Below are 57,671 nucleotides of genomic sequence, written 5' to 3'. Positions count from 1 at the left end.
CGCCTGGGCGGCGGCAGGTGCGGCGATGACGGCCAGGGCCAGAAGGGAGCGGCGGAGCATGGGAGCCTCGTCGTTGATCCTCCGCCGAGTATCGCATCTGCGATGCGTTCGCAAGGCAAGTTGCGATGCATTCGCATGCGCAGCAGGGGTACCGGCGACGCCGGCCCCCTGCCCGCTCCATCGCTACTTCTGCAATCCGCGAAGGAACTTCGCGCGTGCGCCGCTGCCCGCCATCAGGAAGGCGTGATCCGAGCCGGAGAGCAGGAAGCGGGCGCCGAGGGCGATATAGTCGGGGGCAACCTTCTCATCGTACACGCCGCCCATGCCCATGTGCTTGCCGTGCTTCTTGCAGGCGTCGGCGACCTTGGCATAGGCAGCGCGGACATCCGGATGACCGATCTGGCCGGCGATGCCCATCGAGGCGGTGAGGTCTGAGGTGCCGATCATCAGGCTGTCCACGCCCGGGACGGCGGCGATGACGTCGGCATTGGCGACGGCCTCCGGCGTCTCGATCATCACGCAGACCAGGATCTCCTTGTTCAGCTCGACCTGCGCGGCGGCGGTGTCGGACACCATGAAGCCGTACTGCGCGGGCGGGCCGCCCCAGGAGCGTTCGCCGACCGGCGGGTAACGGAAGGCGCGGACGACAGCCTCGGCTTCCTCCTTGGTGTCGATATGCGGGACGACCACGCCCATGGCGCCGTTGTCGAGGCAGCGCGTGCCCTCGAACAGCGCATCCTTACAGCAGCGCACGATCGGCGTGACGCCCTGCGAAAGCGCGGCCATGCACATGCGCGTGGCGTCGTCGACGCTCATCGCGCCGTGTTCCATGTCGATGAACAGCCAGTCGAAGCCGCCGGCGGCGGCGATCATCCCGACGGCGGGGGTGCGGAGGTGATGCACGCCGAAGCCGAGGGCGAGTTGGCCCTTCTCGAGACGGCGGCGAGCGAGGTTAGGTGCGATGGGCATGGTGCGTTTCCCCGAATTGGCTGCGGGGCCACGCCACCATGCGGGCGATGGATGGTCAATCCGCCGGGCGGACGCTCATCGCCAGGGTGTACTGGTCGATACGCGGCGTCATGGCCAGGCCCTGCCGCGCACCCCAGTTGTTCACCTGGAGCAGCAGGGGTTGCATGACGCCCTCGGCCAAGGCGAGGTCCGTCGCCTGACGGATCAGGGCCAGACGGCGCGGGGCGTCGATCTCGGTGCTCGCAGCGACCAGCAGCCGGTCGAGCGCGGGGTTCGAGTAGCGGATACGGTTGGCGTTGCCGAGCCCGCCCTGCCCCCGCGTGCCGAGCTGTGGCACAAGCGTGTAAAGCGCCTCCCCCGTCTGGTTGCCCCAGGAGGAGAGGAAGACCGGGAGCTCATAACGGTTGCGCCGCGGCGTGAAGATAGCATGCGGCATGGTCTCGACCGAGGTCGCAACGCCGATGCGCGTCCACATCTGCCCGATCGCCTGCACCATCCGCGCGCTGTTGACGATGCGGTCGTTGGAAGTGGTGAGCGTCAGGCGAAAGCCGTCCGGGTAGCCGGCCTCGGCGAGCAGGCGCCGCGCCGCCTCGGGGTCGGCACGCTCGACGGGAATGTCGGCGAAGTAGCCGAAGAAGCCCTCGGGCAGGAACTGGCCGGTCGCGATGGCCTGGCCTTCGTTGATACGCTCGACCAGGGCGCGACGGTCGATCGCCATCGACAGCGCACGCAGCACCCGTACATCGGCCAGCGGGTTCCGCGTCAGTGCCGGCGCTCCCTCGGCCGCGCGGACATGGCCGGTCGCCAGCGCCTCCTCCGTGCGATCGTAGCCAAGGAAGACCAGCCGGTTGGACGCGACGGTGACCACCTGGAAGCGGCGATCGGCGCGGATGCGCGCGACATCCGTCGATGGAATGTCCGCGATCAGGTCGACATCGCCCGCAAGCAGCGCCGCGGTACGCGCGGTGTTGTTGGCGATGACGCGGAAGGAGGCGCGCTCCCACGGTTCGCGTTCGCCCCAATAGGCGTCGTTGCGGGCGTAGTGGACCTCGGTGCCGGCCGACCAGCGGGCGAAGCGGTAGGGGCCGGTGCCGATCATCGCCTTGCCGGAATTGTAGTCGTCGGTGCTGGCGCCTTCACCATGGCGTCGCGAGACGATGAAGATGTTCGACAGGTTCGCCATCAGCAGCGGCGCCGGGGCGGTCGCCGTGATGCGCAGGCTGTGCGGGCCGGTAACCTCGACCGTGCGGACCTCCCGCGTGTAGGTGCCGAAGCTTCCGGGGCTGTTCGGGACGTTGCCGGCGCGCTGAAGGGAGAAGACGACGTCATCGGCAGTGAAGGGCGTGCCGTCATGCCAGCGGACGCCTTCGCGCAGCCGCACGTTCCAGACGATGCCGTTGGTCGTGGTCGCATCGGTCGCGAGTTGCGGGGTGAGTTGCATGGCCGCGTCCGGCTTGTGCAGCGCCTCGAAGACGTGGGCTGCCGTCGCGCTGGATTGCGCGTGCGCGTGGTAGTGCGGATCGAGTGCGGTCGGCGGCGTCGCGAGGCCGATGGTCAGCGTCTGGGCGGCGGCCGGCAAGGCGGCGAGCAGCGACAGGGCGACGGCGAGGCGGACTGAACGCATGGCGGCATCCTCCGGCAAGGATTGCAGCGCTCATCAGGCCGCGCGCGCGGCGAGAGTGTCAACTGGCGCGCGTCTCGACCAGCGCCATCACCGTTTCGAGACGGTCCGCCTCCTCGACCGGCTTGTCGCGACGGATGCGGGCAATGCGGGGGAAGCGCAGCGCCACGCCCGACTTGTGCCGCGTGGAAAGCTGCGCGGCGTCGAAGGCGACCTCGAAGACGATGCCGCGATCAACTTCCCGCACCGGGCCGAAGCGGTTGATGGTGTTATTGCGGATCCACCGGTCGAGCCAGAGCAGTTCCTCATCCGTGTAGCCGGAATAGGCCTTGCCGATCGGCACCAGCTGCCCGTCCTCGCGCCAGACGCCGAAGGTGTAGTCGGAATAGAAGCTCGACCGCTTGCCGTGGCCGCGCTGGGCATACATCAGCACGGCATCGACGGTGAGCGGGTCGCGCTTCCACTTCCACCAGAGCCCCTTCACGCGGCCCGCGACGTAGGGCGCGTCGGCGCGCTTGAGCATCAGCCCTTCGATGGATGCGGCACGAGCACCGTCACGGATCGCCGACAGCGCCTCGATGCCGTCGAAGGGTATAAGGGCGGAGACATCCATCAGCGGCGGCGCGGTGCGAGCGAACCACGCTTCCAGGCGCGCCCGCCGGATGTCGAAGGGTTGTGTGCGCAGATCCTCATGGCCGTCGAACAGCAGGTCGTAGAGCCGCACGGCGGCGGGGAAGTCGCGCTGCATGCGCGCGGTGACCGCCTTCCGGTTCAGCCGTTGCTGCAGATCGGCGAACGGGGCGACGGTGCCGTCGCGGATCACCAGCAGTTCCCCATCCAGCACGCCATGGAAGGTCATGGCGTCGAGGATTTCGGGGAAGGCGTTGGAGATGTCCTCCCCGCCGCGGGAGAAGATTCGCCTGCCGCCCGGTCCGGCAGTGAGCTGCACGCGAATGCCGTCCCACTTCCACTCGGCCCGCCAATCCTGGGGCTGCAGCGCCGCCAGATCGGCGTCCTCAAGCGGATGCGCGAGCATCAGCGGCCGGAAGATCGGCGCGTCGCGCGGGTCCGGGCGGGGCCCGCGGCCGTCCAGCCAGTGGAACAGCGGCTCATAGGGTACCGCTACGCCGTGCCAGACCTCCTCTATGTCCTCGACGGGCTGGCCGGACCACTCCGCGAGGGCCACGCGCGCCAGCCGCGCCGAGACGCCGACGCGCAACCCGCCCGCCACCAGCTTGATCAGGGCCAAGCGCGCGCTGGCGTCGAGCGTGTCGAGCCAGCCGGCGATCAGGGCCGGGAGTTCGGCCTTCGGTGTGGTCTCCAGCGCCTCCACGACCTCGGCCAAGGTGGGCGGCGGCGCGTTCACGCCGGCGCGGGACTGCCAGATCAGCGCGACGGCCTCGGCGAGGTCACCGACATAATCGTAGGACAGGCGCCACAGCTCCGGGTCGGTGCGGCTGGCGACGAGGTCCCGGATCATGCCCGGCTTGGCCACGGAGAACACCAGCTCGCCGGTGAGGGCAGCGAGGCCGATGCCGCGGTCCGGATCGGGCTGCTCGGCGAACCATTGCTGCAACAAAGCGAGCTTGGCGTTGCGGCCCGGCGTGAAGACGAGGCGTTCCAGCAATTCGGCGAAGGCCGGGAGGCTCATGCGGCGACGGTCTCCTCGGCCTCATCCTCCTCCCCGAAGCCGATCAGATGCAGGGCGCGGCCGCGAATGCCACGCAGGCCGAGGGCGTGGATCAGCGCATCCTCCCGGCCATGCGTCACCCAGATCTCGGGCGCCTGGACCTCAGCGGCGGTGGCGAGCAATTCGTCCCAGTCGGCGTGATCGGAGATGACGAGCGGCAACTCCACGCCGCCCTGCTTGGCGCGCTGCCGCACGCGCATCCATCCGGAGGCGACGGCGGGAACCGGCTCGTTGAGTCGTCGTGCCCAGCGATCGGCGACGGCGGAAGGCGGTGCGAGCACGATGGCGCCCTTCAGGTCCTCCTTCTTCGCGACCGTCGCGGTGCGCAGGTCGCCGAGAGGGACGCCGAGGGCTTCATAGGTCCGGCACAGAGCCACATGCGCGCCATGGAGATGCACGGGCCGGTCCCAGCCGGCCTCGCGCAGCATGGCAATCAGCCGCTGGCATTTGCCGAGGGAGTAACAGCCGACGACGTGGGTGCGCTCGGGGAACAGCGCAACGGAACGCAGCAGCTTGGCCAGTTCCGCTTCGGGCGGCGGATGGCGGAACACCGGGAGGGCAAAGGTCGCCTCGGTGACGAAGACGTCGCAGCGTTCGGGTTCGAACCGCATGGCGGTCGGGTCGGCCTGCCGCTTGTAGTCGCCGGAGATGACGGCGCGGGACCCCTGCCATTCCAGGCAAACCTGCGCGGAACCCAGCACGTGCCCGGCCGGCCGCAGCCACAGCCTGACGCCATTGATGGTGAGCGATTCACCGTAGCCGAGCGCCTGCTGCGTCTCGCCAGCCCTGCCCTCCCCCATCCGGGTCGTCATGATGGCCAGCGTCTCGCGCGTTGCGAGAACATGGGCGTGACCGGGCCGGGCATGGTCGGAATGGCCGTGGGTGATGACGGCGCGGTCCACGGCCCGGGTCGGGTCCACGTAGAAGCCGCCGGGCTCGCAATACAGCCCGCCGGGAGTGACCTTCAGCCAGGTGTCGGGATGGGGCATGCTCACTCGGTGGATATGGGTTCGCCGGCCGATGCGGAAACCGGACATCGCTTCCCGCGCGTGGGCTTGGCCGGCGGGTCTCCGCTCACCGAGCCGGAGAAGCTACCCCTGGAGAACGTCGGTAGCCTCGCGTGATCGCTAGCGTCGACCAGCCATGGCCCTCAATCCGACCTCCGCTCCTCAAGGCGGCCGCGTCGACCCCCGATTTAAAGGTACGTAACATTCTCGTTATGCTATGATAGATTTATGAAGCGGGTGGTCGTCAGGCAATGGTGCCGAATATCGCGAAGTACTTGCCGAAGCTAAACGCGCCAAAATGGATGCTGGGTGTCGGCTGGGCTGTCGTCACGACGCTTCTGACGAACGTTGCGTTGCAGCGCGACGATCCGGAACCTCAGCCTGGCTGCGGGCCGATCCGTGTGGAGACCCGCCCCCCACTCTACCATGATGCAGAGGCCGCCAGGCGCTTCCGGGCTGCCGCCGGACAGGGCGACCCGGAGGGCCAGCACAACCTCGCGCTCATGCACGCGACTGGGCGAGGCGCCCCGCAGGACTACGCCGAAGCGATACGGCTCCATCGCCTCGCCGCCGAACAGGGGTATGCGCCGGCACAGTTCAGCTTGGGTGCCTTGTTTCGCAATAGTCGCGAAGGGTCCGGCGCCATCCACCTTTACCGCCTCGCCGCCGAACAGGGATATGCGCCAGCGCAGGCCGCCCTCGGGAGCATCTATGTGAACAGTGAGCCGCCCGACTACACCGAGGCAGTAAGGGTCCTCCGTCTCGCCGCCGACCAGGATGATGCCCGCGCCCACCGTATCCTCGCGAGCCTGTACAGTAGGGGCGATGGCGTGCCGCTGGACCTTGCCATGTCGATCAGGCTCAACTGCCGCGCTACCGAGCTAGGCGATGCCTTCGCCCCATACATACTCGGAAGCATGTATGCGGAGGGTCGCCGCGTTCCGCGCGACGACGGAGAGGCCGCCCGATTCCTCCACCTCGCCGCCGACCGCGGCGAAGCGCTCGCGCAGGCGCAGCTTGGGCGGATGTACGAGGATGGCCGCGGCGTGCCGCAGGACGATGCCGAGGCCGCTAGGCTCTATCGCCTCGCCGTTCGCACGGGCTTCGGGGACATCGCTTTTCGCCTCGGAACCATGTACGAGACGGGTCGCGGCGTGCCGCCTGACGAGAGCGAGGCGGTCAGACTCTACCGCATCGCCGCGGCGCAGGGGGTGCGCGGTTCCGCCGCGGCTATTAGACGAGTTGGTCAGCACTGAGCCGGGAGACTGAGGCGCGCGGCGGCGCCCGATGCGCGCGACTCTCTGAGCTACGCAGGCCTTTCGCACGCGTTGGCACGGCACCCGTTCCCAAACGATACGGCCAACGCTCGAATAGGCGGCTTCCCCCCGCGGTGAACCGCCGCCATATTGCCCACGAATGAGAACATTGCCAGAACCATTCGCTGGCTGGTTCGTCTCGCGCGGCTGGTCGCCGCGCCCGCATCAGCTCGCGCTGCTGGACGCCGCAGCGCGTGGAGAGCACGTTCTGCTCCTCGCGCCGACCGGCGGCGGCAAGACGCTGGCCGGGTTCCTGCCGTCCCTCCTCGACCTGGCGGCGCGGCCGCGGGCGGGGCTGCACACGCTCTATATTTCCCCGCTGAAGGCGCTGGCGGTCGACATCGCGCGCAACCTGACCCAGCCCGTCGAGGAGATGGGCTTGGCCATCCGCATCGAGACGCGCACCGGCGACACGCCGGTCAACCGCCGCCAGCGGCAGCGCGAGGACCCGCCCAACCTGCTGCTGACCACACCGGAGAGCCTGACGCTGCTGCTGTCCCTACCCGATGCGCCGACGATGTTCGCCGGCCTGTCGGCCATCGTGGTGGATGAGGCGCATGCGCTGGCCGGGACCAAGCGAGGCGATCAGCTGGCGCTGTGCATGTCCCGTCTGGCCGCGCTCGCGCCCGAGGCGCGGCGCGTCGGCCTGTCCGCCACGGTCGCGCATCCGCAGGCGCTGCGAGCCTGGCTGTCGCCGACCGCGCAGGCCGACCAGGTCAAGCTGGTGGAGACACGGGGCGGCGCGGCGCCCGTGTTCGCGCTGCAACTGCCGGAGGGCCGGCTGCCCTGGGGCGGGCATATGGGTCTTGCCTCGGCGCCCGATATCTACCGGCGGATCGAAGCGGCGCGCGTGACGATCGTCTTCGTCAACACCCGCGCGCAGGCCGAGCTGGTCTTCGCGGCCCTGTGGCGGCTGAACGAGGCCGCGCTGCCGATCGCCATGCACCACGGCAGCCTGGAGATCGGATTGCGCCGCAAGGTTGAAGCCGCGATGGCCGAGGGGCGGCTGCGGGCGGTCGTCGCCACGGCGTCGCTCGACCTCGGCATCGACTGGGGCGATGTGGACCAGGTGATCCAGGTCGGCGCGCCCAAGGGCGTGTCGCGGCTGCTGCAGCGGGTGGGCCGCGCGAACCATCGGATGGACGAGCCATCCCGCGCCGTGCTGGTGCCGGCCAACCGGTTCGAGGTGGTGGAATGCGTTGCCGCCACGGAAGCCGTAGAGGCGGGCGACCTCGATGGCGAGCCGCCCCGGCCCGGCGGGCTCGACGTGCTGGCGCAGCATGTCCTCGCCATGGCCTGTTCCGCGCCCTTTCGCGAGGACGAACTTTACGCCGAGGTGACGCGCGCCGGCCCCTATGCCGGACTGACGCGGCGGGATTTCGACGATGTCGTGCGTTTCGTCGAGGATGGCGGCTACGCGCTCCAGGCCTATGATCGTTTCCGCCGGCTGTTCCGCGATGCCGAGGGTCGGCTGCATGTGCGCGGCAAGCAGGTGGAGCGGCAGCTGCGGATGAACCTCGGCACCATCGTCGAGACGCCGCTGCTGAAGGTGCGACTGCGCGGCGGGGGCGTCGTCGGCGAGGTGGAGGAGTACTTCGTCGCCACGCTCGAACCCGGCGACTGTTTCCTGTTCGGTGGCCAGGTGCTGCGGTACGAGCGGCTCGATCCGGGTGCGGTGATCGTCTCGCGCGGCGGCGATGGGGAGCCGCGCGTGCCGGTCTATGCCGGCAGCCGGATGCCGCTCACGACGTATCTCGCTGCCCGGGTGCGGGCCATCCTGCATGATCCCCGACGCTGGCGGCATCTGCCGCAGCCGGTCATCGAATGGCTGCGCCTGCAACGCCTGAAGTCGGAGCTGCCGCCGAAGGACGGGCTGCTGATCGAGACCTTCCCGCGCGGCGGCAAGTGGTTCCTGATTGCCTACACCTTCGAGGGCCGCCTGGCGCATCAGACACTTGGCATGCTCGTCACCAAGCGGATGGAGAAGCTTGGCATGGCGCCGCTCGGCTATGTCGGCACCGACTATGTCCTGGCGATCTGGTCCGCCTTCGAGCCCAGGGACGTGGCCGGCCTGTTCGCCGAGGACATATTAGGCGACGAGATGGAGGAATGGCTGGCCGAGTCCAGCATGCTCCGCCGCACCTTCCGCAACATCGCAACCATTGCCGGGCTGATCGAGAAGAGCCACCCCGGGGCGCAGAAATCGGGCCGCCAGATGACGATGAATTCCGACCTGATCTACGACGTGCTGCGGCGGCACCAGCCGGACCACATCCTGCTGCGCGCGACGCGTGCCGAGGCCGCGCAGGGGCTGACCGACGTGGCCCGCATCGCGTCCCTGCTCGCGCGGGTGAAGGGGCGCATCCGGCATCGGGTGCTGAAGCAGGTCTCCCCGCTCGCCGTGCCGGCGCTGATCGAGGAAGGGCGCGAATGGGTGGCGGGCGGCGCCGAGGATGCGCTGCTTGCCGAGGCCGCCGCGCTGGTCGAGGAAGCGACCGACGGCGCCGAGCATTTCGCCGAGACGCTCGCCGAGCTGACGGACGAGTTGCCGGTCCGCGGCACCTCCGTCGCACGGTCCGCGTCGCGCGACCGCCGCCGGTCGCGCCACGTCCGCCACGCGCCGAAGATGGTGACGGGCTGATGGTGGCAGCACCGGTTCATGTGGCGGGCGAGCGGCTGATGCTCGACCCGGCCGGCGTGCTGCACTGGCCGGCGCAGCGGATGCTCGTGGTTGCCGACCTGCATTTCGAGAAGGGCAGCGCCTTCGCGACGCGCGGACGGCTGGTGCCACCCTATGACACGCGGGAGACGCTGGCGCGTCTGCTGCCGGTGCTGCGGCTGTACAGCCCGCGCCGCGTCGTCTTCCTGGGGGATTCCTTCCACGATGCGGAGGGCTGCGCCCGGCTCGGCGATCAGGACCGCGCCGCGCTGGTCGCAGCACTGGCGGGCGTCGATGTCACCTGGGTCGCGGGCAACCACGATCCGGCGCCGCCGGTCGGCCTGCCGGGTGCCGCGGTCGAGGAACTGCGCGACGGGCCCCTCACCTTCCGCCACATTCCGCAGCCGCGCGCGGCGGGCGAGATCGCGGGGCATCTCCATCCGCGTGCCACGGCGCCGACGCGCGCCGGTGGCGTCGCACGGCCCTGTTTCGTCAGCGACGGACGGCGTGTCCTGCTGCCGGCCTTCGGGGCGTATACGGGCGGGCTCGACACCACGGACCGCGCGATCGCCGGGCTGTTTCCGCGCGGCGGGCGCGCCTTCCTGCTCGGTGGCGAGCGGCTCTACTCCTTCCCGCTTGCGCCGCGGCCGACCATGGCGAACCTGCCGGTGTCCAGCTTCGGCGGCGGCGGGGCGGAACTGCCGGTTCTTGCAGGGATCAAACTGCGCAACGGATGAGGTGAGACATGGCCTATGAGGGGAGTTGCCATTGCGGCGCGGTCACCTTCTCGGTGGAAGGCGATGCGCCGGCAAAGGCCATGGTCTGCAATTGCTCGATGTGCCGCAGGACTGGGGTGATGCTTGCCTTCGGGCCGCGCAGCAGCATGACGATCCGGGGCAAGGACGCGCTGCGCGAGTATCATTTCCACACGCACAAGATCGCACATCAGTTCTGCACGACCTGCGGCATCGAGCCCTTCGCCGTCGGGACCGCGCCCGACGGCACGCGGACCGTCGCGATCAACCTGCGCTGCGTACCGGCGATCGACCTCGATGCGCTGGAGATCCAGCACTTTGACGGGGCGAGCCGGTAGAGGATTGTCGCGGGTACCGGACCGACGCCGGTGTAAAGCGGTCGGTCCCTCGACGGCTGTCACGCGGCCTCCCGGATGGGCGCAACGCCGGTCGCAAGCCAGGTGGCGCAATCCTCGCCGAGTTCGGCCCGCGCCGTTGCCTCATACGCAAGGCTGTCCTCGACCGTAAGCACGTCGCGCCAGCGGCCATTGACGCCCTTGTTGATGAAGGTCTCCGCGCCGCCATCCCAGAAGACGCCGCCGAGCGGCGCGGCCTTGGTGGCATGCGCCTTCATCCACGCGAAGCTGCAATGCTCGACGATGGCGGGCCAGCGCTGCGCATCGACCTCGATCTCCAGGAAATCGGCGATGCGCCGCATCTGTCCGGGAAGGTCGGCCTTCAGCGCCTCGAAATGCAGCAGCATGAGGTTGGGTAGGTGGCGGATGCCCCACCAGGACCGGACGTTTTCCCAGAAGGGCCAGAAGGGATGCCCGTCACGCGCCAGCCATTCGAGGAAGTAATCCCGCACCGAGGCTGGCGGCAGGCCGATCGGCGGGCCGACGCGGCCCGGCGTTTCGTTCAGCGCCTGGTACCAGAGCGCGTTCGCATTGGCGTGGTGGTTATGCATGCTCCAGACCACGTCGCGACCGTCCCGCGCGATATAGAGGTACTTCGCGACCGGCGAGTAGGCGAGCGCGTCGACCGGCAGGTGTGTCTTAAGGAAGCGCCGTCCCTGCTGCGCATCGATCGCGGCGATCTTCTCCGCCTTGGGCGGCACGCGCAGGTCGACCCAAGGCGAGATGGCGGCGACATCCATGTCGGGATCGCCACCCGACAGAAGTTGGCCGACGATCTGCTGCGTCCAGGTGGTGCCTGACTTCGCATAGGTCGCGACGACGATGTCGCCGTCGCGGAGCGTAAGGTCGTTCCACACCGTGGAATCGAAGTGATGGTTGTGCAGTTCGCGCGTCTTGCGCGGCCACGCCACCGCAGCTTGGGCGTTCGTGTGCTGGACCATGTTGTCGTTCCTCGCCGCATCGCATCGCCGGCGCACGCCGGCTGCTTCGGGCTGGAACGCAGGATGGTGGAGGCACCCGTCCAGCGCCACCGTCAGACCTTTCCGGTACTTTCCGCAGCTTTCCGCCGGCGTGCGCTGGGTCACACCGGCGGCGCTCGTCACGATGCCAGGAACTTCTCCGCGGCGGTGCCGAGGACCTGGCAGCACAGCGCCAGATCCTCCTCCTTTGTATCCTCGGCCCAGTGGTGGCTGATGCCGCCGATGGAGGGCGTGAATAGCATCGCGGCGGGCATGCGCTTCGCGATGTACTGCGCGTCGTGGCCTGCGCCAGAGGGCATGCGCGTCCACACGCCAGGCGCTTCCGCCTCGGCGGCCGCCTCCAGCGCCAACATCATGGCGGCGTCGCAGATGGCGGGCGTGGCGCGGGATTTCTGCGAGAGCGTCGCCGGGCACTTCTCGCGCCGGTTGCTCTCCTGCACCAACGCACGCAGTGTCGCTTCCATGCGCTCCAGTATCGGAACCGAGACGTCACGGAACTGGAAAAGCACCTCGGCCGAACCAGGAATGATGGAGGGCGCGCCCGGGTCCAGGCTGATCCGGCCGGTGGTCCAAGTGGAGCGTTCGCCGCAGACGCGGTGGAATTCCTGATCGATGGCGGCGAGCAGCCGCACCGCCGACAGGCCGGCGTCCTTGCGCTCGGCCATCGTGGTACCGCCGGCGTGGTCCTGCTGGCCGTCGAAGTGGATGAGCCACTGCCAGATGGCCACGATACCGGTCACCACACCGACGCGTAGGCCCTTCGATTCAAGTTGCGTGCCCTGTTCGATATGCATCTCGAAAAAGCCCTTGTGGCGACCGGGCTCGAGCTGCATCCGCGGTTTGCCGGCGAGCCCCGCGGCGGCCAGCGCATCGCGCAGGGGCTGGCCGTCGTTGCGGCTGCGAGAACGGTCGATGTCGTCCTCGGACAATTCGCCGATGATGGAGCGGGAGCCGAGGAAGCCGCCCTCGAAATGCCCTTCCTCATCGGCGAAGGCGCAGACATCGACGGGCAGGCCGGCGCGAGCGAGCGCGACGCCCGTCATCACGCCGAGCGCGCCGTCCAGCCAGCCGGCCTGGTTCTGGCTCTCGATGTGGCTGCCGACCAGCAGGTGCGGGCCCGGCCCCTTGTGCCGGCCATAGACGTTGCCGATGCCGTCGATGGAAGGTTCCAGCCCGCATTCGGCCAGGCGCTCCATCAGCCAGCGCCGCGATTCCATGTCTTGCGGCGAGTAGGTCGGGCGGTGCACGCCGGTCCTGTACGCACCAATCTTCCGGAGTTCGTTCAGGTCGCGCAGAAAACGCTCGGCGTCGATGCGGGGCATGGGCGGGTTCCTTCTCCGGTGCGTCATGCTGCGGCGCGAAATCGGGCGCGGCAAGATGCGCGATGGCGATGACGGCGGGCCCGACCGGGTGAGACGCGAGCGCATGCCTCGGCCTTTCGGCATCGCGATCCCTACGGCATGCTGACAGGGCTGTTCTGGCAGATCGACGCATGACACTTCGCTGCGACCTCATCATCCGCGACGCGACGATCATCGACGGTTCCGGGCGCCCGGGGTTCCGCGGCGACGTCGCCGTGGGGGGCGACCGCATCGCCGCCGTCGGCGACCTCGGCGCGGCCGTGGGCGCGCGGGAGGTGCGGGCGCAGGGCCGCGTCCTCGCGCCCGGCTTCATCGATGCGCACACCCATGACGACCAGATCGTCCTGCAGGGCGCGGCCTGCATGTGCTGCAAGCTGTCGCAGGGCGTGACCAGCGTCGTCGTCGGCAATTGCGGCATCAGCCTCTCCCCGGTGCGCATGGCCGTGCGGCCGCCGGCGCCGCTTGATCAGGTCTGCGCGCCGGAATGGTGGCGCTTCGGGTCCTTCGGCGAGTACGCCGACCACCTGCGGCGCGAACCGCCGGCGGTGAACACGCTCGCGCTGATCGGGCACATGTCGCTGCGCGTGGGCGCGATGAACGGGGACACCCAGCGCGCCGCGACGGATGCCGAAGCGGAGCGCATGCGTGGCTGGCTTGCTGAAAGCCTGGCCGAGGGCGCGGCGGGTTTCTCCACGGGCCTGTTCTACCCGCCCTCGAAGCATGCGCCGACCGAGGAGGTGATAGCCATTGCCGAGGCGCTGCGCGCCCATCGCGGCCTCTACGCGACGCATATGCGCGACGAGGCCGATGGCGTGCTCGACAGCATCGCCGAGACGCTGCGGATCGGGGATGCCGTCGGCGTCCCCGTGATCATCAGCCATCACAAATGCGCGCAGCCGGAGAACCACGGCCGGTCGCTGGAAACCCTGCCGATGATCGAGACAGCAGCCGCGCGGCATCCGGTTGCCTTTGACGTCTATCCCTACACGGCGTCGTCCACGTCACTCGCGGCACGCGACCCGCGGCCGGATGTGCCGATCATCGTTACCAACTCCGTGCCGCACCCGGAACTCGCCGGCCGCGCGCTGGCGGATGTCGCAGCGGGATGGGGCGTGTCGCTGATCGAAGCGCGCGACCGACTGCTGCCCGCCACGGGCGTGTTCCACAACATGGCGGAGGGAGATGTCCGTCGCATCATGGCGCATCCGCTGTCGATGATCGGCAGCGACGGCGGGCCGCTCGCCAGCAAGCCGCACCCGCGGCTGTGGGGGACGTTTCCGCGCGTGCTCGGGCATTATGTGCGCGAGTTGAAGCTGATGGCGCTCGAAACCGCCATCCACAAGATGACCGGGCGCACGGCGATGGTCTTCGGCATGCCCGATCGCGGGATCATCCGGGAAGGCGCCTTCGCCGATCTGGTGCTGCTCGACGCGGCGACGGTGGCAGACCGGGCGACATGGGAAGACCCGATCCAGCCGGCGGATGGGATCGTCGAGACCTGGGTGAACGGTGAGTCCGCCTACGTGCACGGGAAGGGCGTGACGGGCGCGCGCGCCGGAAAGCTGCTCCGGCGCGCGGCGTGACCGTCAGAGCGGATCGGTGCCCTTGATGTCGAGGGCTTCGAGCACGCGGGAGACGCAGTTGTAGCCGGCGATGGTCACGGTCAGTTCGACCAGTTCGCGCGGCGGGAAGATGCTCCGGACTTTCGCGGCGACGTCGTCGGGCACATGCACCTGCTTCGTCATCGCATCGCAATAGGCGAGCGCGGCGCGTTCCGTCGCATCGAAGGCGTCGCTCTTCTCCCAATCCCGCAAAGCATCCAGCTGCGCCTGGGTCGCGCCCTCTTTCAGGGCGAGCGGCGCGTGTGCCTCCCATTCATAGGGTGCGTCGTTGATCGCGGCGACGCGGCACATGACGAGTTCGCGGATCCTTCCCGACAGGGTGGAATCCCAGCGCACCGCGTCGAACATGGTGATCCAGCCCTTCGCGATGGGCGGGGCGTGCAGCAACATGCGGTGCAGATGCCCGAGCTTCTTGCGCGAGGCGACGATGTGTCCCGCCGCATCGACATGGTCGGGATGCGCCGGGTCGGCGTAGGGAATGCGGGCCATGGGTTCGGTTCCTCCGTCCCGCCGAGTTTGGCGCGGTGGCTGCGCCGCGTGAAGTCAGGCCGGGCGGCGACGCAGCAGATAGCGCTGGCGGCCGTCCATCACGAGCACGCCCTTCTGGTTGTGCACGGTGCTGCGCAGCCCGACCACGCCGGTCGTGCGCTGCGGCGTGACCTCGTCGACCTCCAGCGCGGCGTAGAGCGTGTCGCCGACGAAGACTGGGTGCAGAAAGCGGCTTGATTGCTCGAGGAAGCCCTTGAGAGATTCCTCGACCAAGTGGGGGAACATTCCGGCCCCCGCCGCCGTCTGAATCACGATCTGGAAACCGTGGGCGAGCATGTGGGGCATGCCCCGCGCCCGACAGTATTCGGCGTCGTAGTGCACCGGGTGGTTGTCGCCGGAGGCAGCCTGGAAGGCGAGGAAGATCGCTTCCGTCATCGTGCGGCTCGGCAAGACGAAACGTTCGCCGACCGCAAAATCCTCAAACCAGCGCTGCTGCGGCACCATGCGGTGTGTCGCGGGGTCGAATGCCGTCATGTGTATCCTAGGGCCTTGTCGCGCGCCGTATCCGCAGCGTCGCGCCCGGCCGGATCGCCGAAGCCGCCGCCGCCGGACGTTTCCAGCCGCACGATATCGCCTTCCAGCAGCCGGACGCCATCCGACTTCGGTGCGATGGGCGTCGTGATGCCGTCGCGGATACGCGACAGCCTGCCCAGACTACCCGGCTGCCCGCCCGCGAGGCCGTAGGGGGCGAACCGGAAGCGGTCCATATTCGCGGTGAAAATGCCCGCCGGGCTGTCCAGCCGCCATTCGCGCACGAGGCCGAGCCCGCCGCGATGCGCCCCTGCCCCGCCCGAGCCGGATACCAGGCCGTAATGCGTGATGGTCAGGGGCATCTGGCTCTCGATCATCTCGATCGGGATGTTCGAGTTGTTGTGCATGCCGAAGGACCAGGCGCTAACGCCGTCCCGGCCGGGACTCGCGCCGGTGCCGCCGATCTCGATCTCGACCAGCACTTCGCGCGACCCGTCCTCGCCCTCAGTCTGGAAGGTCGCGACGTAGGAGCCGCCGTAGTAGGCCGCGGGCATGCGGTCCGGCAGCGCCTGGTGCAGACAGCCGAACATCACATTCGCCAGGCGATGCGAGACGGCGACACGATGCGCGACCGAGGCCGGCGCGCGGCAGGATGTCACGCTGCCGTCGCGATGGATGATCCGCACGGGGCGGTAGCAGCCCGCATTGGCGGGCATCGCGCCATCCGTCGCTGCCATGATCGAATAGTACACCGCGCAGTTCGACATCGCCGGCGTGCAGTTGATCGGCCCGCGCTGCTGGTCGGCACAGCCGGTCAGATCGACGGTGATCTCGTCCCCCGCCACGGCCAGCACGGCATGCAGCCGTATTGGATCGCCGGTCACGCCGTCATCGTCGAGGAAATCCTCGAACTCGTAGCGCCCATCCGGCATGGCGCGGATCGCCGCACGCATCGCCGCCTCGCTCATGTCGAGGATACGCGCCGTCGCCTCCAGCAGCGCATCGGCCCCGTAGCGCGTGGCGAGACGCGCGATGGATGCTGCGCCGACCTCGAGGCTCGCAAGCTGGGATTGCAGATCCCCGAGCATCAGCGCCGGCTTGCGGACGTTCTGGCCGATCATCGCCCAGATCGACTTGTTCAGCACGCCGCCCTCGATGAGCTTCAGCGGCGGGATGCGCAGCCCTTCCTGGAACACTTCCGTGGCGGTCGCGGCGTAGGAGCCCGGCGCCATGCCGCCCATGTCGATATGGTGGCACAGCGAACCGACATAGGCGATTCGCTTACCCTCATGCTCGACCGGCTTGAAGGCCAGCACGTCGTTCAGGTGCTGTCCGCCGCAATAGGGATCGTTGGTGATGACTACGTCATCGGCGTTCCAATCCGCGGCATCGACGAAGCGGTCGAGCAGCGTGCGCAGCGCCGCACCCATGGAATTCAGGTGCTGCGGGATGCGGGCGGATTGCGCGACGTTGTTGCCTTCGGCGTCGAACACCGCCGTCGAATAGTCCAGCAACTCCCGAACCGTGGTCGAACGGCTGGTACGCCAGATAGTGATGTCCATCTCCGCGGCCGCTGCGGTCAGGGCATTGCGGATCACCTCGATTTCGATGGGGCCGAGCATCACGCCGCCTCCTTCTTCGCGATCAGCGTCCCGGCGGCGCCGAGCCGCGCCGTCCAGCCCCGCGCAATCCAATGAGTGGCGAAGGTTTCCTCCACCACAGCGGGGCCCTCGATTGCTTCGGCGGCGGTGAGGGCATCGCGGTCCCAGACCGGTACGTCACGCCAGGCGCCGGTTTCGAAGATGCACCGCGAGCCCTTGCGGGCCGGGCGATCGGCCGGCGGCGGGTCGCCGGGCTCGGGCTTGTCCAGCACGCCGGTCGCGATGGCGCGCAGCGTCACGATCTCCACCGGATCGCCGGGGTTGGCGTAGGAGAAGCGCTGCCGGTGCATGGCATGGAACCGCTCCACCAGCGCTGCAAGCGCAGCCTCGTCCGGCGTGGCAATCTCGCCCCAGGGGATGAGTAGTTCGAAGGCCTGGCCGTGATAGCGCATGTCGGCGGCGATCACGACGCGCCGCTGACCGGGCGCGATGCCGTCAGCGGCAAGGCGCGCATCGGCTTCGGCGCGCAGGGCGGCGATGGTCTCGGCCAGAGCGGGCAACCGGGCCGGCTCGGCGCGGGTCAGCCGCGTCCGCGCGATGTCCTGCGTGAGGTCGGAGAAGAGGATGCCGAAAGCGGATAGCGTCCCGGGCTCGCGCGGGAAGGCGACCTCGGTCATGCCGAGCTCCGCGGCGACCTCCGTCGCATGCAGCCCGCCAGCGCCGCCGAAGGACAGCAGGCAGAAATCGCGCGGATCGAGACCTTTCTCGAACAGCGACAGCCGGATCGCCGCGCCAAGGTTGGCGTTGGTGACTGTGAGGACGCCTTCCGCGGCCTGTTCCACGCCAAGGCCGAGCGGCTTGCCCACGCACGCCTCCAGCGCCGCGCGCGTGCCGTCCATGTCGAGCTTCATCATCCCGCCGAGAAAGAACTCAGGATCGAGGCGCCCGAGCGCAAGGTTGGCGTCCGTCACGGTCGGTTCGGTGCCGCCGCGTCCGTAGGAGACAGGGCCCGGCCGCGCGCCAGCGCTCCGCGGGCCAACAGTCAGCCTACCGCCGGCATCCACGGCGGCGATGGACCCGCCGCCCGCGCCGATGGTGCGCATCTCGACCATCGGCAGGCGTACAGGCAGCCGATCGATCTCGCCTTGGGTGACGACGGAGACGCGCCCACCCTGCACCACCGACACGTCATAGGAGGTGCCGCCCATGTCCACGGCGACCAGGTTCGGCCGAGCCAGCACGGCGGAGAGCCGCCCCGCCGCCAGCGTGCCGCCCGAAGGCCCCGACAGCAGCAGCCGTGCGGGCTGCTCGGCCGCCATGCGCAGGCTGCACACGCCGCCATTCGACTGGACCAGGAAGACCAGCGGGCAGAACCCGCCCTCCCCGAGCCGCGCCTCCAGGCGGGTCAGGTAAGCCTTCACCACGGGCATCAGCAGCGCGTTCAGCACAGTCGTGCTGGTGCGTTCGTATTCGCGGATCTCGGGCGAGATGTCGGAGGACAGCGACACCGGCAGATCTGGTCGTGCCGCGTACAGCAGTCCGGCGAGGCGCCGTTCATGTGCGGGGTTGGTATAGGCATGCAGCAGCGACACCGCGACGCAGTCCGCTCCCAGCGCGGCGATGCGGTCGAGGAGCGCCGGCACGCAGGTCTCGTCCAGGGATGCTTCGGCGCTGCCGTCCGCGCGCATGCGTTCTGTGACGCCAAGGCGGCGGTCGCGCGGGATCAGCGTCGGGAAAGGCTCGGGTGCCAGGCCGTAGATGTCCCGGCGGACGTGGCGGTTGATCTCCAGCACATCCTCGAAGCCCGCGGTCGTCAGCAGTACGCCGTTCGCGAGTTTCCGCTCCAGCACCGCGTTGGTTGCGATGGTCGTACCATGCAGCAGCAGGCCGACATCGGACAGCGCGAAGCCGAAGCGGTCAGCGGCCTCGGCCACGCCACGCAGCAGGCCGATGGAGGGGTCCTCTGGCGTTGTCGGCGTCTTCCAGGCTCGGGCCACGCCGTCCCGCGCATCGAGGACCTGGAGGTCGGTAAAGGTGCCGCCGATATCGACCGCGATGCGGACGGGACGGGCCGTATCATTGCTTGTCACGCAGATTGTTCCCGGGAAGCGATCAACCCATCACGCTCGGCAGCCACAGCGCCAAGCCTGGGAAGATCATGAGCAGGAGGACGGCGAGAAGATAGGCCCCGAGGAAGGGCATCACACCGATGAAGACATCGGTGATCGGCCCGGCCCGCTTTCGCATGCCTTGCAGGACATACATCACAGTACCGTCGGGTGGGCTGATCTGGGCGATCTCGACCAGCATTGTCACGATCACGCCGAACCAGATGGGGTCGTAGCCCAGCGCCACCACGATCGGGAACACCACTGGCACGGTGGTGATGATCAGTGAGAAGCCCTCCATGAACGTGCCAAGCGCGATGTAGAGGGCGATGATGCACAGCATGATGCCCCACGGCGGGATCGGCAGGTCGGCGATCAGCGCCGCCAGTGCCTGCGGCACGTTGATCAGCGTTAGGGTGTAGTTCAGCAGATAGGCGCCGAAGAGAATCAGCCCGAGCAGCGCGGTGTTGCGCGCCGTCGCCTCGGCCGAGGCGTTCAGCATGCGGAAGGTCAGCTTCCCTTCGAGCGCAGCAAACGCCGCCGCGCCGACGACGCCGAGGGCCGCCGCCTCGGTCGGCGTGGCGAAGCCGCCATAGATCGAGCCCAACACCAGCAGGATCAGCAGCACGGTCGGGATGAGGCCGGCCAGTGCGCGGATCTTCATCCCGAGCGGAAGGGGCTCCGGCTTCTGCATTGGGCTGCGCAGGCCGTGCGCCAGGATCACCAGGATGAACAGCCCTGTGACCAGGATCGAGGGGATGAGTGCAGCGATATAGAGTGCGCCGACCGAGGTCTCGGTGATCAGCCCGTAGATGATGAAGGTGATCCCGGGCGGGATCAGGTTGCCCAGCGCACCGCCGGCGGCGAGCGAACCGAGCACCATGCGCTGGCTGTACTTCGTGTCCTGGAAGTAGGGCAGCGCCACCGACCCCATCGTGGCCGCCGTCGCGACGGAGGAGCCCGAGATCGCCGAGAACACCGCGCAGGAGACGATATTGGTGTGCAGCAGCCCGCCCGGCATGCGGTTGAGCCAGACGTTCAGCGCGCGATACAGCCGGTCGGACAGGCCGGCGCGCAGCAATATCTCCCCCATCAGCAGGAAGAGCGGCACCGCCACCAGCACGAAATTGGACGATGGCGCCCACAGCGTCTGTCCCAGGAACGCCCACCAGGGCCGGTCCGAGAACATCAGCCCCGTCAACACGCCGAGCGCACCCAGAACCGCGGCGATATAGACGCCGGAACCGAAGAACAGCAGGAAGACGCCGATCAGCATCAGGATCTCGGCGATCGGCAGCGCCTGGCCGGTGGTGGCCGCGGCGAAGATCGTCACGCCGAGCAGCGCGAGCAGGAAGACGATGGCAATCACCGCTTGTCACCCTCATGTGCCATGGCCACCGCTTCCAGAGCTTCCTCCGTCTCATCCTCGAGCGTGCGGGAACCGAGCAGCCCGTCGAGCGCCGCGCCGCGGCCGCAGAACAGGACGAGCGTCGCCTCCAGCATCAGGACGAGGCAGGCGACGACGAAGGCGGAGATGCCCACGGCCCAGATGCCCTGCGGCCAGACCATCTCGATATGCAGCGCGGAGTTGTCATGGGCCTGAAACAGCGCGCTCTCGTCCACCAGTTCCCACGCCGCCCAGGCGAAAAGGATCGACATCGCCGTCAGCAGCGCGAGGGAGAACAGGTGCAAGGGCGCGCGGATGCGCACCGGCAGGCGGCTTACGAACACGTCGACGCGGATATGCGCGCGGCGGAACAGCGTATGCGCCAGCGACCACGCGATGCCGCCCGCCAACAGGTAGCCGGTGACCTCGACCGTCGCCTGGGAGGAAAAGCCGAGGAAGGATCGCGCGACGATGTCGAAGGTGATGAACAGGGCCCCGGCCACATAGGCCCAGCCGGCGATGTGGGCCATCAGCGCCGCCGCCGCCGCCGTCCCGCGCCGTAGCGCGCGGGCGGCGCGCAGCGGCGCCGGGGCCGGCCCGACTGCGCCGCTCACCCGCCGAAGCGCACGCCGGAGATCGGGGCGATCGTTTCGTTATACACCTCCCCGCACCGCGCTCCGCAGCGGCGGATCCAGCCGGGCAGGACCACCTCGCGGAAGATACGGCGCGTCTCGGCACGGTCGGCGTCAGTCGGCACCACCTCGGTCATCGGGCGGGCGGCGACACTGTGGATACGGCATTCGGCAGCGCGGCCGATGTTGCAGTCGATGCCGTCACGCGTCGCGGCCTCGCCGAGCGCCCATTGCGCGTCCGAGACTTCCTTCATGGTGGCTTCCAGGAAGGTACGGACCTGGGGATCGAGCCGGTTCCACCAGGCGAGGTTCACCATGTAGCCGGCGACGGCCCAGGAGACGGGCATGGCGGAGACGTGAGTCGTCACCTCCGGCCAGCGCGCGGCCGCGCCCGAACCGGTGCCAGTGATGGCGCAGTCCACGACCCCGCGTTCGAGCGCGGAATACACCTCGGGGAAGCCGATGCTGACCGGCTGCGCGCCGAGCGCGGTAAAGTAGTCCACCAGCGAATTGCCGAAGGTCCGGATGCGGCGCCCGCGCAGGTCGGACAGGCTCGTGAAGGGCGTGCGGCAGAACACCACCTGGGCGGGGAACGGATAGAGCGCGACGAGCCGGACGCCGAAGCGTTCCAGGTCGCGGTTCGCGACGGGGATGATGGCCTCTGCGATGCGCTTCGCATCGGCGATGTCCGGCGCGAGCCCGGCCAGGTCCACGCCGTCGAGGATCGGCACGTCGCCCGACAATGTGGTGAGGGTGCCGGCACCGATCTCGACCTGCCCTGAGCGAACGAGGCGGACGATCTCGTTGCCGGCGAGGTTGCGCTCAGCATGGGTCGATAGCGTGACCTGGACGCGCCCGTTGCTGCGTTGGGCGGAGGCATCGCGAAGGATCGCCTGATCGACGCGGGTGTATTGCGGCTGGGTCGGCAGAGGCTGCGTGACCGCGGAGATGCGGACCGGCGGGCCGGGCGGCAGGCTCGGCGCCTGAGCCAGGGCGGGAAGGATGGCGGCCGCCGAGACGGCCAGCCCAGCCAGGAGGTGTCGCAGCATCGCACGATCCTTCATCGGTTGGCGGGACGCTTGCCCGCGCCGGCTACTGCATCACGCCACCGCCACTCGCGTCGAGGGGGTGTCGGCGCTGCGAATAGGCATGGGAGGATGGCAGTGCCGACCGCGGCGGCAGGCAAGGATAGGAGTGCCGCCGCACGGGGCACCTGACCCCTGGCCGAATTGTACTTATTCTGCAACGATGCGGTGTCCGCACTCTCCGAGACCTCCATGACCGCAGCGCTCCTGACCGCCCTGGCCATCGCCTTGGTCCCCATACCAGCGCCGCCGGCGCAACGCCTCCTCGTCCAGGCAACCACGGCCTTCGACGGCACGTGGTCCGGCACCGGTACCCTGACCGGGCGGCGCGGGCGCGGCACAGCATGTTCAGCAGAAGACACCAACCGGCGCTTCACCATCCAGAACGGGCAGATCAGCTTTCCATATGACACCCGCCACGGCATCAGTTTCAGCGGTCCGATCCAAGCGGATGGCAGTTTCGACCTGGTCAACGGGCAGAACCGCTTCCAGGGCCGCGCCACGGGATCGGAGCTGACCGCGACCTTCACCGGGGCCGAGTGCATCCGCTCCTTCCAGATGCGCCGGCGGCGGAACTGATGCCGGCGGCTGCGCGCGGCCGCTGAACGGGCGCGCGCGCCGGACTGTTGCGCCGCAGGGCAGCAGGGGGTACCGCCCCGCGCGTGACCACGCCGCTCCGCACCGCCGATTTCGATTTCGACCTGCCCGAGGCACTGATCGCCCAGGCACCCGCCCGACCGCGCGATGCGGCGCGGATGCTGGTGGTGGCCGATGCGCTGCGCGATGCCGGGGTGGGCGACCTGCCGTCCCTGTTGCGCCCGGGCGACGTGATGGTGGTGAACGACACGCGCGTCATTCCAGCCCGGCTGCATGCCCGCCGCGGGGAGGCACGCATCGAGGTGATGCTGAACCGCGCCGAAGGCGGCGGCGTGTGGCATGCGCTGATCCGCAATGCCCGCCGGCTGCGGGACGGCGATGTGGTGACCATTGAGGGCGCCGAGGACTGCACGGCCAGGGTGATGGGTGCACCCGAAGGCGGCGCCGCGCTGCTCGACTTCGGCCCGGATCAGGCGGCGCTGGCCCGCGCGCTGGAACGGGCGGGCGAGATCCCCCTGCCCCCCTACATCGCGCGCCCCGACGGCCCTCGGCCGGAGGACGCCGCGGACTACCAGCCCATCTTCGCCGAACGTCCCGGTGCCGTCGCCGCGCCCACCGCGAGCCTCCATTTCACTGAAGCGCTGCTCAGTGCACTGGCGGCGCGCGGGGTCTCGCGGGCGACCGTCACGCTGCATGTCGGGGCCGGCACCTTCCTACCTTTGCGCAGCGACGATCCGCGTGCGCACCGTCTCCATGCCGAGTGGGGCGAGGTCTCGACCGAGGCTGCGGCAGTCATCAATGCCGCGCGCGGCTCAGGCGGACGGATCGTCGCCATCGGCACGACCGCCCTGCGCCTGCTGGAATCCGCCACGGACAACGCGGGCCGTATCCACCCCTTCCGCGGGCTAACGGACCTGTTCCTGTTGCCCGGCCACCGCTTCCGCACGGCCGATCTGCTGATGACGAACTTCCACCTGCCGAAAAGCACGCTGTTCATGCTGGTCTGCGCCTTCGCCGGCATGGATCGGATGAAGGCCGCCTATGCCCATGCGATCACGAAGGGGTATCGCTTCTATTCCTATGGCGATGCTTCGCTGCTGGAGCGCGCGGCATGACGTTGCACTGGACATCGGAAGCGACCGACGGCGCCGCCCGCGCCGGCGTGCTGCACACAGCGCATGGCGACGTGCCGACGCCCGTCTTCATGCCCGTCGGTACGGCCGGGACGGTGAAGGCGATGACCGCCGATGCGGTGCGGTCCACCGGCGCTCGGATGGTGCTCGGCAACACCTATCACCTGATGCTGCGCCCGGGAGCGGAGCGCGTCGCGCGCCTCGGCGGGCTGCATAAGATGATGGACTGGCCCGGCCCGATCCTGACGGATTCCGGCGGCTTCCAGGTCATGTCCCTGTCCGGCCTGCGCCAGATGAACGAGCAGGGCGTCACCTTCCAGAGTCACATCGACGGGTCGAAGCACCGCCTCACGCCCGAGCGTTCCGTCGAGATCCAGCATCTGCTCGATGCGGACGTGACCATGTGCCTCGACGAATGCACGCCCTTCCCGGCGACAGAAAAGCAGGCGGCTGACTCCATGCGCCTGTCCATGCGCTGGGCAGCGCGCTGCCGCGCTGCCTTCACGCCGCGTGAGGGCTATGGGCTGTTCGGCATCGTGCAGGGGGGTGTGCATCCCGATCTGCGCGCCGAGAGCGTGGACGCCCTGACCGGCATCGGCTTCGAGGGATACGCGGTCGGCGGCCTCGCGGTCGGCGAGGGACAGGAGACGATGTTCACGGTGCTGGATGGCACGCTCCCTCGCCTCCCCGCGGCGAAGACGCGCTACCTCATGGGCGTCGGGACACCGTCCGACCTCATGGGCGCCGTGGCGCGCGGCATCGACATGTTCGACTGCGTCATGCCGACGCGCTCGGGGCGTACTGGCCGCGCCTACACGCGCGCGGGCGTGATGAACATGCGCAATGCGCGCCATGCCGACGACGGCGGCCCGATCGACCCTGGCTGCGCGTGCCCGGCCTGCGCACGCCATTCGCGAGCCTATATCCATCACCTGTTCAAGGCAGGGGAGATGCTCGGCCCAATGCTGCTGACGTGGCACAATATCCAGTACTATCAGGACCTGATGGCGGAGCTCCGCGGCGCCATCCTGGCCGGCACCTTCGCGGCGACCGCGGCTCTGATCGAGGCGGGGTGGCACCGCGGCGAGGAGGAGAAGGCCGCATGACCGGGGACTATTCGGGCCTAACACAGCTTGGCCAGCCGACCCGCCTGCCGGCGAGCCCGGACGAGGCGGTGCTGGAGCGGGTTCCGGCGCCGCATCGGGGGCTGCGCTACGTCGTGCGCTTCACGGCACCGGAATTCACCTCGCTGTGCCCGCTGACCGGACAGCCGGACTTCGCGCATCTGGTGATCGACTACGCCCCGGCCGAATGGATCGTGGAGAGCAAGTCGCTCAAGAACTACTTGGCCTCCTTCCGCAATCACGGTGCCTTCCACGAGGCGTGCACGCTCGACATCGCGCAGCGGCTCGTGTCGTTGCTCGACCCGGTGTGGTTCCGCATCGGCGGGTATTGGTATCCGCGCGGCGGCATGCCCATCGACGTATTCTGGCAATCCGGCGCGCCGCCGGAGGGTGTGTGGATCCCACCGCAGGAGGTGCAGCCCTATCGTGGGCGTGGCTGAGCCCCAGCGCCTCGTCGCCTCGTCAGACCGGCGCGCGCCGTCGGCGCCCGACGACATGCGCAGGGCGATCCGCGCGGAGGCGCTTGCCATCGGCTTCGATGCGGTCGGTTTCGCGCGTGCGTATCTCCCACCCGAGATTCGCGAGAGGCTGATGCGCTTCCTCGCCGAGGGCATGCATGGCGAGATGGGCTGGATGGAGGACCGCGCCGAGCAGCGGGCCCATCCGCGGGCGCTGTGGCCCGAGGCCGTTTCCGTCGTCGTGCTCGGCCAGAACTACGGGCCGGACGGGGATCCGCTGGAAACCCTGGCACAGCGCGACCGCGCCACGATCAGCGTCTATGCCCGCAACCGCGACTACCATGACGTTGTGAAGAAGCGGCTGAAGCGGCTTGGACGCTGGATGGCCGAGACCTGGCCCGGCAGCGGCATCAAAGTGTTCGTCGACACCGCACCGGTCGCCGAGAAGCCGTTGGCGCAAGCGGCGGGTCTCGGCTGGCAGGGCAAGCACACCAATCTCGTTTCCCGCGGGCTGGGATCGTGGCTATTCCTCGGTGAGGTCTTCACCACCCTCGACCTCGGCGCCGATACGGCGGAGCAAGACCACTGCGGGTCGTGCCGCGCCTGCCTGGATGCCTGCCCCACCGCAGCCTTCCCCGCGCCCTATCAGCTCGATGCGCGGCGCTGCATCTCCTACCTCACCATCGAGCATCGCGGACCGATCGACCCGGAACTGCGACCGTTGATGGGCAACCGCATCTATGGCTGCGACGACTGCCTGGCGGCCTGCCCTTGGAACAAGTTCGCCCGGGCGCATAGCGAACCGGCCTTCGCGCCGCGCGCGGAACTGACCGCGCCACGGCTTGCGGAACTCGCGCGGCTGGACGATGCGGCGTTCCGGGCGATGTTCTCCGGCAGCCCGATCAAGCGCATCGGGCGCGACCGCTTCGTCCGCAACGTGCTGGTTGCGATCGGCAATTCAGCCGATGCTGCGCTGCGCCCGGTTGCGCAGTCCCTGGCGGCGGACCCTGACCCGGTGGTCGCCGAGGCCGCACGATGGGCGGCGACGCGACTGGAGCCCGCCCGATGAAGGACGACGCTGCCCTGGTACTGTTCAGCGGCGGGCAGGATTCCGCGACCTGCCTCGCCTGGGCGCTGGACCGGTTCCGCCATGTCGAGACCCTTGGCTTCGACTACGGCCAACGGCATCGCGTGGAACTCGACTGCCGCGGAGCCTTCCGCGCTGCCGTCGCGCAGTTGAACCCCGACTGGGGCGCGCGGCTCGGGCCCGACCACACGCTGCGGCTCGACGCCCTGGCCGAGGTGTCCGACACGGCCCTGACCCGCGAGGCCGAGATCCGCATGGGCGACGAGGGACTGCCCAACACCTTCGTCCCGGGTCGCAACCTGCTGTTCCTCACCTTCGCTGCGACCATCGCGTACCGGCGGGGGCTGAGGCGGATCGTCGGCGGCATGTGCGAGACCGATTTCTCCGGCTACCCCGACTGCCGGGACGACACCCTGAAGGCGCTTCAGGTGGCGCTGAACCTCGGCATGGAGCGCCGCTTCGTGATCGAGACGCCGCTGATGTGGCTGACCAAGGGCGACACCTGGCGGCTCGCGGAACGGTTGGGAAGCGAGGGCTTGGTCCGGACCGTGGTCGAGCACACCCATACCTGCTATCTGGGTGACCGGACCCATCGCCACCCCTGGGGCTTCGGCTGCGGCACCTGCCCGGCCTGCGAGTTGCGCGCCAAGGGCTGGCAGGATTTCGTGTCGGAGAGACTATGAGCCTGACCCCCCGCGCCGAAGGCGTGCTGGCCCTCATCGGTTTCGGCCTCTGCATCCCGGCGGCGAACTGGCTAATCGGCCACGTAGGAACCTATTGCGTGCCGAGCGGGCCGTGCCTGGTGCCGGTCGCGCCAGGGCTGATGGCGCCGTCAGGCGTGCTGATGATCGGCCTCGCCCTGGTGCTGCGGGACCTGGTCCAGCGGCGGCTGGGCGTGGGCTTCTCGGCGGCGGCGGTGCTGGCCGGTGCGGCGCTGTCCGGGTTCCTCGCCCCGCCGGCGCTGGTGATCGCCTCGGCCGTCGCCTTCCTGCTCAGCGAGTTCGCCGATCTCGCCGTCTATACGCCACTGCAGAAGCGCGGGCTGGTGATGGCGGTGCTGGCGTCTTCCGTCGTCGGGCTGGTCGTGGATTCCATCGCTTTCCTGTGGCTGGCCTTCGGCAGTCTCGACTTCCTGGCCGGGCAGGTGATCGGCAAGGCCTGGATGGTGCTGGCCGCCCTGCCCTTCGTGCACCTGCTGCGCAAGCGCGACGAGCGCCTCGGCATCCAGCCCGCCTGACGAAAGGGAACTCCGTGCCGAACCTGCCTATCCCCGACGCCGATCCCGCCACCAAGGCGGAGATCATCGACTGGCTGGAACGCTTCTTCGTCTGCGTGCGGGAGGTGGATTTCAAATCCGCCTACCCGTTCTGGCACGACAACATCGTCATCTTCGGCACCTTCCAGGAATTGGTGCGCTCGCGGCAGGCCTGGACCGACACGCAGTGGTCGAACGTCTGGCCGCGCACCAAGGACTTCACGCTCGACGCGAAGAACACGGAGGTGCTGCTGTCAGGCGACGGTTCGATGGCCGTGGCGATCCTCCCGTGGACCAGCACTGGCTGGAACAAGGACGGTACCGAGTTCGACCGACCGGGCCGCGCGACCATCGTGCTGCAGAAGCAGCCGGACGGTCGGTGGCTGGGTGTGCACAGCCACATGTCGCTCGGCCGCGGTGTGCCACAGGACAGCCACGGCGACCGGCCGATCAAGGCACGATAACCCTGGCCGCCCGGCGCCGTTCCACGCGGGCCACGTCGGGCACCCTTCCTTCGGGCAAATTCGAATAGTGCCAGCTTCGATCGCTTGAAGCGCCGCCTGATCGCTGACATTCTCCCATCATTCTCGATGAATATCGAGTTTCAGCCGGGAGGTCCGCCCATGCAGGTCTTCTGCTCCCCCCACCACGCGGGGCACCATTCCAGCCGCTTCATCCGGCACGGTCAGTTCGTGGAAAGCCGCGACACGCCGGCCCGCGCAGACCGTATCCTCGATGCACTGCGCCGTGACGGGCATACGGCGGATGAGGCGCGGCCCTTCGGCATCGCACCGGTCGCCGCCGTCCATACGCCGGAATACCTCGCTTTCCTGAGAACCGCCTGGGTCGAGTGGCAGCGCATCGAGGGAGCCTCGGCAGAGGTGTTTCCCTATGTCTTTCCCGTGCGCGGCATGGATCACGGCTACCCGACGTCGGTCGTCGGCCAGGCCGGGTATCACATGCAGGATCTGTGGGCGCCAATCGGCCAGCATACGTGGGATGTCGCCATCGGCTCGGCGAACCTTGCCGTAGCGGCCGCCGGTCACGTCCTGGACGGCGCATCGGCCGCCTATGCGCTGTGCCGCCCGTCGGGCCATCACGCCTTCGCGGATATGGGCGGTGGAAACTGCTTCCTCAACAATGCCGCCATCGCGGTGCAGTACCTGCGATGCAAGCTGGGGCGGGTCGCGCTGATCGATGTGGATGTGCACCACGGCAATGGGTCACAGGGCATCTTCTACGATCGGGACGACGTGCTGTTCGTCTCGCTGCATCGGGACCCGGTCGACTACCACCCTTATTTCACCGGCCATGCGCAGGAACGCGGGCGGGGCGCGGGCCTCGGCTTCAACCTGAACCTGCCGCTGCCGGTGCGCACCACGGATGCCGGCTATCTCGCGGCGCTCGAGACCGCCTGTGCGCGCATTGCGGCGTTCTCGCCGGATGCGCTGGTTGTCTCGCTCGGCGTTGATGCGCATGAGGATGACCCGACCGCGGGCCTCGCCCTCACCGTCGAGGGGTTCCGCCGCATCAGCGCTCGGCTTGCCGGCCTCGGCCTGCCGACGGTGCTGGTTCAGGAAGGCGGGTACAACATCGACACCATCGCGCGCTGCGTCGCCGGCGCGCTCGCGGGCTTCGAGAACAGGGAGAGCGCAGCATGAACGTCGTGGACGAGATGGCCGCCGTGAAAGGCGTCGCCTTCATGGATGGACGCTGGATGCCACTCGCGGAAGCCTCGGTGCCGATCCTCGATCGCGGCTTCGTCCGGTCGGATGCGACTTATGACGTCGCGCATGTCTGGAAGGGGCGCTTCTTCCGGCTGATGGACCATGTGGAGCGCTTCCAGGCCTCGATGGCGGGGCTGCGCATGTCCCTGCCCTACTCCGCGCAGGAGATCGCTGACATCATGATCGGCTGCGCCAGCCGGGCGGGCCTGCGCGACGCCTATGTGCAGGTGACCTGCACGCGCGGCCTGCCGCCGCCGGGCACTCGTGACCCGCGGCTGTGCCGCAACCGCCTTTACGCCTTCGCTCAGCCTTTCGTCTGGATCGCCGATGAGCAGCAACGCCGCGACGGTTTGCGCATGATCCTGTCCGGCACGCAGCGCATCCCGCCGGAAGCACTCGACCAGCGGATCAAGAACTTCCACTGGCTGGACCTGACCATGGGCGTCTTCGAGGCCTATGACCGGGACGCCACGGTCTGCGCCATGCCCGCCGCCGACGGCACGATCACCGAGGGGCCGGGCTTCAACATCTTCGTCGTGAAGGATGGTGCACTGGCGACGCCGCACCGCGGGCTGTTCGAAGGCATCACCCGGCGGACGGTAATGGAGATCGCCGCCGATCTTCAACTGCGCTGCGACGTGCGCGCGGTGCACGCCGAGGAAGTCGTCGCGGCAGACGAGATCTTCGTCACCAGCACGGCCGGTGGCGTTTCGCCGGTCACTGTCTATGAGGGTCGGGCGATCGGTGACGGACGGCCGGGTTCGCTCACCCGGCGGATCACGGAACTCTACTGGAAGCGCCACGAGGACGACGCGCTCTGCACGCCCGTTCCCTACGACGACTGACACCACCGTGCAGCGCCAGGCCAGAGGCCGCCTGCGGATGGAGCAGATCCTCGACGCCGCGGATGCGGTGACGCGACGCCGGGGCGTGGCGGGGGCCAGTCTCCAAGACGTCGCTCAGGAAGCCGGGTTGCCGCCGGCGTCGCTGTATCATTACTTCCCCACCAGCCAAGCACTGCTGCTGCAACTGGCGCAGCGCTACCTCGCGGCCTTCGAGACGCTGGCGGCACGGCCGCTCGATCATGATGGGATCACGGCCTGGAGCGACCTCTGCGCCTTCCATGCCGATCTCGCCCTGCGCTTCTACGGCGAACATCCGGTCGCCATGCGACTGCTGCTCGGGCCAGAATGCGGCTGGGAGATCCGTGCGGCCGACCACGCCGCGAACCGGCGAATCGGCGGCATCTACTATCGCAAGCTGATCCAGCATTTCATCGTCGCGGAGAGCACCGTTCTCGAGGAGGCATTCGCCGTATCGGTCACGATATCCGATGCGGTCTGGGCGCTTTCCTTCGCGCGCAGCGGCGCGATCGAGCCAGCCATGGCACGGGAGGCGCTGCGGGCAAGGCTCGCCTATCTCGGCCTATATGTTGGCATCCATGTGGAGAAGCGTTCGGCGCCCTTGCTGGTCTGAGGCAGCTATTGGCGGCATGGCGGTCAGGCATGGCATGCTTCGGGCACGAGAAGCTGATGAGGGGCAGGTCATGAAAGTCGCCGTCATGGGGGCCGGTTCGATCGGGTGCTACTTCGGCGGGCTGCTGGCGCGCTCGGGCGTGCCTGTCACGCTGATCGGACGCCGGCAGCATGTCGATGCGGTCACGGAGCGCGGGCTGGTCCTGGAGATGGGCGGCGAGCGTCACGTCGTGCCGATGCAGGCAACGACTGACCCGGTCGGCGTCGCGGATGCCGAGGTGGTGCTGTTCTGCGTGAAATCGGGCGATACGGAATCGGTCGGCCGGGAGATCACCCCGCATCTGCGCCCTGACGCCGCGGTGCTGAGCTTCCAGAACGGCGTGGACAATCCCGACCGGCTGCGGGCCGTCACCGGAGGCACCGTCGTACCCGTGGCGGTCTATGTGGCGACGGCGATGGCCGGGCCGGGGCACGTCCAGCACCACGGGCGCGGCGAGCTGGTGATGGGCCCCTGCCCGCGAGATGCGGAGATCGCTGCGCACTTCGAAGCGGCTGGCATTCCCACCCGCGTCTCCGCCAATGCGATCGACGCGCTATGGGCAAAGCTGATCGTGAATTGTGCCTACAACGCCTTATCCGCACTGACACAGCTTCCCTATGCCCGGATGATCCGTACGGCAGAGGTGGAGGGCGTGATGAAGGACATTGTCGCGGAGGCCGTTGCCGTCGCCGATGCATCCGGCGTCTCGGTTCCACAGGATATCCTGGCCGCAGTGTTGGGGCTGGCCGCCACCATGCCGGATCAGCGATCCTCGACGGCGCAGGACCTGGCACGCGGCAAGCCGACCGAGATCGACTTCCTGAACGGTTTCGTCGTTCGACGCGGCGCGACGCTCGGCATCCCGACGCCGGTCAATCGCGTGCTCCATACGCTGGTCAAGGCCGCGGAGGCCAAGGCCGCCTGAGTGCCCCTTACGCCGATGTGTAGCGGTGCCGCAAATGCATACGACGCGCTGTCGGATCCGGGCGCGGTACGGCCGACAGCAGCGCCTTCGTATAGGCATGCTGCGGATCGTCGCAGACCTGGATGGTCTCGCCGGTTTCCACGACGCGGCCGCGATGCATCACCGCGACACGATCGCACATGTAGCGGATCACCGAGATGTCGTGGCTGATCAGGATCAGCGCGAGGTCAAGCTCGTCCTGAAGTTCGAGCAGCAGGTCGAGGGTCCGCGCGCGGATGGAAACGTCGAGAGCAGAGGTCGGCTCGTCGGCCACGATCACGCGCGGCGACAGCGCAAGGGCGCGCGCGATGCCGATCCGCTGCCGCTGCCCGCCCGAGAAGGCATGCGGATAGCGTTCGGCCGAGTTCGGGTCGATGCCCACACGCTCCAGCAGCGAAGCGACCTTTCCCTGCAACACGGCGCCCCGCGCCAGGCCGTTCACCAGCAGCGGCTCGCCGACGATCTGCGCGACAGTCATGCGCGGGTTCAGGCTGGCGAAGGGGTCCTGGAACACCATGCGGATCTCGCGCCGCGCAGCGCGCAGCGCATCATTCTCCGCGTTGACCAGGTCAATCACCGAGCCATCGCGGCGGCGGTAGTCGATCGCCCCACCCGTGGGGTCGAGGACACGCAGGATGCAGCGGCCAAGCGTCGTCTTACCCGAACCGCTTTCGCCGACGACGCCCAGCGTTTCGCCGGCCCGCACGTCAAGGGATATCCCATCCACGGCGCGCACCTCCGCGCCGCCGCGCCGGAACAGGCCCTTGCGGCCGCCGAAGCGCATCTCGACGTCGCGCAGGCTGAGGACTGGCGGGCCGATCGGGCGCGACGGGCGCGCCAGCCGGATCGCCGACGGGCTCTCGAGCTTCGTCACGTTGCCGAGCAGCATGCGCGTGTAGGCATCGCGCGGATCGGCGAACAGGGTATGCACCGGGCCGCGCTCGCGCACCTGGCCGCGCTCCATCACCACGACGTCGTGGGCGATCTCCGCCACCACGCCCATGTCGTGAGTGATGAACATCATGGTCATGCCGCGCGCGTCCTGGAGGCGGCGCAGCAGATCCAGGATCTCCGCCTGGGTCGTCACGTCGAGGGCCGTGGTGGGCTCATCGGCGATCAGGATCGATGGGTTGCAGGCCAGGGCCATCGCGATCATCGCGCGCTGCCGCATGCCGCCCGAGAACTCGAAGGTATAGCGATCGATGGCGTTGCGTGGGTCCGGGATTTCCACCTGGGCCAACAGCTCCGCGGCGCGCGACCGGGCCTCGCGTCGCGATACGCCGAGATGCAGCCGGACGGCCTCGCCGATCTGGTCGCCGATGCGGTGCACAGGGGAGAGCGAGGACATCGGTTCCTGGAAGATCATCGCGATGTCGTGACCGCGCAGCTCGCGGATGGCGCGGCTGCGGGGACCGAGCGTAGCGACATCGAGTTCGGGTTCGCCTTCCCGGCGCAGCAGGATGCGCCCGCCGGTGATGCGCCCCGGGGGATCAATGATCTGGAGGATCGCGCGGGCGGTAACGCTCTTGCCCGAGCCGGATTCACCGACGACGCAGGTCGTCTTGCCGCGGACGAGCGAAAGCGACACGCCATCGACCGCCCGCACCAACCCGGCGCGGGTCGGAAAAGAGACGTGCAGGTCCTGGATGTCGAGCGCGAGGTCGTCGGTCATTTCTGATAGGGGTCCGCGGCATCGCGCAACCCGTCGCCCAGGAAGTTGAGGGCCAGCACCGCCAACACCACGGCGCCGCCGGGCGCGAAGAGCCACGGCGCCGTCGCGATCGAGCGGATGTTCTGCGCCTCCCGCAGCAGCACGCCCCAGGAGATGACCGGCGGTTGCAGGCCGAGGCCGAGGAAGGACAGCGCCGTCTCCGCCAGGATCATCGCCGGGATAGCCAGCGTGACTGAGGCGATGATGTGGGACGCGAAGGACGGCAGCATGTGTCGGAAGATGATACGCTTCTCGGACACGCCATCGAGCCGTGCAGCGGTAACGAAATCCTCCGTCCGCAGCGACAGGAAGCGGCCGCGCACAACGCGCGCCAGTTGGGCCCAGCCGACGAGGCTGAGTATGACGGTGATGGTCAGGTAGATGCGCTCCGGCGGCCAGTTCTGCGGCAGGGCTGCAGCGAGGGCAAGCCAGATCGGGATGGTCGGCAGCGACAGGACGAACTCGATCACCCGCTGCACGAAGAAGTCGATGCGGCCGCCATAGTAGCCGGAGATGCCGCCGAGAAGCAGGCCGATGACGAGAGACAGGAAAACGCCGGCGAGACCGATCAGGAGCGAGGTCTGCGCGGCCACCATCATGCGGCTGTAGACGCAACGGCCCAGCCGGTCGGCACCGAGGAGATAGACCTGGTCGCGCGGGTTCTCTGGGCCGAGCAGATGCGTGGTGCTTGGGACCAGCCCGACAAGATTGTGCTCGTAGCCTCGCGCGAAGAACGTCAGGTAGATCTTGCGGGTGCCGTCGGGGCGGAAGCTCGGCGCCAGCGTCACTGGATCGCGGACCATGCGCATCGCCTGGACGTGGGGTCGGAAACGCCAGGATCCGTCTTCGGCGGTGTCGATCCAATGCAGTGCCTGCGGCGGGTGGAAGACGGCGCGTGCATTCTGCCGGCCGGGCTCGTTCATGGCGAAGAAGCCGGGAACGGCAGCGACGAGATAGAGGAACAACACGATGATACCGCCCAGCATGGCGAGGCGGTGCCGCCGGAAGCTCCACCACATCAGCCGCCACTGCGACGCGACGGCGAGGCGCTGGTCAGCGGGCTTCAGTTCCGGCGCCGCGGCGGTCGTAAGCGGTTGGTCCATCAGTCGAACCGGATCCGCGGATCGATCAGCGCGAGCAGGATGTCCGACAGCAGCATGCCCACGAGGGTGAGCGTGCACATCAGCAACAGGAAGGCGCCGGCGAGGTACATGTCCTGCGCCATCAGGGCCTGCAACAACAGCGGCCCGGCGATCGGCAGACTCATCACCACCGCGACGATGGTGGCACCGGATATCAGCTGCGGCAGCATCCAGCCGATGGTGGAGACCAGCGGGTTGATCGCGAGGCGTACGGGATACTTCAGCAGCAGCCGGAATTCGGAAAGGCCTTTGGCGCGCGCGGTCACGACATAGGGGCGGTGCAGCTCATCCAGCATGTTCGCCCGCATCACGCGGATGAGCCCCGCCGTGCCGTTGACCGCCAGGATGGTGACCGGCACCCACAGATGGGCCAGGAGGTCCTGCACCTTCGCCAGCGACCACGGCGCAGTCTGGTATGCCTCGCTGAACAGGCCGGAAACATCCTGCCCGAGATAGACGACAGCGACATACATCAACACCAGCGCCAACAGGAAGGATGGGATGGCGAGGCCGAGGAAGGCGATGAAGGTGAAGACGTAGTCGGCGAAGCTGTACTGCCGGACTGCGGAGAGCACGCCGATCGGTAGCGCGATGGCCCAGGTAAGCAGCAGCGTCGACGTCGTCAGCAGCAGCGTGAGGCCCATCCGTTCCCAGATGAGGCCGGAGACGGGCTGCTGCCATTCGAAGGAGAGGCCGAAGTCGCCCCGCAGCAGGATGCCACTGATCCACAGCCAGTACTGGACAATGAAGGGCTGGTTCAGGCCGAAGCGGTCCCGCAGTTCGGCGGCGGTGCGCTGGTCGACGATCTCGTTCGATGCCGCGAGGGTCGCCACATAGGTCGTGACGTAGTCCCCCGGCGGCAGCTGGATCAGGAAGAAGGCAAGGAAGCTCACCGCCAGCAGCGACGGGATCATCCACAGCACGCGGCGGAGGATGAAGCCGGCCATGAATGTTCAACCGGTGAAGAAGAACTGCTGCGGCAGGGACGGCGCCGGATGCGGCCAGGACCAGCTGTTGGGCATGCTCGCCGGCACGCCGCGCAGGCGGTTGGAGGCGACGCCGAAGGTGTTCGGCGCCATGGCGACGCCGAGGCATTCGAACTGCTCGGCCGCGATGTCGAAGACCTGCTTCATCAGCCGGCCCTGTTCAGCGGTGTCCGCGGTCGAACGCGCGGCATCGTAAAGCCGCATGCGTTCCTTCTGGTGGTCCGGCGGCTCCATGCCATCCTTGCCACCGGAGGCGTACCAGACCGCCCAGGGGATGGCGTAGCGCGTGCCCTGCGGATGCTGGGCGAAATAGTCCCGCGGATCGAGCATGGGCTCCAGCCCGCCTGGCCCGGGCCAGACCGCCATGTCGGGATCGTTGTTGTCACCGCGCGTGTAGTAGAGTGATCGGTCGATGGCATTGATCTTCAGATCGATGCCGATCTCCTCCCAGTGCCGCTTGATCAGCTCCAGCGCATCGTTGTTGTCGGGATAGAGCGCGGTAATGACGTCGATGGTAAAGAACACGCGCTGCCCGTCGGGGCGCAGGCGGAAGCGCTGGGCGTCGCGCCGGTTGTAGCCGAGGCGGTCGAGGATGCGGTTCGCCTCCGCCTGGTCGTGGTCGGTGAACTGGCGGGCGAGCTTCTCATGATACCACGGATGAGTCGGGCGCGGCCCGATCTGCCAGGGCTCGCTCTGGCCGAGATAGACGATGTCGACAATCTCGGCACGATTGATCCCGAGGGACAGAGCGCGTCGGAAGTCCTTGTTCCCGAGCATCTCCCGCAGCTTCGGGTCCTTATGGGTGATGTTCGGGTATATCGTCATTGAGTTCGAGAGGGATGCGACCGTCTCGAACATCCGGTAGCCGCCGCGCTGCTGGTTCTGCGACACAACCGGCTTGTTCGCGAGCGTGTCGATGTGGCGCTCCTGCAAGTCGAGCCGGCCGCCGATCACGTCGAGCATCAGGCTCTCGACATCCTGATAGATCTGGAAGTTCAGGCGATCGATGTAGGGCAGCTGCCGCCCCGCCGTATCCACCTGCCAGAAGAAGGGGTTGCGCTTCATGGTCACGCGGGTCGCGCCGCCCTGGTAGGGCTCCTCGATGACCCAGGGCTCGAGGGTTGGCTTCTCCGGGTTCGACCAGCGGGACGGGATCTCGATATCACCGCAGCGCTGGCGGAAAAGCTGCGCCCAGTCCGAGACGTTCGCCGCGCGAAGCTGCGCCGCAAGGTCATTGTTGTACTTGGGATGGAAACGCGAACAATAGTGCTTGGCGAACAGCGTCGGATGCTGGCCGAGCGGCGTGGCCATCTGTTGAAGAAACAGGCCGTAGGGACCGGCGAAGGTGAAGCGCACGGTCGTGTCGTCGACCTTCTCGCAGCGAACCGGCTGGCCGTCGATCACCCAAAGGCTCGGCGGGGAACGGTACAGTTCGCTGTTCAGGATACAGTCGTTGATCGAGAACAGGATGTCGTCGGCGGTGAACGGAGCGCCATCGGACCAGCGCATGCCCGGACGGAGCCTGAAGGTGAAGATCTTGCTGTCAGCGCTGACGTCCCAGGATTGGGCGACGCCCGGGAGGACGTCGGTGAACTCCATGTTCCATCGCGTCAGCCCCTGGTTGCCGACCAGGCGCAGGATGCCGTTGTGGTCGGAGCCACCGCGAAGGCCGCGGCGCAGCGTGCCGCCATATCGCGGGTTCTGCTCATTGGGTGTGACGACGAGCGGCGCGGTGCCGACCCGCTCGGCAAGCGAGGGCAAGCGGTTCTGCTGAACCAGTGTGGACAGTTCGGGCGCCTCGCGCGCTGCCACGGCTTGAGCCCTAGGTTCGGTGGGTAGGCTGCCGGCCAGGGCTATGGCTGCCGCCCCTTGAAACAGGCGTCGGCGATTGAGACCGATATTGTCCATATCCGCGCGCTCCCACCCTTCTTGTCCTGGCTCAGGCCAGGTTGCGGTGATGCTGGCATGGCAGGAGTTCATGGGGCAAGCAGAGCGAATGAGCACGGCAAGATGAGCGCTTGTCGAGACTAGTATGTGACCGTGCGAACCCTGAACCGCCGGCAGGACCAACAGCAGGCTTGGTTCCGCATCTCGGTTCGAACACCCCCCTCCCATAGCGACCACGCCGCGGTGCCTAGGGGGCGATAAGGCCTACCACACAGACCATTACCACGTGGCTGAACAATCACGGACAGTAGCCAACATCCTGCACAAGACGGGCCGCCATCGACCCTATCCGCTCAGCTGTTTCACGGCCCGGTCCGCTATCGTTCCGTCCCGCTTCACAAGGATCCGGACCGCCTGTCGGACATCCGCCCCCATATCCGCAAGGACGTCATGCCACACCCCGTCCGGTAGCCGCGGTAAGGCGCCTGCCCCTAAATTCCGCGAGGACACCGCCACAACCATTCGCCCGCCGCCTCTTGTGAAGACGATCCATCCGTCCTCCTGAGACGGGATCGCCGCGTAGCCACGAAATAGCTCAGGTCGCGACTGCCGCAGGTGGAGCAGCCTTTGGACCAGGCGTTGCTTGACCAGCCCGACCTCATCGTTCGCGATCGGCGGCAGGGGCATCCCAAGGCCATCTTCTCTTTGTTCGTAGTCCACCAGTCTCCGGTTGTCGGGATCGACGAGGGAAAAGTCCCAGAACTCTGTTCCTTGGTAGATGTCGACAACGCCCGGAAGCGTCAGCTGCAGCACTGCTTGGGCCAAGCCGTTGTATCGCGCTGCCAAAGCCGTCTCCGCGACGATGGCGTCCATCTCTGACCGGAACGCCGCCGCGTCCGGATGTTCGAGGAGCGCCTCTGCGAAGTCGAGAGCCGACCTCTCATAAACCTCGTTCGGGTTCTCCCAGCGGGTATGGCGCTTCGCTTCACGCAGCGCCTTCACGACAAACGTGCACAGCCGGTCGGCGCAGATGGGCCAGGCGCCGAATAGCGTCTGATAGACCAGCCATTGATCCGTCGTGTCAGGGCGATCCTTTCCGTGCAGGCCTGCATTCATCCTGCGCCAGCGTGCCACCCTTCCAATCCATTCGGCAGGTGCATGCGACAACAAATTTAGGCGCGCGCGCGTCTCCGCGCCTCGCTTCGTGTCGTGGGTCGCCAGCGGGGTGATATCGCGCGGCTCCGTCAGTCCGCGGCGCGCCGCCCACGTGTGGAAGGCGGGGATCGAAATACTTGGCGATGCGGGATCTCCTCCCACTTCGTTCGGAGAAAGCAGCGCTACGCTCCGATAAAACTCCGTATCCTCCAGCCCCTTCGCCATGAGCGGACCGGTAAGCTGCTGAAACCGGCGGCGTAGCGCCGCGGCATCACGGCCCGAGCCGTGCAGGATCGTGTCAGCTATCCAATTCGCGGCTGCGGTGATCCATGGATCGCCGCAAGCCTCCGCGGCACTCAGGCTGGCTGCGTAGAGATCCCGGTCGGGCGCTGCCGGCTCCGCGGCGACGAGATAGCTCCGGTACACCGGGAAATGGACGATCAGCTCGGTGAGCGCTGCGCGCAGCGTAGGCGCCGCGAACTCCAGCGCCGGATCGGACGCCGCCGCGCCGACAGCCAACTCGGTGAGCTGCTCGATCTCCGGTGTGAAACTCTCCTCCAGCACCTGGCGCTTCGCGGCGGCAAGCCGCCGCGTGGGATCACCCGCGACCGCGCCATCATCGCTCGCGAGTGACTGCGCCAAGGCGCGATGGCCCACCGGGCAGACAAAAAGGCGATTGATCATATTGAGCCGCTCATAGCCTGTGGTCCCGTCCACCGGCCAATCGGTTCGAAGACCTTCTCCTTCGCCAAGGATCTTCTCGACAACGATCAGCGCCTCGGCGCCCGCCTCCGATCGCAACCGCGCGCAATATCCAGCAGGGTCAGCAAGGCCGTCGATATGGTCGATGCGGAGGCCGTCTATTCGACCGGCGCGTAGGAGTGCCAACGGAAGCTGATGCATGAGCGCGAAGACGCTCTCCGCCTCAACCCGAACGCCGATCAAATCATTGATGTTGAAGAAGCGGCGGGTTGAAAGTGCATCCCGGCCCGCGCGCCAATGCGTGGGCCGCCAATGCTGCCGCGCGATCAGCGTCGATAGGTCCTGCTTGGCCAGAAGCGCCGCGAGCCGCTCACGGCCGGCTGCGTCAACGCGGCGGACGGCTTCGCGCGCCTTGGCGCGCTCCGGGCTCTGATCTTCTCGCCATTGCCTTGCGACCTCCGGCAGCGCCGCCGCCTCCAGCAGGTCGCTGGTATCCTCAGCGCGCAACGGCCAAGCATGCTCACCATAGGCGCAGGCGACCAGCCACCCTGCCGGATCCACCGACAGCGCTATATCGCCCTTCTGCAGCGTCTCGGCCAAGGTACCGCCAAGCACTGGCAGCAGAACCTGGCTATGGCGATCCCAGTCGATATCGAAGATGCCCGCAGCGGGCCCCTCGGGACCGCCGGCGAGCGCGCTCATCCACCATGGGTTAGTGCGGTGCGCCGCCATGTGGTTGGGGACGATATCCACCAGCAGGCCGAGGCCAGCCGCGCGCAGCGCATCGCTGAAGCGCTCGAAGCCCAACTCGCCGCCAAGCTCCGGGTTGATGCAGGTGGGATCGACTTGGTCATAACCATGCGTCGATCCCGGCCGTGCGCCCTGTATAGGCGATGCATAGACATGGCTGATGCCGAGGCGGCACAGGTAGGGAAGGACGCGAAGCGCGTCGTCAAAGGTGAAGCCGGCGTGGAACTGCAACCGGTAGGTGGCCCGCCAGTCCGAGACACCGGTCACGCCGGCTCGGCCCAGGCGCAACCCGACCACGCTCCCAGCCTCAACGCGCTTCCGTCGAAGTCTGCGTCGCCAACCGACACGGATCCCGCGGTTGGTGTCACATCCAGATCCACGGCGATGGTGTCCAGATTGGCGGCCAGGCAGAGCGTCCCGGATGCAAAGCGCCACCTCCAAACGAGAGCGGCGCCTTCTCGTATGGTGCTCGCGCCAAGGTATGCTGTGCCAAGCAGTGGTATGACAAGGCGCTCGCGATGTGCGACGAGGTCGCGGAACGGCGCCGTCGCCGTGGGCGTCAACGCATCCCATGCCAGCTTCGCCGATTCCATCGTGGCGGGATCGAGCGGATCAGGAACCTCGGCGGTGCCGTGGAAGAGATCCCGGAATTCCTCGCGGCGCCCGCGGCGCACCGCCTCCCCAAGTTCGCCCGCGAAGTCGCAGAAGAATGGAAAGGGCGTATCGAGCGCCGCCTCCTCTCCTTGAAAGAACAAGGGAACCGCCGGTTCGAGCAGCAACAGGAAGCGCAGCAGGTCGAGACGTGCGGCATCCATGCTTGCCGCCAGTCGATCGCCCCGGGGGCGATTGCCTATCTGATCGTGGTTCTGCACGAAGTTGACGAACGCCGTGGGCGGCAGGTGTCGGGACGGCTCGCCTCGACGCTTGCCGCCGCGGTGGGTTGAGGGGTTGTCCTGATAGACGAAGCCCTCAGCCAGCGCGCGCTGGACATCCGCAATCGGGTCCTTGGAGAAATCGGCGTAGTAGCCTCGGCGCTCGCCTGTCGAGGCGACGTGCAGCGCGTGGTGCGCGTCGTCGTTCCACTGTGCGGTGAAGAAGCGTGGGCGTCCCATTGTGTCGCGTTCGAGCCAGCGCGCCGCGTTGTCGTCATTCTCCAGCACTAGCCAGGCGTCTGGCTTCACAGAGCGGCAGGCCTCCGCGAGCTCACGCAAAAACACGTCACCGCCCGGTGCGGCGAAGGCATGCACGGCATCGAACCGTAGACCGTCGAAATCGTACTCGGTGAGCCACATGAGCGCGTTCTCGATGAAGTACCGCCGTACAAGCGGCTCACCAAGATCGATAGCGTCGCCCCACGGTGTGGTGTGCGCGGCGTTAAAGAACCGCGCCGCGAAAAGGGAAACATAGTTCCCCTCCGGACCGAAGTGATTGTAGACGACGTCGAGCACCATGCCGAGGCCACGATGATGCGCAGCATCGACGAGGTCGCGCAAAGCTGCGGGAGAGCCGTAAGCCTCGTCGGGAGCGAACGGCAAGACCGCATCGTACCCCCAGTTTCGGCACCCGGGAAACTCGGCGACTGGCATGAGCTCAATCGCGGTGAACCCGGCTGCAGCGAAATGATCAAGGCGCGCCGCGATGCCTTCGAAGGTGCCCTCGGGAGTCGCCGTTCCGACATGCAACTCGGTCAGGATCACCTCGTGCCAGGGGCGCGGCGGAGAGGCCTGGCGCATGGGCGGCAGGGGAGCCTGGACGACGCTCCATCCCGCCGGATCGCCATCCTGCCGGCGCGAGGCGGGATCCGGCACCTCGTGCTCGCCGATGCGGAACCGATAGCGCTGGCCCGGACCCGCGTCGGAAACAGTCAGGCTGAAGAAGCCATCTGAGGTTGCTTCCATCGCTATGGGGGATCGCCCTGGCAGAGCCACGGCAACGCTGCACGCATCCGGCGCCCAGAGGCGGAACATCACGCCGCCACCGGGCAGGAGCACAGGACCGAACCGCGTCACGCCCTTGATTCCCAGACGACGAGAGATCGAGCCTCCGCGATCACATTCTCGCCCGCGGCACGGCGCTGGCCTTCGAGCTGCTCCGCCGTGTCTAGCACGGCCTCCCACTGCCCTGTTCCGCCGGGCGGTATCAGCAATTCGACGCCGTGGTTCGCAGCGTTCAGCATAATGAGCATAGAAACATCACCGGCCTGGGCCGGCGCGAGCCGAACGACGAGGCACTTCGCATGCGGCGTATTCCACTCGCCTTCGGTCATCCGCGCGGCGTTGGCGCCAAACCAGGCAACATCCGGCACGCCGCGTTCGTTCCGGGCGCCCGTGAGGAAGGCCGGCCGTGACAATGCACTTCGGCGCAGGCGCAGATCCGTGAGGCGAGCGACGAAGTCGGTCAGCGCCGCATCCTGACGAGTCCAGTCCACCCAGCCGATCTCGTTGTCCTGGCAATAGGCATTGTTGTTCCCACCCTGGGAGTTGCCGATCTCGTCACCCGCCAGCAGCATCGGCACGCCCTGAGAGAGCAGCAGCGTCGCGAGGAGGTTGCGCTTCTGGCGCGCCCGGCAGGCCAGTACGTCCACATCGTCGGTGTCACCCTCGGCGCCGCAGTTCCAACTCCTGCTGTCGTCATGGCCGTCGCGATTATCCTCGCCATTCGCTTCGTTATGCTTCTGCTCGTAGGAAACGAGATCCTGCAGCGTGAAGCCGTCATGCGCGGTGACAAAGTTGACGCTCGACCAGGGGCGTCGCCGGCCCTCACCGAAGAGGTCCGAGGAGGCAGCAAAGCGCGTCGCGAACGCCGGTAGCAGGCCCTCCGACCCCGTCCAGAACTCTCGCACCACGTCGCGGTAGTCGCCGTTCCACTCCGAAAAGCCGGGAGGGAAATTGCCGAGCTGGTAGCCGCCGGGGCCGATGTCCCATGGCTCCATGATCAGCTTGGCGCGACCCAGCACGGGGTCCTGGCGCATCGCGTGAAACAGTGGATGTCCCGGGTCGAAGCCGTCGGCCCGACGACCGAGCGTCGTCGCTAGATCGAAGCGGAAACCGTCGACGCCATAAACCGTCGCCCAGAGCCGAAGGCTGTCCATCACCATCTGCAGCACGCGCGGGTGTTCGGTATTCAGCGCGTTCCCGCATCCGGTGAGGTTGTCGTAGTAACGTGGTTCGCCGGGCTGGAGCCGATAATAGCTGGTGTTGTCGATGCCGCGCCACGACAATGTCGGGCCGAGGTGGTTTCCTTCGCAGGTATGGTTGTAAACGACATCGAGGATCACCTCGATCCCAGCTTGATGGAGCCGGTCGACCGCCATCGCAATTTCGTCCAAGCCGCCGGCGCCTAGATAGCGCGGCTCCGGCGCGAAGAATCCCAGGGTATTGTAGCCCCAGTAGTTGCGCAGGCCGCGATCGACGAGGACCCTGTCCTGAGCAAAGGCCTGCACGGGCAGGAGTTCGACCGCCGTGATGCCGAGCTTGAGCAGATGCTCGATCATCGGTGCGGAACCCAGGGCTGCGAAGGTCCCGCGAACATCTTCCGGCACCAGCGGATGCCGCATGGTCAATCCGCGCAGATGACCTTCGTAGATGATGGTCTTGGGCCAATGATTCCGCGGCTTGGCCGTAGCAGTGAGTAGCAGTTCGGCAACAACTCGGGCCTTCGGCATGAATTGAGCGCTGTCGCGTTCATCCCTGATGAGATCCGCATCCTCGCCCGCGCCGACAGGGTAGGCGTGCAGAGCATCGTTCCAACGCAGGTCGCCCACGAGTTGCCGCGCGTAGGGGTCAAGAAGGAGCTTGGCAGGATTGAAGCGGTAACCCTGCTCCGGCGCCCAGGGACCATGCACACGCCAGCCGTAGACCTGGCCGCGTCCGATCCCGCGAAGATGGCAATGCCATACGCCGTCCGTGCATTCGGTCACGGAGAGGCGTTCCGTTTCCCGGTCGCCATGGTTGTCGAAGAGACAAAGCTCAACCTCGTCGGCATTATCCGAAAATAGCGCGAAGTTTGTACCGCGTTGCGTGATCGAGGCACCGAAGGGAAACGGCGCCCCAGGTTCGGATATTGTCATCGCCGCACGTGCTTGTGACGACGCCGGGACGGTGTCACGTGCCGTGCCTGCCTTTTGTCGGCGCACCGTTCGGCCGACACACCAACGTCGGGGTTTTTTTCCATAAGCGAAAGCGCCGCATCCAAGCACCCGCGAGAGTCGGCCTGCTCCCCAGCATCGAAGGCCCCGTCGTTAGATCGCAAAAAGCGCAGCCCCCTGGCGGATGGAGGAGGCTTGCACCTGTGAATCCGGCCGGGGAGCCGCTCCTCAAGATTCGGCGCGCAGACTGACATCAATATCCTCGCTGGGGCGCCCGGACGGAAAGCGCCAATCCTACAACCGCCCGGGACGATAGCAGTTGCAGGCTCTGCGCCGTGCATTTTCGCCGCCAGGCCCCGTCCTCACCAGGAAGCGACCATCTCGCGCGGGAAACCTGGGCCGTTCCGCGCGGTTATCCCCCTGCTGCGGGATTCGATCGTGGCAGGTTGAAAGGGGGCCGCATTAGTGGCGGATGCCGCACAAGCTAACGCATACTACTATGTCAACCCGCTCGCGATGCCGGCGCTGGATCTCTGGCCTGGAGCGTTGGCGCGCATCGCGGATCTGGGATTCGACGCCATCCTCATCGCTCCGCCCTTCGCCGCGGGACGCGACGGCACGCTATTTCTGTCATCGGACCATGACAAGTTGCATGCGTGTATCGGCGGCGGTGATGCCACCGAATGGTTGGCAAGCATCTGTGAGATGGCGCGAGGCGCGGGGCTGCAGGCGTTGCTGGACCTGCGAACCGCTCTCGTGGATGACGACGCCGCTGTTCTCCGCGAGCATCCCGAATGGCGCCACGCGGGTGCCGAAGCGGATCAGATGCATGATCCGCGGCGGCTGTCAGACCCCGGCGCACGGCTTCGAGATCCGGCGCCGGAGGCACTTATCGAATGGTGGTCGCGGCGCGTCATACGTTGGACGGACACAGGCATCGCAGGGTTCCGTTGCCTCGATGCCGGGCTCGGTTGTCGATTCTGGAAGCCGCTGATCGATGCCGCGCGCGCAGATCGGAGTAGTATCCAGTTCATCGCATGGACGCCGGGCCTGAGCCCGGCCGAAGTCAACGATCTCAAGAGCGCGGGCTTCGACTTCACTGTCTCGTCGCTTCCTTGGTGGAATTTCGAGGACGCCTGGTGGGGTGAGGAAGGCGCGCGGCTGGCTCTGGTGGCGCCGGTGCTGGCCATGCCGGAAGCTCCCTTCGCGCCAAGGCTGGCCAGCCGCCATACCGACGGGGCAGAGCGAGCGGCCGCGCGTGCGCTGAGGTTCGCAGCGTTGACCGGAGCTGCCTGGCTTATGCCGATGGGGTTCGAGTACGGCGATCTGAACCGGATGGGTCATGGGCCGGGACAGGCCCGCGCTTTCGAAGCGCTTCGACAATCCCCTCGGATCGATCTCCTCGAGGTCATCCGGGACGCCAATCGGGAACGACGGCTGCAACGAGGAGCGGCCTCCAGCGGCCCGCCTATCGTGATATCGGGCCCTCGTGCGCCCGTGACGCAGGTGTTGCGGCAGCACGACGATGGCAGGCGCATGCTGGTGCTGGTGAACAAGTCCCTGCATCGCGGCGCGGCGGCAACAGCCGGGCAGATCGCCGAAGCGTTGCCAACCGCGGGCTCCATGCAGGGGCATGTTCGGCTTGAGTTGCAGCCAGCCGAGGTGCGGAGCCTTCTCATCGGGGAAAGCCACCCGATACGCTCTTCCCCCGATCTTGGTGACGCTGGCGTCCGCGCCTTCGCGCAATCGCCCCGCATCGCGATCGAGGCAGTTACGCCGACGGTCGATGGCGGCCGCTTCACGGTGAAGCGCATCGTGGGCCATCCCGTGACAGTCTCCGCCGACGTCTTCACTGACGGAGCGACGAAACTCGCCGTGCGGCTGCGCTGGCGTGCTGCCGACGAGACTGATTGGCGTGAAGTTCCGATGCGCCACATGGGGAATGACGTCTACACGGCGGAATTCGTGCCAGAACGAGTTGGCCGGTACGCCTATACCATCTGCGCCTGGGTCGATGCTTACGGTGCCTTCCTCGATGAAATCCGGGCCAAGCATGGCGCCGGCATCGACATCGCGTTGGAACGGCGCGAGGGCATGACGTTGCTCGAGGCCAGCCGTCCTCATCTTTGCACTATGGGCGCCGCGCGCATCAATGCGGCACTCGCCGCAATGCCGGACATGGAGGCCTCGGCGGCGGTGGCGCTGTTCGGCCGCCCCGACATCATGGAACTGATGCAAGCTGCCGATCAGCGTCCCTTCGAGCTGATCCACGAACCAGTATTGCCACTTGACGCAGAACGGCGCGCAGCAGGCTTCGCATCCTGGTACGAGATCTTCCCGCGCTCGCAGAGCGACGACGCGAACCGCCACGGCACCCTGGACGATGTCATTGCGCAGCTGCCGCGCGTGCGGGAGATGGGCTTCGACGTTCTCTACTTCCCGCCGATCCATCCGATCGGAAAGAAGAATCGCAAGGGCCGCAACAACAGCCTGACGGCCAGCCCCGGCGACCCAGGCAGCCCCTATGCCATCGGCGCCGAGGCCGGCGGTCATGACGCGCTGCATCCGGCGCTCGGGACGCTTGAAGACTTCCAGCGCCTGGTCGCCGCCGCGCTGGATCATGGGCTGGAGATCGCTCTGGATTTCGCGATCCAGTGCTCACCCGACCATCCGTGGCTGAAGGAGCATCCGGGCTGGTTCGCCTATCGGCCCGACGGCTCGATCCGCTACGCGGAGAACCCACCGAAGAAATACGAGGACATCGTCAACGTCGAGTTCTATGCGAAGAGCGCAGTGCCCGATCTGTGGATCGCTCTGCGAGACGTCGTGCTATTCTGGGTCAGGCAGGGCGTGAAGCTATTCCGCGTCGACAATCCGCATACGAAGCCACTGCCATTCTGGGAATGGATGATCGGCGAGGTCCGCGCACGGGAGCCAGACTGCGTCTTCCTCTCCGAGGCGTTCACGCGGCCCAAGGTGATGTACCGCCTGGCCAAGGTCGGCTTCTCGCAATCCTATACCTACTTCACCTGGCGCAATGAGGCGTGGGAGCTCGGCGAGTACATGACCGAACTCAACCGCGCGCCGGTGTCTGAATTCTTTCGCCCGCACTTCTTCGTAAACACGCCGGACATCAATCCAACCTTCCTGCAGCAGTCGGGGCGGGCGGGCCATCTGGTTCGCGCGGCTCTCGCCGCGACACTGTCCGGCTTATGGGGTGTCTATAACGGTTTCGAGCTGTGCGAGGCGACGCCGCTGCGAGCGGGCAAGGAGGAGTATTTAGACAGTGAGAAGTATGAACTCCGCGTCTGGGATCATGACCGACCCGGTAACATCAAGGCAGAGATCACCGCGCTGAATCGTCTGCGACGACAGAACCCAGCGCTACATACACATCTCGGCACCACGGTACTCGCATCCGGCCACGACGGTGTCCTGCTCTATGTGAAGGCGACCCCCGACCGGTCGAACGTCGTACTCGTCGCAGTCTCCATGGCGCCTCGCACGGCGGTAGAGACCCATATCGAGCTGCCGCAGGCCATCTTGGGGCTCCCCCACGGCGCGGCTCTCCTTGCTGAGAACCTCATGACCGGCGGCGAGGAACGATGGGAAGGGTCCCATCGCCACCTTCGCCTGGATGCGCAGGCGCTGCCCTTCGCGATCTGGCGCCTTCGCGCCGCTGACAGGATCTGAATCGATGCCGCGCAGGACGCCCGATGCAGTCGCCTCCATGGCTGAGCGTGACCCGCTCTGGTACAAGGACGCAGTCATCTATCAGCTCCACATCAAATCCTTCTTCGATTCCAACAATGACGGCTCCGGCGACATTCCAGGTCTGCTCCAGAAGCTCGATTACATCGCCGATCTCGGCGTTGACACGATATGGATGTTGCCATTCTACCCGTCGCCGCGGCGCGATGACGGGTACGACATTGCCGAATACAAGATGGTGCATCCTGAATATGGAGACATGGCCGATATCCGCCGACTGATCGCCGCGGCGCATGAGCGTGGCATTCGCGTCATCACGGAACTGGTCATCAATCATACCTCCGACCAGCACCCTTGGTTCCAGCGTGCACGCCACGCGAGGAAGGGTTCGGTGCATCGTGATTTCTACGTCTGGTCCGACGACGATCGAAAGTATGACGGTACGCGCATCATCTTCCTCGACACCGAGAAGTCGAACTGGACCTGGGATCCCGTGGCGGGGGCCTATTTCTGGCACCGCTTCTACAGCCACCAGCCCGACCTGAATTTCGATAATCCGCGTGTGTTGAAGGAGGTCCTCTCGGTCATGCGGTTCTGGCTCGATGCCGGTGTGGATGGATTGCGCCTGGATGCCATCCCATACCTGATCGAGCGCGATGGTACGAACAACGAGAACCTGCCGGAGACACATGCCGTCCTGAAGAAGATCCGCGCCGAGCTGGATCGTATCGCGCCGGGCCGCATGCTGCTCGCCGAGGCGAACCAGTGGCCTGAGGATACGCAGCTCTACTTCGGCGATGGCGACGAGTGCCACATGTCCTTCCACTTCCCGCTGATGCCGCGCATGTACATGGGGATGGCGCAGGAGGACCGCTTCCCGATTACCGACATCTTGCGCCAGACGCCGGAAATTCCGCCCAACTGCCAATGGGCCATCTTCCTACGTAACCACGACGAGCTGACGCTCGAAATGGTAACGGACAAGGAGCGCGACTATCTCTGGGATACCTACGCCTCGGACCGTCGCGCACGGATCAATCTCGGCATAAGGCGCCGGCTCGCACCGCTTCTCGAGAATGACCGGCGCCGCATCGAACTGATGAACTCGCTCTTGCTGTCGATGCCGGGGACGCCGGTGCTGTATTATGGCGACGAGATCGGCATGGGTGACAACATCCATCTCGGCGACCGCGATGGCGTGCGCACGCCGATGCAATGGTCACCTGACCGCAATGGTGGTTTCAGCCGCAGCGACCCTGCCAGCTTGGTTCTGCCGTCGATCATGGACCCGGTTTATGGATACGAGGCGGTCAATGTTGAGGCGCAGTCGAGCAACCAACATTCCCTGCTGAATTGGATGCGCCGCATGCTGACGGTGCGTAAGCGTCATCGCGCCTTCGGCCGCGGCAGCTTCAGCTACCTCTATCCCGGCAATCGCAAGATCCTCGCCTATCTGCGTGAACATGACGGCGAGACTATCCTTTGCGTATCTAATCTTTCCCGCACGGCGCAAGCCGTGGAGCTCGACCTGGCGCCATTTGCCGGCCGCGTCCCTGTTGAACTTGTTGGCGGTGCATCCTTTCCGCCTATCGGACAGCTCGCCTATCTGGTGACCCTGCCGCCTTACGGCTTCTACTGGTTCCTACTCGCCACGGAGGCAGCCTTGCCTAACTGGCACGCGCCCGCGCCCGAGCCCATGTCGGAGCTATCGACCCTGGTCTTGCGAAAGAGTCTGGCCGAGATTCTCGAGCCGGCAGCGCGAAAGATCATCGAGACCGACATCCTGCCGCCCTACCTCACGCGCCGGCGGTGGTTCGCTGGTAAGGCAGCGGCGGTCCGAGCTCGCCTTGGCTTCGCGGAACCGATTGCCGGCGCCGATGGTCGGGAGGTCCTACTCGCTGAAGTGGAGGCGAATGACGCGGCGGGCACCGGCTCCTACCTCCTGCCTATGGGCATCGCTTGGGAGGACGAAACAACTGCGGCACTGCCGCAGCAGCTTGCACTCGCGCGGGTCCGCCGCGGTCGGCGCGTCGGCGTGCTGACGGACGCCTTTGCGCTGGACGTTTTGCCAGGCTCGGTCCTTCGCGGCATGCGGGACCGCTCGGTGATTCCCCTGCGACAGGGTGAGATCCACTTCCTGCCGACGTCGATCTTCGACGCCGTCGAATTTCCCGAGGATCCGGAGATCCGGCGCCTCTCCGCCGAGCAATCGAACTCTTCCCTGATTATTGGAGAGCACGCCGTGCTGAAGCTGGTGCGGCGCGTGACGGAGGGCATCAGTCCGGAAACGGAGATGACACGCTACCTGACCGAGCGCGGCTTCGGCCAAACGGCGCCGCTGCTTGGAGAAGTCGTGAGGATCTCGCCGGATGGGATACCTCGGACGCTGGTGGTGCTGCAGGGCTTCGTTCGGAATCAGGGTGATGGATGGACGTGGACGACGGAGTTCCTCAGCCGGATGCTCGATGCCGAAGCTTTGGCCGATCCTCCGAGGCAAGCAGGCGATGGGGTGTTCGACAACTACCTGACCTTCGCGAGTGCGCTCGGTCGGCGGCTGGCGGAGATGCATTCGATGCTCGCGGAGGAAAGCGACGACCCGGCCTTTCGGCCTGAACTCGCTACGTCTGCCGATGCGCAGGCGTGGGGGGAGGCAGCGGCCGCCCAAATCGCGCTGGCACTCACGGCGCTGGAAGGCGTCGCGAACTGGGAGACGGAGGCACAGCAGCGGCTCGCTGACGGCCTGATCGCGCGACGGGACGCACTGCTCGCCGCGGCGGTGCGGCTCGGGACCTCGGCGGAGAGGACGCTAAAGACCCGCGTCCATGGTGATTTCCATCTCGGCCAGGCCTTGGTCGTCCAGGGCGACGCCTGCATCATTGATTTTGAAGGAGAGCCGGCGAAGCCACTTCAGCAGCGTCGCGCGAAGTCGTCCCCCCTGCGCGACGTCGCGGGCCTGCTGCGATCCTTCGATTACGCGGCCGCCGGCGTTCGTGCGGAGCGGGAAAGTGGCCAGGGCGTGCCGAACGAACGCATCGCCGAACTCCTGATGAATTTCCGCGAGAGCGCGAGCGAAGCCTTCGTCGCTGCCTATCGCGGCGCCCATGCCCTCGCGCCAAGACCGTGGATCGTTCCGGAGGGCGAGCAAGCACTGCTCGATCTCTTCCTTCTGGAGAAGGCAGCCTACGAAATCTGCTACGAGGCCGCCAATCGTCCCGGCTGGCTGCACATTCCGCTGCGTGGCTTCGATGAACTCGCCGCGCGCGTCCTGGGCCCGGAGACGGCGCATGACTGACCTGCATCCCGATGCCGTCCTGTCGCTGATCGAGGGACGGCACGGCGATCCATTCTCCATCCTGGGTCCGCATTTGATCCATGGCCAACAGGTCGTTCGCACCTTCATGCCGGGCGCGAGTGCCGTGACGCTGATGTCCGCGGACGCTGCCGCACGGATGGAGCTGATACATCCCGCGGGCCTGTTTGCGGGCGCGACCGGCGTTGGCCCGTACCGTTTGCGCGTGGACTGGAACGGCACTGTCGAGGAAGCCGAGGACCCCTACAGCTTCGGAGCGCTGCTCGGTGAACTCGACGTGCACCTGTTGCGCGAGGGCCGGCACCAGGACATCGGCCGTTGCCTCGGTGCGCATCCGATGGTGGTGGAGAATGTGCCGGGCGTGCGCTTCGCGGTCTGGGCGCCGAATGCGCGTCGCGTCTCTGTTGTCGGCGACTACAACGCCTGGGACGGACGCCGGCATCCTATGCGTCTGCGGCACGATGCCGGCGTGTGGGAGTTGTTCATCCCGCGCCTACGACCTGGCGCGGTGTACAAATATGAGTTGCTTGACGCGCAAGGTCATCTGCTTCCCATGAAGGCCGATCCGGTCGCATGGCAGGCAGAGCCTTCACCGGCGACCGGTTCAGTCGTAGCGGATACGGCACGCTTCGTGCCGCCGCGCGCGCTGGCCGGATCCGGTGACCTGACGAACCACCCCGTCGCGGTCTACGAAGTGCATGCCCGTTCCTGGCTGCGCGGTGACGATGATCGCGTGCTGGGGTGGGAGGAACTCGGCGACAAGCTGATCCCCTATGTGAAGGGAATGGGCTTCACTCATATCGAGTTCCTGCCCGTCATGGCGCATCCGTTTGGCGGGTCGTGGGGTTATCAGCCGCTCGGCCAGTTTGCACCGCAGGGGTCGCTGGGCCCACCCGAGCATTTTGCGCGACTGGTGGAGCGCTGCCACGACGCGGGCCTCGGCGTCATCCTCGATTGGGTGCCCGCGCATTTCCCGACGGATGCCCATGGACTCGCACGCTTCGACGGCACCGCGCTCTATGAGCACGCCGATCCACGGGAAGGCTTCCATCAGGATTGGAACACGCTGATCTATAATCTCGGCCGAGTCGAGGTGCGGAACTTCCTGATCGGCAGTGCGCTGCACTGGCTCGAACATTATGGCGTAGATGCGCTGCGCGTGGATGCCGTGGCCTCGATGCTGTATCGGGACTATAGTCGTAGCCACGGCGAATGGGTTCCCAACATCCACGGCGGTCGCGAGAACCTGGAATCCATCGCCTTCCTGCGCGAATTGTCTGAAGTCATTGAAGCGCGCTGCCCGGGCAAGCTGTTGATCGCCGAGGAATCCACCGCCTTCCCTGGCGTCACGCGCAAGGCTCGTGATGGCGGCCTCGGCTTCGACTTCAAGTGGAACATGGGCTGGATGAACGACACGCTTCGCTACATGGAGCACGATCCGGTCTATCGCCGCTGGGACCACGGGCTGATGACCTTCGGGCTGGTCTATGCTTTCTCCGAGAAGTTCATGCTGCCGATCTCCCATGATGAGGTCGTGCACGGCAAGGGCTCGCTGCCCGGCAAGATGCCCGGCGACGAGTGGCAGCGATTCGCAAATCTGCGCGCCTATCTGGGATTCATGTGGACGCAGCCGGGGAAGAAGCTGCTCTTCATGGGTTGTGAATTCGCTCAGCTTCGGGAATGGAACCACGATCGATCGCTCGACTGGCACTTGCTCGACGAGCCGCGCCATTCGGGCGTGCAGCGAATGGTGCGCGATCTCAACCGTCTCTATCGCGCCAAACCGGCGCTGCACGCGCTCGACTGCGATCCGGCAGGCTTCCGCTGGGTGGTGATGGATGATGCGGACAACAGCGTCTTCGCCTGGCTGCGCTACGGGCCTGGCCAGTCGGAGCCGGTGCTGGTCGTGTGCAACTTCACCCCGGTCGTGCGGCATGGGTACAAGATCGGCGTTCCGTCCGGTGGGACCTGGCAGGAGATCTTCAACTCCGACGCCGGCATCTATGGCGGTGCCAATGTCGGCAATGGGGGCTTCGCCTATGCGGATGCGCGGCCGTCGCACGGATTCAATGCGTCAGTGGCGCTCACGCTACCCCCGTTGGCGACGCTGATTTTCGACAGGGCGTAAGACGCGTCAGTGGCGACCGATGGCGTTCATGATCGCCGTGGCATAGGGATTCGCGAACAGCGCATCCATGGTAACCGGATGGCGCAGTCGCCAGTTCGGGCGTTCCTTGTCGGTGCCTGGCCGGTTCACGCCATTCGTCTCGCCGATCAGGTCTTCCGTGGGCACCAGCAGCAGGGCGCAGGGCGCTTGGGAGACGTGGCGATAGACAGCGCCCGCCGCGTCGGGATTGAAGGTGGCGACATCCGTACCAGCGGCCGCGGCGACCGCGGCGCGGTCTTCCGCACGGTGCTGCCGCGCCAGGATGGCACCCGCTGGGGCAAGCAGGCCGAGCGCTTCAGCTTCGGCAATGTCACTGCCCTGCCACCAACCGGCCAGAGGTGGCAGGTCATGGGTGGACACGCAGCAGGCAGCGAAGGCAGGCCAATGCTTGGGATGCCGCAGGCCTGCGGCATCCCGCTCGAACCACAGCACTCGGTAAGCGAGCACGCCCGCGGTCGCGAGCCGGTCCCTAAAGCCTTCCGGCACAGTGCCCAGCGCCTCGCCTATGACGCTGCACTGCGCCGCGCGGCTCTCGCGAGCGAGGGCTGTCATCAGTCCGCCGGCGTCATAGCGCAGGTAGCAGCCGTCGCGCGCCTCCGCGCCGTCCGGAATCACGAACAGCCGTTCGAGACCCATGGCGTGATCGAGGCGCAGCGCGCGGGCGTGGCGCATGTTGGCGGCGACCAGTGCGGCGAAGCCGGCGTGCCCCTCCGCTGCCGAACGATGCGGGTCCGGCACCGGAATGCCCCAGATCTGGCCTGAAACCGAATACGGATCGGGCGGCGCACCAATGGAAAAGCCACGTAGGAAGCGGGTGGGTTGCGACCAGACCTCCGATCCGTCAGGTGCCGCACCGACAGCAAGATCGCGATAGAGACCGGGCCCGGCTGCTGCAGCCTCCTTTAGCTGGCGATCACACAGCCACTGCAGAAAGACATGGAAGCGGATTGCGTCCGTCGCATTGGCACGAAATGCGGCGATGCCCGCGTCGCCGGGATGTTCAAAGCCAGCCGGCCAAGCGCGTCGGGGACCGAAGCGATCGGACAACGCGGCGAAGGTCGCGAAATCATCTAGCACCCGACCACCCGCGCGATGGAAGGCATCGAGTTCCTTTCGCGGCGCGGCGCGAAATGCCGCCTCCAGCACGGGTCGCTTGGTCGCCCAGACGGCTGGATAGTCGACGCACGTGCATTCGCGGAGCGCCGCAAAGGCCGGTTCAGCAACGTCGAGCGCGGCAGCCACCGTCTCCCCCATCGGCGCCAGTGCGGCCAGGTCGAGCAGAACAGGTTCGAGGAAGCGTCGGTCGGACGGCTGATATGGGCTCGCTCGATCGCGCTCCACCGGCATCAGCGCATGGGGAGGGCTGAGACCGATGAGCGCCGCACCCGGAGCCCCTGCCCCCAGTTCGGCCAGTGCCGTGTAATCGCCGATGCCTTGATCCGTGCTACGACGCAACGAGAAGGTCTGCGCCACGATGGCATACCGGCGCCCCTCGGGCGGCGGGTAGCAATGCCCCGACCCGGGGGTCGGCACGACGGGCAACGCGCGGCGCCGAGCAAGGCTGTCACGTGCTTGCGCCGCACTATTCGCCGGTAGATCCAGCGCCGCAAGCACGCCCCGGAGAGTCTCGGCCGGCACGACGTGGCGCCGTCCGTCGACGTCCTGCCAGTCCGTATCGATACCGGCGGCGCGCGCCAAATCTCCCAGCAGCACGGGGTCGGACGACGTGTCCGCTCGCCGCACGTTGGTCATCTCGGCACACCACAGAACGGAGCGGGCGCCAACCGCACCTCCTCGACTGCGATGCTGCAACGCGCGGGATCGGCAGTGTCCGCGAGGATGCGCCAACGATGGCCAGCGCGCGCCTGCGGCAAGCGAAGGCGGGCTTCAGTGCAGTCTCCGTGGAGCGCCACCAGCACGCGATCACCGAAGGCATGCAGCAGCATCACTACGCTACGCCCAGCGCGGTCGTTCCAATCCGCCTCAGCCATCGGCGATGCATCCAGGCGGAGCCAGCGCACGTCCGCCTCGTCGGATTCATGCGCCAGCCCCAGCAGCGGCGCCGGGGCATGCAGCGCGGGATGAGCGCTACGCGCTGCAATGAGGCGCGTGGTGAATGCCGTCAGCTCCGCATCCGCGCCGAGCCAGTCAAACCAGGACAGCGCATTATCCTGGCACCAGGCGTTGTTGTTGCCCTGCTGGCTGCGACCGGCCTCATCGCCCATGGACAGCATCGGCGTGCCGCGTGCTGCCAACAGCGTCGCAAGCAATGCTCGGACGTCGGAGATGCGGCGCCCGCGCAGCGCGTCGCTCGGCCCTTCCACCCCGTGGCTCCAAGAAAGGTTGCAATCGGCACCGTCGCGGTTGTCCTCGCCATCCGCTTCATTGTGCTTGTGTTCATGGCTGACGAGGGCGGCGAGAATGAAGCCGTCATGCGCCGTGATGAAATTCACCGGATCCGTCGCGGGCCGGGTGCCGAACACGTCGCGTGATCCCGTAAGCCGCGTCACCATCGCGTTCAAACTGCCCGCATCGCCTCGCCAGAAGCGTCGGACGTCGTCGCGGAAACGGTCATTCCACTCGCCCCAGCCCGGGGGGAACGCGCCCAGTTGATAGCCGCCGGGTCCAACATCCCGGGGTTCGGCAATGATCCAGCATTGTGAAAGCAGCGGGTCCTGCCGTATCGCCTGTAGCAGCGGCGCGTCCGGATCGAAGCCCATCGCACGGCGGCCCAGCGTTGTAGCGAGGTCGAGCCGCAGCCCCGCCAGCCCCGCCTGATCGAGCCAATGACGCATCGCATCTATGGCGAGGTGCAGCGCAAAGGGACTGTCGAGGGCGCGGCTATTGCCGTAGCCTGTCTCGTTCGCGTAGCCGCCGTCCTGAGCGCGGTACAAGCTCGCATCGTGCAACCCACGCAGCGAAAGGGTTGGGCCGCTCGGCCCTCCCTCCGCGCTATGGTTCAGTACGACGTCCAGAATCACATCGACGGCCTCGGAAAGTGCGGCCACCGGCGCCAGCCAGCCGATCGGGTTGTAACCCCAGTAGTTGGTGAGTCTGAGAGGTCCAAGGTGCTGCTCGTCGGCCCAGGCCGCCGCGGGCATGATCTCGACAGGAGTGACGCCGAGTCCGCGCAGATAGGCCATTGAGGCGGGGTGCCCGAGGGCCGCGAAGGTCCCGCGAATTCGATCGGGGATCTCCGGGTTATGCCTGCTGAAGCCGCGGACGTGCAGTTCATAAACGCTAACCGCCCCCTTCCTTGCGGCAGATCGAGGAGCTGGCACAAAAGGTGCGCTATCGGCCGGATCATCGTCGAACAGCGCGGCGTTGATCGTGAAGGGCCGGTTGATCTCCCGCGCCCAGGGGTCAAGCAACAGCTTTCGGGGATTGAGCCGCAAAACACGGGAACCATGAGCGCCAAGGCCATAGTGCGTGCCTTCAGCGAGGCCGGGGAGGTAAGCGTGGAAGACGTTCCCGGTTCGTCCCGACAGTCGGCAGCGCGTTTCGCGATCGTCGAAGATGCAGGAGTCGATACCTTCGGCGCCGGGTGCGGGTATTGCAGCGGTCGCGCCGCCCGTTACTGCATGCACGCCGAACGGCCTGAGGTCGCCCTCATCCATGTCGAGCCGCGAGGCCCTTCAGGGAGCCGATGTGGCGCTCGAACCAGAGCGTCTTGCCAGTCTCCACGGGGTTCGGCAGCACGAGAACGCCGCCGGTGCGCGACCGGCCGCTTGAGGAGGCCGCGAGGTTTGCATCGTGGTGAACGACTCTCAATGGCCGGTAGCTCCCGCCGGCTTGTGCTACGCAGATCGTTACAGAACTTGCGTACAGCGGGTGGCTCGCTCCTCGACCATCGTTCGTCACCGTTTCATTCCCCACGCCTCGCATTCTGAACGGAGCCAGAAGCGTCGGGTTGCCCGCATTCTGCGAGTTGTGTTGGCCGTTGCTGCTTTGGTTGGAGGTGCGCGCAAAGTGCAAAACCCCCGGGCCGTGGGCCG

The 57,671-nt window shown here is 67.1% G+C and carries 44 protein-coding genes (1 of these 44 running past the window's edge); 20 read left to right on the top strand and 24 right to left on the bottom strand.

The annotated features are described in order from the left end of the window. From GXW78_RS04175 to GXW78_RS04155, 5 genes are all read right to left on the bottom strand, one after another. On the bottom strand, positions 1–60 hold the start of the coding sequence (locus tag GXW78_RS04175) for an extracellular solute-binding protein (protein ID WP_211866319.1). Its footprint begins 960 nt before the window's first position; the window shows 60 of its 1,020 coding nt (coding positions 1–60); it begins with the start codon at positions 58–60; the stop codon falls past the left edge of the window. 123 nt (positions 61–183) lie between these two features. Beyond that, entirely contained in the window at positions 184–969 is a 786-nt protein-coding gene (locus GXW78_RS04170) for an HpcH/HpaI aldolase family protein (protein WP_211866317.1), read from the bottom strand. 55 nt (positions 970–1,024) lie between these two features. Continuing rightward, positions 1,025–2,593, bottom strand: coding sequence for an ABC transporter substrate-binding protein (locus GXW78_RS04165; protein WP_211866315.1), 1,569 nt, complete (start codon positions 2,591–2,593; stop codon positions 1,025–1,027). Positions 2,594–2,651: 58 nt separating this feature from the next. Further along, positions 2,652–4,241, bottom strand: a complete 1,590-nt coding sequence (locus GXW78_RS04160; protein ID WP_211866313.1) for a cisplatin damage response ATP-dependent DNA ligase — start codon at positions 4,239–4,241, stop codon at positions 2,652–2,654. Next, positions 4,238–5,269: a ligase-associated DNA damage response exonuclease gene (locus GXW78_RS04155; RefSeq protein ID WP_211866311.1), complete on the bottom strand. Its 1,032-nt coding sequence runs from the start codon at positions 5,267–5,269 to the stop codon at positions 4,238–4,240. The genes GXW78_RS04160 and GXW78_RS04155 overlap by 4 nt, the downstream gene beginning before the upstream one ends. A 269-nt stretch (positions 5,270–5,538) precedes the next feature. On the opposite strand from GXW78_RS04155, the gene GXW78_RS04150 reads away from it, so the two are divergent. The 4 genes from GXW78_RS04150 to GXW78_RS04135 all read left to right on the top strand — a co-directional run bounded on the left by GXW78_RS04150 (position 5,539) and on the right by GXW78_RS04135 (position 10,355). Further along, positions 5,539–6,543 (top strand): tetratricopeptide repeat protein, encoded by a 1,005-nt coding sequence (locus tag GXW78_RS04150; protein WP_211866310.1) that lies wholly within the window; start codon positions 5,539–5,541, stop codon positions 6,541–6,543. A gap of 160 nt (positions 6,544–6,703) precedes the next feature. Then, entirely contained in the window at positions 6,704–9,244 is a 2,541-nt protein-coding gene (locus tag GXW78_RS04145; RefSeq protein WP_211866309.1) for a ligase-associated DNA damage response DEXH box helicase, read from the top strand. Further along, positions 9,244–9,999: a ligase-associated DNA damage response endonuclease PdeM gene (gene pdeM, locus GXW78_RS04140; RefSeq protein ID WP_211866308.1), complete on the top strand. Its 756-nt coding sequence runs from the start codon at positions 9,244–9,246 to the stop codon at positions 9,997–9,999. The genes GXW78_RS04145 and pdeM overlap by 1 nt, the downstream gene beginning before the upstream one ends. An 8-nt stretch (positions 10,000–10,007) precedes the next feature. After that, a complete protein-coding gene (locus GXW78_RS04135; protein ID WP_211866307.1) occupies positions 10,008–10,355 on the top strand; it encodes a GFA family protein in 348 nt (115 codons plus the stop codon). Positions 10,356–10,414: 59 nt separating this feature from the next. Here GXW78_RS04135 and GXW78_RS04130 read toward each other — a convergent pair whose 3' ends face one another. After that, complete coding sequence (locus tag GXW78_RS04130; protein WP_211866306.1) at positions 10,415–11,353, bottom strand: sulfotransferase domain-containing protein; 939 nt, start codon at positions 11,351–11,353, stop codon at positions 10,415–10,417. Positions 11,354–11,511: 158 nt separating this feature from the next. Continuing rightward, the gene (locus GXW78_RS04125; protein WP_211866304.1) at positions 11,512–12,714 is read right to left on the bottom strand and encodes a Zn-dependent hydrolase; all 1,203 of its coding nucleotides are present in this window, start codon (positions 12,712–12,714) and stop codon (positions 11,512–11,514) included. Between the two features lie 170 nt (positions 12,715–12,884). On the opposite strand from GXW78_RS04125, the gene GXW78_RS04120 reads away from it, so the two are divergent. After that, positions 12,885–14,336 (top strand): N-acyl-D-amino-acid deacylase family protein, encoded by a 1,452-nt coding sequence (locus GXW78_RS04120; RefSeq protein WP_211866302.1) that lies wholly within the window; start codon positions 12,885–12,887, stop codon positions 14,334–14,336. 3 nt (positions 14,337–14,339) lie between these two features. On the opposite strand, the gene GXW78_RS04115 is transcribed toward GXW78_RS04120, so the two are convergent. From GXW78_RS04115 to GXW78_RS04085, 7 genes are read right to left on the bottom strand one after another with little or no spacing between them, the layout of a single operon-like run. Next, on the bottom strand, positions 14,340–14,864 hold the full coding sequence (locus GXW78_RS04115) for a carboxymuconolactone decarboxylase family protein (protein WP_211866300.1): 525 nt from the start codon (positions 14,862–14,864) through the stop codon (positions 14,340–14,342). A gap of 54 nt (positions 14,865–14,918) precedes the next feature. Beyond that, on the bottom strand, positions 14,919–15,398 hold the full coding sequence (locus GXW78_RS04110) for a MaoC family dehydratase (protein WP_246521856.1): 480 nt from the start codon (positions 15,396–15,398) through the stop codon (positions 14,919–14,921). Next, a complete protein-coding gene (locus GXW78_RS04105; RefSeq protein WP_211866298.1) occupies positions 15,395–17,017 on the bottom strand; it encodes a hydantoinase B/oxoprolinase family protein in 1,623 nt (540 codons plus the stop codon). Before GXW78_RS04105 ends, GXW78_RS04110 begins: the two co-directional genes overlap by 4 nt. After that, complete coding sequence (locus tag GXW78_RS27800) at positions 17,017–19,086, bottom strand: hydantoinase/oxoprolinase family protein (protein ID WP_211866296.1); 2,070 nt, start codon at positions 19,084–19,086, stop codon at positions 17,017–17,019. Before GXW78_RS27800 ends, GXW78_RS04105 begins: the two co-directional genes overlap by 1 nt. A 22-nt stretch (positions 19,087–19,108) precedes the next feature. Beyond that, positions 19,109–20,473 (bottom strand): TRAP transporter large permease, encoded by a 1,365-nt coding sequence (locus tag GXW78_RS04095; protein ID WP_211866294.1) that lies wholly within the window; start codon positions 20,471–20,473, stop codon positions 19,109–19,111. Further along, positions 20,470–21,105 carry a TRAP transporter small permease subunit gene (locus GXW78_RS04090; protein ID WP_211866292.1) on the bottom strand — a complete coding sequence of 212 codons (636 nt, stop codon included), beginning with the start codon at positions 21,103–21,105 and terminating at the stop codon, positions 20,470–20,472. The genes GXW78_RS04095 and GXW78_RS04090 overlap by 4 nt, the downstream gene beginning before the upstream one ends. After that, a complete protein-coding gene (locus tag GXW78_RS04085; RefSeq protein WP_211866290.1) occupies positions 21,102–22,172 on the bottom strand; it encodes a TRAP transporter substrate-binding protein in 1,071 nt (356 codons plus the stop codon). The genes GXW78_RS04090 and GXW78_RS04085 overlap by 4 nt, the downstream gene beginning before the upstream one ends. A 228-nt stretch (positions 22,173–22,400) precedes the next feature. Here GXW78_RS04085 and GXW78_RS04080 point away from each other — a divergent pair, with 228 nt between their 5' ends. From GXW78_RS04080 to GXW78_RS04025, 12 genes are all read left to right on the top strand, one after another. Further along, a complete protein-coding gene (locus tag GXW78_RS04080) occupies positions 22,401–22,787 on the top strand; it encodes a hypothetical protein (protein ID WP_211866288.1) in 387 nt (128 codons plus the stop codon). An 83-nt stretch (positions 22,788–22,870) separates the two neighbouring features. Next, positions 22,871–23,920: a tRNA preQ1(34) S-adenosylmethionine ribosyltransferase-isomerase QueA gene (queA, locus tag GXW78_RS04075; protein WP_211866286.1), complete on the top strand. Its 1,050-nt coding sequence runs from the start codon at positions 22,871–22,873 to the stop codon at positions 23,918–23,920. Further along, complete coding sequence (tgt, locus tag GXW78_RS04070) at positions 23,917–25,044, top strand: tRNA guanosine(34) transglycosylase Tgt (RefSeq protein WP_211866284.1); 1,128 nt, start codon at positions 23,917–23,919, stop codon at positions 25,042–25,044. Before queA ends, tgt begins: the two co-directional genes overlap by 4 nt. Beyond that, positions 25,041–25,502 carry a preQ(1) synthase gene (gene queF, locus GXW78_RS04065; RefSeq protein ID WP_211866282.1) on the top strand — a complete coding sequence of 154 codons (462 nt, stop codon included), beginning with the start codon at positions 25,041–25,043 and terminating at the stop codon, positions 25,500–25,502. Before tgt ends, queF begins: the two co-directional genes overlap by 4 nt. A 55-nt stretch (positions 25,503–25,557) precedes the next feature. Continuing rightward, positions 25,558–26,589, top strand: coding sequence for a tRNA epoxyqueuosine(34) reductase QueG (gene queG, locus GXW78_RS04060; RefSeq protein ID WP_211866646.1), 1,032 nt, complete (start codon positions 25,558–25,560; stop codon positions 26,587–26,589). Further along, entirely contained in the window at positions 26,586–27,290 is a 705-nt protein-coding gene (gene queC, locus GXW78_RS04055) for a 7-cyano-7-deazaguanine synthase QueC (RefSeq protein ID WP_211866280.1), read from the top strand. The genes queG and queC overlap by 4 nt, the downstream gene beginning before the upstream one ends. After that, complete coding sequence (locus GXW78_RS04050; RefSeq protein ID WP_211866278.1) at positions 27,287–27,844, top strand: VUT family protein; 558 nt, start codon at positions 27,287–27,289, stop codon at positions 27,842–27,844. The genes queC and GXW78_RS04050 overlap by 4 nt, the downstream gene beginning before the upstream one ends. Before the next feature lie 14 nt (positions 27,845–27,858). Further along, positions 27,859–28,326 (top strand): YybH family protein, encoded by a 468-nt coding sequence (locus GXW78_RS04045; protein WP_211866276.1) that lies wholly within the window; start codon positions 27,859–27,861, stop codon positions 28,324–28,326. Between the two features lie 159 nt (positions 28,327–28,485). Further along, positions 28,486–29,523, top strand: coding sequence for a histone deacetylase family protein (locus GXW78_RS04040; RefSeq protein ID WP_211866274.1), 1,038 nt, complete (start codon positions 28,486–28,488; stop codon positions 29,521–29,523). Continuing rightward, the gene (locus tag GXW78_RS04035) at positions 29,520–30,434 is read left to right on the top strand and encodes an aminotransferase class IV (RefSeq protein ID WP_211866272.1); all 915 of its coding nucleotides are present in this window, start codon (positions 29,520–29,522) and stop codon (positions 30,432–30,434) included. The genes GXW78_RS04040 and GXW78_RS04035 overlap by 4 nt, the downstream gene beginning before the upstream one ends. Before the next feature lie 7 nt (positions 30,435–30,441). Then, entirely contained in the window at positions 30,442–31,065 is a 624-nt protein-coding gene (locus tag GXW78_RS04030) for a TetR/AcrR family transcriptional regulator (protein WP_338147682.1), read from the top strand. 70 nt (positions 31,066–31,135) lie between these two features. Next, positions 31,136–32,029: a ketopantoate reductase family protein gene (locus GXW78_RS04025; protein ID WP_211866268.1), complete on the top strand. Its 894-nt coding sequence runs from the start codon at positions 31,136–31,138 to the stop codon at positions 32,027–32,029. Positions 32,030–32,036: 7 nt separating this feature from the next. On the opposite strand, the gene GXW78_RS04020 is transcribed toward GXW78_RS04025, so the two are convergent. From GXW78_RS04020 to glgX, 7 genes are all read right to left on the bottom strand, one after another. Beyond that, positions 32,037–33,740 carry an ABC transporter ATP-binding protein gene (locus GXW78_RS04020; protein ID WP_211866266.1) on the bottom strand — a complete coding sequence of 568 codons (1,704 nt, stop codon included), beginning with the start codon at positions 33,738–33,740 and terminating at the stop codon, positions 32,037–32,039. Next, a complete protein-coding gene (locus GXW78_RS04015) occupies positions 33,737–34,882 on the bottom strand; it encodes an ABC transporter permease (RefSeq protein ID WP_211866264.1) in 1,146 nt (381 codons plus the stop codon). The genes GXW78_RS04020 and GXW78_RS04015 overlap by 4 nt, the downstream gene beginning before the upstream one ends. After that, a complete protein-coding gene (locus tag GXW78_RS04010; RefSeq protein WP_211866262.1) occupies positions 34,882–35,868 on the bottom strand; it encodes an ABC transporter permease in 987 nt (328 codons plus the stop codon). Before GXW78_RS04010 ends, GXW78_RS04015 begins: the two co-directional genes overlap by 1 nt. A 6-nt stretch (positions 35,869–35,874) precedes the next feature. Further along, positions 35,875–37,719, bottom strand: coding sequence for an ABC transporter substrate-binding protein (locus GXW78_RS04005; RefSeq protein ID WP_338147681.1), 1,845 nt, complete (start codon positions 37,717–37,719; stop codon positions 35,875–35,877). Between the two features lie 420 nt (positions 37,720–38,139). Then, complete coding sequence (treY, locus tag GXW78_RS04000) at positions 38,140–40,668, bottom strand: malto-oligosyltrehalose synthase (protein ID WP_211866257.1); 2,529 nt, start codon at positions 40,666–40,668, stop codon at positions 38,140–38,142. After that, positions 40,665–42,392, bottom strand: a complete 1,728-nt coding sequence (gene treZ / locus GXW78_RS03995; RefSeq protein WP_338147689.1) for a malto-oligosyltrehalose trehalohydrolase — start codon at positions 42,390–42,392, stop codon at positions 40,665–40,667. The genes treY and treZ overlap by 4 nt, the downstream gene beginning before the upstream one ends. 14 nt (positions 42,393–42,406) lie before the next feature. After that, the gene (glgX, locus tag GXW78_RS03990) at positions 42,407–44,470 is read right to left on the bottom strand and encodes a glycogen debranching protein GlgX (protein ID WP_211866254.1); all 2,064 of its coding nucleotides are present in this window, start codon (positions 44,468–44,470) and stop codon (positions 42,407–42,409) included. 483 nt (positions 44,471–44,953) lie between these two features. Between glgX and GXW78_RS28440 the strand changes: the two genes are divergently transcribed. The 3 genes from GXW78_RS28440 to glgB are packed head-to-tail and all read left to right on the top strand — an operon-like array spanning position 44,954 to position 53,637. Continuing rightward, entirely contained in the window at positions 44,954–48,181 is a 3,228-nt protein-coding gene (locus GXW78_RS28440) for an alpha-1,4-glucan--maltose-1-phosphate maltosyltransferase (RefSeq protein WP_211866253.1), read from the top strand. 4 nt (positions 48,182–48,185) lie between these two features. Next, complete coding sequence (treS, locus tag GXW78_RS03980) at positions 48,186–51,491, top strand: maltose alpha-D-glucosyltransferase (RefSeq protein ID WP_456307074.1); 3,306 nt, start codon at positions 48,186–48,188, stop codon at positions 51,489–51,491. Further along, positions 51,484–53,637 carry a 1,4-alpha-glucan branching protein GlgB gene (gene glgB, locus GXW78_RS03975; RefSeq protein ID WP_211866251.1) on the top strand — a complete coding sequence of 718 codons (2,154 nt, stop codon included), beginning with the start codon at positions 51,484–51,486 and terminating at the stop codon, positions 53,635–53,637. Before treS ends, glgB begins: the two co-directional genes overlap by 8 nt. Before the next feature lie 6 nt (positions 53,638–53,643). On the opposite strand, the gene malQ is transcribed toward glgB, so the two are convergent. The 3 genes from malQ to GXW78_RS03960 all read right to left on the bottom strand — a co-directional run. Then, positions 53,644–55,428, bottom strand: coding sequence for a 4-alpha-glucanotransferase (gene malQ / locus GXW78_RS03970; RefSeq protein ID WP_211866250.1), 1,785 nt, complete (start codon positions 55,426–55,428; stop codon positions 53,644–53,646). Then, positions 55,425–57,293: a glycogen debranching protein gene (locus tag GXW78_RS03965; RefSeq protein WP_211866249.1), complete on the bottom strand. Its 1,869-nt coding sequence runs from the start codon at positions 57,291–57,293 to the stop codon at positions 55,425–55,427. The genes malQ and GXW78_RS03965 overlap by 4 nt, the downstream gene beginning before the upstream one ends. Then, on the bottom strand, positions 57,286–57,671 hold a 386-nt coding region (locus GXW78_RS03960; protein WP_211866248.1), incomplete at its 5' end, for a hypothetical protein. The genes GXW78_RS03960 and GXW78_RS03965, both read right to left, overlap by 8 nt.

This window comes from Neoroseomonas terrae, assembly GCF_018129025.1.
Taxonomy (GTDB): domain Bacteria; phylum Pseudomonadota; class Alphaproteobacteria; order Acetobacterales; family Acetobacteraceae; genus Neoroseomonas; species Neoroseomonas terrae.
Note: the sequence above shows the minus strand (reverse complement) of the source record. Positions and strands in the feature narration are given on the sequence as shown.

What these genes read in the sequence shown, in the direction of transcription:
- GXW78_RS04125 (WP_211866304.1), bottom strand. Translation starts at nt 12,714, where the DNA reads ATGCCCCGCATCGACGCCGAGCGTTTTCTGCGCGACCTGAACGAACTC.
- GXW78_RS04010 (WP_211866262.1), bottom strand. Translation starts at nt 35,868, where the DNA reads ATGGCCGGCTTCATCCTCCGCCGCGTGCTGTGGATGATCCCGTCGCTG.
- GXW78_RS04120 (WP_211866302.1), top strand. Translation starts at nt 12,885, where the DNA reads ATGACACTTCGCTGCGACCTCATCATCCGCGACGCGACGATCATCGAC.
- GXW78_RS04135 (WP_211866307.1), top strand. Translation starts at nt 10,008, where the DNA reads ATGGCCTATGAGGGGAGTTGCCATTGCGGCGCGGTCACCTTCTCGGTG.
- GXW78_RS04150 (WP_211866310.1), top strand. Translation starts at nt 5,539, where the DNA reads ATGGTGCCGAATATCGCGAAGTACTTGCCGAAGCTAAACGCGCCAAAA.
- GXW78_RS04085 (WP_211866290.1), bottom strand. Translation starts at nt 22,172, where the DNA reads ATGCTGCGACACCTCCTGGCTGGGCTGGCCGTCTCGGCGGCCGCCATC.
- malQ (WP_211866250.1), bottom strand. Translation starts at nt 55,428, where the DNA reads ATGACCAACGTGCGGCGAGCGGACACGTCGTCCGACCCCGTGCTGCTG.
- GXW78_RS04040 (WP_211866274.1), top strand. Translation starts at nt 28,486, where the DNA reads ATGCAGGTCTTCTGCTCCCCCCACCACGCGGGGCACCATTCCAGCCGC.
- glgB (WP_211866251.1), top strand. Translation starts at nt 51,484, where the DNA reads ATGACTGACCTGCATCCCGATGCCGTCCTGTCGCTGATCGAGGGACGG.
- GXW78_RS04105 (WP_211866298.1), bottom strand. Translation starts at nt 17,017, where the DNA reads ATGCTCGGCCCCATCGAAATCGAGGTGATCCGCAATGCCCTGACCGCA.
- queF (WP_211866282.1), top strand. Translation starts at nt 25,041, where the DNA reads ATGACCGGGGACTATTCGGGCCTAACACAGCTTGGCCAGCCGACCCGC.
- queC (WP_211866280.1), top strand. Translation starts at nt 26,586, where the DNA reads ATGAAGGACGACGCTGCCCTGGTACTGTTCAGCGGCGGGCAGGATTCC.
- GXW78_RS04025 (WP_211866268.1), top strand. Translation starts at nt 31,136, where the DNA reads ATGAAAGTCGCCGTCATGGGGGCCGGTTCGATCGGGTGCTACTTCGGC.
- queG (WP_211866646.1), top strand. Translation starts at nt 25,558, where the DNA reads ATGCGCAGGGCGATCCGCGCGGAGGCGCTTGCCATCGGCTTCGATGCG.
- GXW78_RS04110 (WP_246521856.1), bottom strand. Translation starts at nt 15,398, where the DNA reads ATGACGGCATTCGACCCCGCGACACACCGCATGGTGCCGCAGCAGCGC.
- GXW78_RS04170 (WP_211866317.1), bottom strand. Translation starts at nt 969, where the DNA reads ATGCCCATCGCACCTAACCTCGCTCGCCGCCGTCTCGAGAAGGGCCAA.
- GXW78_RS03965 (WP_211866249.1), bottom strand. Translation starts at nt 57,293, where the DNA reads ATGGATGAGGGCGACCTCAGGCCGTTCGGCGTGCATGCAGTAACGGGC.
- treS (WP_456307074.1), top strand. Translation starts at nt 48,186, where the DNA reads ATGCCGCGCAGGACGCCCGATGCAGTCGCCTCCATGGCTGAGCGTGAC.
- GXW78_RS04050 (WP_211866278.1), top strand. Translation starts at nt 27,287, where the DNA reads ATGAGCCTGACCCCCCGCGCCGAAGGCGTGCTGGCCCTCATCGGTTTC.
- GXW78_RS04165 (WP_211866315.1), bottom strand. Translation starts at nt 2,593, where the DNA reads ATGCGTTCAGTCCGCCTCGCCGTCGCCCTGTCGCTGCTCGCCGCCTTG.
- GXW78_RS04130 (WP_211866306.1), bottom strand. Translation starts at nt 11,353, where the DNA reads ATGGTCCAGCACACGAACGCCCAAGCTGCGGTGGCGTGGCCGCGCAAG.
- GXW78_RS04080 (WP_211866288.1), top strand. Translation starts at nt 22,401, where the DNA reads ATGACCGCAGCGCTCCTGACCGCCCTGGCCATCGCCTTGGTCCCCATA.
- GXW78_RS04020 (WP_211866266.1), bottom strand. Translation starts at nt 33,740, where the DNA reads ATGACCGACGACCTCGCGCTCGACATCCAGGACCTGCACGTCTCTTTT.
- GXW78_RS04115 (WP_211866300.1), bottom strand. Translation starts at nt 14,864, where the DNA reads ATGGCCCGCATTCCCTACGCCGACCCGGCGCATCCCGACCATGTCGAT.
- GXW78_RS04160 (WP_211866313.1), bottom strand. Translation starts at nt 4,241, where the DNA reads ATGAGCCTCCCGGCCTTCGCCGAATTGCTGGAACGCCTCGTCTTCACG.
- GXW78_RS04155 (WP_211866311.1), bottom strand. Translation starts at nt 5,269, where the DNA reads ATGCCCCATCCCGACACCTGGCTGAAGGTCACTCCCGGCGGGCTGTAT.
- tgt (WP_211866284.1), top strand. Translation starts at nt 23,917, where the DNA reads ATGACGTTGCACTGGACATCGGAAGCGACCGACGGCGCCGCCCGCGCC.
- GXW78_RS04015 (WP_211866264.1), bottom strand. Translation starts at nt 34,882, where the DNA reads ATGGACCAACCGCTTACGACCGCCGCGGCGCCGGAACTGAAGCCCGCT.
- GXW78_RS04035 (WP_211866272.1), top strand. Translation starts at nt 29,520, where the DNA reads ATGAACGTCGTGGACGAGATGGCCGCCGTGAAAGGCGTCGCCTTCATG.
- glgX (WP_211866254.1), bottom strand. Translation starts at nt 44,470, where the DNA reads ATGACAATATCCGAACCTGGGGCGCCGTTTCCCTTCGGTGCCTCGATC.
- pdeM (WP_211866308.1), top strand. Translation starts at nt 9,244, where the DNA reads ATGGTGGCAGCACCGGTTCATGTGGCGGGCGAGCGGCTGATGCTCGAC.
- GXW78_RS04145 (WP_211866309.1), top strand. Translation starts at nt 6,704, where the DNA reads ATGAGAACATTGCCAGAACCATTCGCTGGCTGGTTCGTCTCGCGCGGC.